Origin of the sequence: Prevotella sp. LMAG:51 (assembly GCF_008680225.1) — a bacterium.
In the GTDB taxonomy this organism is placed as follows: domain Bacteria; phylum Bacteroidota; class Bacteroidia; order Bacteroidales; family Bacteroidaceae; genus Prevotella; species Prevotella pectinovora.
The window spans coordinates 173,014-230,453 of sequence record NZ_NALQ01000022.1 but is presented as its reverse complement, the minus strand read 5'-3'; the positions used below and the strand labels follow the sequence as shown (position 1 = coordinate 230,453).

Annotated in this window: 62 protein-coding genes and 1 riboswitch (2 of these 63 only partly in view); of the genes, 48 read left to right on the top strand and 14 right to left on the bottom strand. The window is 41.4% G+C overall.

What is annotated here, in order from left to right; translation table 11 throughout:
- Positions 1–198, bottom strand: the start of a protein-coding gene (locus CCC32_RS08550) for a hypothetical protein (RefSeq protein WP_287073724.1). The gene continues 438 nt to the left of window position 1, outside the view; the window shows 198 of its 636 coding nt (coding positions 1–198); its start codon is at positions 196–198; its stop codon lies beyond the left edge, outside the window.
- Between the two features lie 352 nt (positions 199–550).
- On the opposite strand from CCC32_RS08550, the gene CCC32_RS08545 reads away from it, so the two are divergent.
- From CCC32_RS08545 to CCC32_RS08445, 21 genes are all read left to right on the top strand, one after another.
- A complete protein-coding gene (locus CCC32_RS08545; protein ID WP_094383750.1) occupies positions 551–871 on the top strand; it encodes a helix-turn-helix domain-containing protein in 321 nt (106 codons plus the stop codon).
- Between the two features lie 3 nt (positions 872–874).
- On the top strand, positions 875–2,131 hold the full coding sequence (locus CCC32_RS08540; protein ID WP_287073722.1) for a type II toxin-antitoxin system HipA family toxin: 1,257 nt from the start codon (positions 875–877) through the stop codon (positions 2,129–2,131).
- 149 nt (positions 2,132–2,280) lie between these two features.
- Positions 2,281–2,967, top strand: a complete 687-nt coding sequence (locus CCC32_RS08535) for a nitroreductase family protein (RefSeq protein ID WP_287073720.1) — start codon at positions 2,281–2,283, stop codon at positions 2,965–2,967.
- On the top strand, positions 2,964–3,344 hold the full coding sequence (locus CCC32_RS08530) for an MmcQ/YjbR family DNA-binding protein (RefSeq protein ID WP_287073718.1): 381 nt from the start codon (positions 2,964–2,966) through the stop codon (positions 3,342–3,344). Before CCC32_RS08535 ends, CCC32_RS08530 begins: the two co-directional genes overlap by 4 nt.
- 234 nt (positions 3,345–3,578) lie before the next feature.
- Entirely contained in the window at positions 3,579–3,926 is a 348-nt protein-coding gene (locus CCC32_RS08525; RefSeq protein WP_287073716.1) for a TIGR04076 family protein, read from the top strand.
- A 154-nt stretch (positions 3,927–4,080) separates the two neighbouring features.
- Complete coding sequence (locus tag CCC32_RS08520) at positions 4,081–4,947, top strand: hypothetical protein (protein WP_287073714.1); 867 nt, start codon at positions 4,081–4,083, stop codon at positions 4,945–4,947.
- Between the two features lie 156 nt (positions 4,948–5,103).
- A riboswitch (SAM-I-IV-variant riboswitch) is annotated at positions 5,104–5,215 on the top strand.
- Entirely contained in the window at positions 5,214–5,423 is a 210-nt protein-coding gene (locus CCC32_RS08515) for a hypothetical protein (RefSeq protein ID WP_042519854.1), read from the top strand. Its footprint overlaps the riboswitch before it by 2 nt.
- Complete coding sequence (locus tag CCC32_RS08510) at positions 5,420–6,151, top strand: NADAR family protein (protein WP_287073712.1); 732 nt, start codon at positions 5,420–5,422, stop codon at positions 6,149–6,151. The genes CCC32_RS08515 and CCC32_RS08510 overlap by 4 nt, the downstream gene beginning before the upstream one ends.
- Positions 6,152–6,170: 19 nt before the next feature.
- On the top strand, positions 6,171–6,758 hold the full coding sequence (locus CCC32_RS08505) for an HNH endonuclease signature motif containing protein (protein ID WP_287073706.1): 588 nt from the start codon (positions 6,171–6,173) through the stop codon (positions 6,756–6,758).
- A 108-nt stretch (positions 6,759–6,866) separates the two neighbouring features.
- Positions 6,867–7,580 (top strand): N-formylglutamate amidohydrolase, encoded by a 714-nt coding sequence (locus tag CCC32_RS08500; protein WP_287073704.1) that lies wholly within the window; start codon positions 6,867–6,869, stop codon positions 7,578–7,580.
- Between the two features lie 5 nt (positions 7,581–7,585).
- Positions 7,586–8,668: a hypothetical protein gene (locus tag CCC32_RS08495; RefSeq protein WP_287073702.1), complete on the top strand. Its 1,083-nt coding sequence runs from the start codon at positions 7,586–7,588 to the stop codon at positions 8,666–8,668.
- A gap of 617 nt (positions 8,669–9,285) precedes the next feature.
- Positions 9,286–9,492: a helix-turn-helix transcriptional regulator gene (locus CCC32_RS08490; protein ID WP_042519859.1), complete on the top strand. Its 207-nt coding sequence runs from the start codon at positions 9,286–9,288 to the stop codon at positions 9,490–9,492.
- A 53-nt stretch (positions 9,493–9,545) separates the two neighbouring features.
- Positions 9,546–12,278: a coiled-coil domain-containing protein gene (locus CCC32_RS08485; RefSeq protein ID WP_287073699.1), complete on the top strand. Its 2,733-nt coding sequence runs from the start codon at positions 9,546–9,548 to the stop codon at positions 12,276–12,278.
- A gap of 105 nt (positions 12,279–12,383) precedes the next feature.
- A complete protein-coding gene (locus tag CCC32_RS08480) occupies positions 12,384–14,330 on the top strand; it encodes a hypothetical protein (RefSeq protein WP_287073697.1) in 1,947 nt (648 codons plus the stop codon).
- A gap of 13 nt (positions 14,331–14,343) precedes the next feature.
- Positions 14,344–14,565 carry a hypothetical protein gene (locus CCC32_RS08475; RefSeq protein ID WP_044072073.1) on the top strand — a complete coding sequence of 74 codons (222 nt, stop codon included), beginning with the start codon at positions 14,344–14,346 and terminating at the stop codon, positions 14,563–14,565.
- A complete protein-coding gene (locus CCC32_RS08470; RefSeq protein WP_287073694.1) occupies positions 14,549–16,192 on the top strand; it encodes a hypothetical protein in 1,644 nt (547 codons plus the stop codon). Before CCC32_RS08475 ends, CCC32_RS08470 begins: the two co-directional genes overlap by 17 nt.
- 23 nt (positions 16,193–16,215) lie before the next feature.
- Complete coding sequence (locus CCC32_RS08465) at positions 16,216–18,936, top strand: double zinc ribbon domain-containing protein (RefSeq protein ID WP_287073692.1); 2,721 nt, start codon at positions 16,216–16,218, stop codon at positions 18,934–18,936.
- A 252-nt stretch (positions 18,937–19,188) separates the two neighbouring features.
- On the top strand, positions 19,189–20,337 hold the full coding sequence (locus tag CCC32_RS08460) for a reverse transcriptase domain-containing protein (RefSeq protein ID WP_287073690.1): 1,149 nt from the start codon (positions 19,189–19,191) through the stop codon (positions 20,335–20,337).
- A 45-nt stretch (positions 20,338–20,382) separates the two neighbouring features.
- Positions 20,383–21,210, top strand: a complete 828-nt coding sequence (locus CCC32_RS08455; RefSeq protein WP_287073688.1) for a hypothetical protein — start codon at positions 20,383–20,385, stop codon at positions 21,208–21,210.
- Positions 21,211–21,352: 142 nt separating this feature from the next.
- A complete protein-coding gene (locus CCC32_RS08450) occupies positions 21,353–21,844 on the top strand; it encodes a hypothetical protein (protein WP_287073686.1) in 492 nt (163 codons plus the stop codon).
- A 29-nt stretch (positions 21,845–21,873) separates the two neighbouring features.
- Positions 21,874–22,098, top strand: a complete 225-nt coding sequence (locus CCC32_RS08445) for a hypothetical protein (RefSeq protein ID WP_052485504.1) — start codon at positions 21,874–21,876, stop codon at positions 22,096–22,098.
- Positions 22,099–22,250: 152 nt separating this feature from the next.
- On the opposite strand, the gene CCC32_RS08440 is transcribed toward CCC32_RS08445, so the two are convergent.
- From CCC32_RS08440 to CCC32_RS08420, 5 genes are all read right to left on the bottom strand, one after another.
- Entirely contained in the window at positions 22,251–22,739 is a 489-nt protein-coding gene (locus CCC32_RS08440; RefSeq protein WP_287073683.1) for an SLOG family protein, read from the bottom strand.
- Positions 22,740–22,746: 7 nt separating this feature from the next.
- Positions 22,747–23,331: a type I phosphoribosyltransferase gene (locus CCC32_RS08435; RefSeq protein WP_287073681.1), complete on the bottom strand. Its 585-nt coding sequence runs from the start codon at positions 23,329–23,331 to the stop codon at positions 22,747–22,749.
- 600 nt (positions 23,332–23,931) lie between these two features.
- The gene (locus CCC32_RS08430; protein ID WP_287073680.1) at positions 23,932–24,234 is read right to left on the bottom strand and encodes a hypothetical protein; all 303 of its coding nucleotides are present in this window, start codon (positions 24,232–24,234) and stop codon (positions 23,932–23,934) included.
- A gap of 57 nt (positions 24,235–24,291) precedes the next feature.
- Positions 24,292–24,837, bottom strand: a complete 546-nt coding sequence (locus CCC32_RS08425; protein WP_287073678.1) for a hypothetical protein — start codon at positions 24,835–24,837, stop codon at positions 24,292–24,294.
- Between the two features lie 26 nt (positions 24,838–24,863).
- Positions 24,864–25,250 carry a hypothetical protein gene (locus tag CCC32_RS08420; RefSeq protein WP_287073676.1) on the bottom strand — a complete coding sequence of 129 codons (387 nt, stop codon included), beginning with the start codon at positions 25,248–25,250 and terminating at the stop codon, positions 24,864–24,866.
- A 339-nt stretch (positions 25,251–25,589) separates the two neighbouring features.
- Here CCC32_RS08420 and CCC32_RS08415 point away from each other — a divergent pair, with 339 nt between their 5' ends.
- Entirely contained in the window at positions 25,590–25,787 is a 198-nt protein-coding gene (locus tag CCC32_RS08415) for a hypothetical protein (RefSeq protein ID WP_287073673.1), read from the top strand.
- 414 nt (positions 25,788–26,201) lie between these two features.
- On the opposite strand, the gene CCC32_RS08410 is transcribed toward CCC32_RS08415, so the two are convergent.
- From CCC32_RS08410 to CCC32_RS08390, 5 genes are all read right to left on the bottom strand, one after another.
- Positions 26,202–26,765: a hypothetical protein gene (locus tag CCC32_RS08410; RefSeq protein WP_287073671.1), complete on the bottom strand. Its 564-nt coding sequence runs from the start codon at positions 26,763–26,765 to the stop codon at positions 26,202–26,204.
- Between the two features lie 45 nt (positions 26,766–26,810).
- On the bottom strand, positions 26,811–27,032 hold the full coding sequence (locus CCC32_RS08405) for a hypothetical protein (protein ID WP_287073669.1): 222 nt from the start codon (positions 27,030–27,032) through the stop codon (positions 26,811–26,813).
- Positions 27,033–27,047: 15 nt separating this feature from the next.
- A complete protein-coding gene (locus CCC32_RS08400; RefSeq protein ID WP_158216533.1) occupies positions 27,048–27,212 on the bottom strand; it encodes a hypothetical protein in 165 nt (54 codons plus the stop codon).
- An 18-nt stretch (positions 27,213–27,230) separates the two neighbouring features.
- Positions 27,231–27,653: a single-stranded DNA-binding protein gene (locus CCC32_RS08395; RefSeq protein ID WP_287073665.1), complete on the bottom strand. Its 423-nt coding sequence runs from the start codon at positions 27,651–27,653 to the stop codon at positions 27,231–27,233.
- Positions 27,654–28,009: 356 nt separating this feature from the next.
- Positions 28,010–28,393 carry a single-stranded DNA-binding protein gene (locus CCC32_RS08390; RefSeq protein WP_022149279.1) on the bottom strand — a complete coding sequence of 128 codons (384 nt, stop codon included), beginning with the start codon at positions 28,391–28,393 and terminating at the stop codon, positions 28,010–28,012.
- A gap of 700 nt (positions 28,394–29,093) precedes the next feature.
- Here CCC32_RS08390 and CCC32_RS08385 point away from each other — a divergent pair.
- The 25 genes from CCC32_RS08385 (at position 29,094) to CCC32_RS08265 (ending at position 54,754) form a co-directional block, all read left to right on the top strand.
- A complete protein-coding gene (locus CCC32_RS08385) occupies positions 29,094–29,456 on the top strand; it encodes a TerY-C metal binding domain-containing protein (protein WP_287073661.1) in 363 nt (120 codons plus the stop codon).
- A 21-nt stretch (positions 29,457–29,477) separates the two neighbouring features.
- Complete coding sequence (locus tag CCC32_RS08380; RefSeq protein WP_287073659.1) at positions 29,478–30,764, top strand: serine/threonine protein kinase; 1,287 nt, start codon at positions 29,478–29,480, stop codon at positions 30,762–30,764.
- 16 nt (positions 30,765–30,780) lie between these two features.
- Positions 30,781–31,536 carry a vWA domain-containing protein gene (locus CCC32_RS08375; protein WP_287073658.1) on the top strand — a complete coding sequence of 252 codons (756 nt, stop codon included), beginning with the start codon at positions 30,781–30,783 and terminating at the stop codon, positions 31,534–31,536.
- Positions 31,527–32,057 (top strand): vWA domain-containing protein, encoded by a 531-nt coding sequence (locus CCC32_RS08370; RefSeq protein ID WP_287073656.1) that lies wholly within the window; start codon positions 31,527–31,529, stop codon positions 32,055–32,057. The genes CCC32_RS08375 and CCC32_RS08370 overlap by 10 nt, the downstream gene beginning before the upstream one ends.
- A gap of 19 nt (positions 32,058–32,076) precedes the next feature.
- A complete protein-coding gene (locus tag CCC32_RS08365) occupies positions 32,077–33,447 on the top strand; it encodes a protein phosphatase 2C domain-containing protein (protein ID WP_287073653.1) in 1,371 nt (456 codons plus the stop codon).
- Positions 33,448–33,549: 102 nt separating this feature from the next.
- Positions 33,550–34,635: a hypothetical protein gene (locus CCC32_RS08360; protein WP_287073651.1), complete on the top strand. Its 1,086-nt coding sequence runs from the start codon at positions 33,550–33,552 to the stop codon at positions 34,633–34,635.
- A gap of 135 nt (positions 34,636–34,770) precedes the next feature.
- The gene (locus CCC32_RS08355; protein ID WP_287073649.1) at positions 34,771–36,225 is read left to right on the top strand and encodes a DUF4407 domain-containing protein; all 1,455 of its coding nucleotides are present in this window, start codon (positions 34,771–34,773) and stop codon (positions 36,223–36,225) included.
- Positions 36,226–36,281: 56 nt separating this feature from the next.
- Positions 36,282–36,557, top strand: a complete 276-nt coding sequence (locus tag CCC32_RS08350; RefSeq protein ID WP_287073647.1) for a hypothetical protein — start codon at positions 36,282–36,284, stop codon at positions 36,555–36,557.
- Positions 36,558–36,580: 23 nt separating this feature from the next.
- Positions 36,581–36,745, top strand: a complete 165-nt coding sequence (locus CCC32_RS08345; protein ID WP_022148900.1) for a hypothetical protein — start codon at positions 36,581–36,583, stop codon at positions 36,743–36,745.
- A gap of 12 nt (positions 36,746–36,757) precedes the next feature.
- Positions 36,758–36,928, top strand: coding sequence for a hypothetical protein (locus CCC32_RS08340; RefSeq protein ID WP_287073645.1), 171 nt, complete (start codon positions 36,758–36,760; stop codon positions 36,926–36,928).
- Positions 36,929–36,971: 43 nt separating this feature from the next.
- Complete coding sequence (locus CCC32_RS08335) at positions 36,972–39,023, top strand: tetratricopeptide repeat protein (protein WP_287073643.1); 2,052 nt, start codon at positions 36,972–36,974, stop codon at positions 39,021–39,023.
- Positions 39,024–39,282: 259 nt separating this feature from the next.
- Positions 39,283–39,924 carry a sigma-70 RNA polymerase sigma factor region 4 domain-containing protein gene (locus CCC32_RS08330; protein WP_287073641.1) on the top strand — a complete coding sequence of 214 codons (642 nt, stop codon included), beginning with the start codon at positions 39,283–39,285 and terminating at the stop codon, positions 39,922–39,924.
- A gap of 2 nt (positions 39,925–39,926) precedes the next feature.
- Entirely contained in the window at positions 39,927–41,120 is a 1,194-nt protein-coding gene (locus tag CCC32_RS08325; RefSeq protein ID WP_287073639.1) for a hypothetical protein, read from the top strand.
- A gap of 117 nt (positions 41,121–41,237) precedes the next feature.
- Positions 41,238–42,026 (top strand): hypothetical protein, encoded by a 789-nt coding sequence (locus CCC32_RS08320; RefSeq protein ID WP_287073637.1) that lies wholly within the window; start codon positions 41,238–41,240, stop codon positions 42,024–42,026.
- A 130-nt stretch (positions 42,027–42,156) separates the two neighbouring features.
- Positions 42,157–43,056, top strand: coding sequence for a hypothetical protein (locus tag CCC32_RS08315; protein ID WP_287073635.1), 900 nt, complete (start codon positions 42,157–42,159; stop codon positions 43,054–43,056).
- Between the two features lie 64 nt (positions 43,057–43,120).
- A complete protein-coding gene (locus CCC32_RS08310) occupies positions 43,121–44,431 on the top strand; it encodes a hypothetical protein (protein ID WP_287073633.1) in 1,311 nt (436 codons plus the stop codon).
- 35 nt (positions 44,432–44,466) lie between these two features.
- On the top strand, positions 44,467–46,503 hold the full coding sequence (locus CCC32_RS08305) for an ATP-dependent DNA helicase (protein ID WP_287073631.1): 2,037 nt from the start codon (positions 44,467–44,469) through the stop codon (positions 46,501–46,503).
- 1 nt (position 46,504) lies between these two features.
- The gene (locus CCC32_RS08300) at positions 46,505–47,395 is read left to right on the top strand and encodes a retropepsin-like aspartic protease (RefSeq protein ID WP_094440803.1); all 891 of its coding nucleotides are present in this window, start codon (positions 46,505–46,507) and stop codon (positions 47,393–47,395) included.
- A gap of 95 nt (positions 47,396–47,490) precedes the next feature.
- Entirely contained in the window at positions 47,491–48,387 is an 897-nt protein-coding gene (locus CCC32_RS08295; RefSeq protein ID WP_287073626.1) for a hypothetical protein, read from the top strand.
- Positions 48,388–48,389: 2 nt separating this feature from the next.
- Positions 48,390–49,400, top strand: coding sequence for a caspase family protein (locus CCC32_RS08290; protein ID WP_287073624.1), 1,011 nt, complete (start codon positions 48,390–48,392; stop codon positions 49,398–49,400).
- Complete coding sequence (locus CCC32_RS08285; RefSeq protein ID WP_287073623.1) at positions 49,385–50,443, top strand: hypothetical protein; 1,059 nt, start codon at positions 49,385–49,387, stop codon at positions 50,441–50,443. The genes CCC32_RS08290 and CCC32_RS08285 overlap by 16 nt, the downstream gene beginning before the upstream one ends.
- Positions 50,444–50,652: 209 nt before the next feature.
- Positions 50,653–53,307 (top strand): CHAT domain-containing protein, encoded by a 2,655-nt coding sequence (locus CCC32_RS08280; protein ID WP_287073621.1) that lies wholly within the window; start codon positions 50,653–50,655, stop codon positions 53,305–53,307.
- Between the two features lie 13 nt (positions 53,308–53,320).
- A complete protein-coding gene (locus tag CCC32_RS08275) occupies positions 53,321–53,743 on the top strand; it encodes a hypothetical protein (protein ID WP_287073620.1) in 423 nt (140 codons plus the stop codon).
- Positions 53,740–54,324 (top strand): hypothetical protein, encoded by a 585-nt coding sequence (locus tag CCC32_RS08270; RefSeq protein WP_287073618.1) that lies wholly within the window; start codon positions 53,740–53,742, stop codon positions 54,322–54,324. Before CCC32_RS08275 ends, CCC32_RS08270 begins: the two co-directional genes overlap by 4 nt.
- 25 nt (positions 54,325–54,349) lie before the next feature.
- Positions 54,350–54,754: a hypothetical protein gene (locus CCC32_RS08265; protein ID WP_287073616.1), complete on the top strand. Its 405-nt coding sequence runs from the start codon at positions 54,350–54,352 to the stop codon at positions 54,752–54,754.
- A 114-nt stretch (positions 54,755–54,868) separates the two neighbouring features.
- On the opposite strand, the gene CCC32_RS08260 is transcribed toward CCC32_RS08265, so the two are convergent.
- Genes CCC32_RS08260 through mnmE form a run of 3 tightly spaced genes read right to left on the bottom strand, consistent with a single transcriptional unit; the run spans position 54,869 to position 56,757 of the window.
- Positions 54,869–55,141, bottom strand: coding sequence for a hypothetical protein (locus tag CCC32_RS08260; protein ID WP_022148884.1), 273 nt, complete (start codon positions 55,139–55,141; stop codon positions 54,869–54,871).
- 18 nt (positions 55,142–55,159) lie between these two features.
- The gene (locus CCC32_RS12675) at positions 55,160–55,291 is read right to left on the bottom strand and encodes a hypothetical protein (protein ID WP_353756373.1); all 132 of its coding nucleotides are present in this window, start codon (positions 55,289–55,291) and stop codon (positions 55,160–55,162) included.
- Positions 55,292–55,314: 23 nt separating this feature from the next.
- Positions 55,315–56,757, bottom strand: coding sequence for a tRNA uridine-5-carboxymethylaminomethyl(34) synthesis GTPase MnmE (gene mnmE / locus CCC32_RS08255; protein WP_287073610.1), 1,443 nt, complete (start codon positions 56,755–56,757; stop codon positions 55,315–55,317).
- 150 nt (positions 56,758–56,907) lie between these two features.
- Here mnmE and CCC32_RS08250 point away from each other — a divergent pair, with 150 nt between their 5' ends.
- On the top strand, positions 56,908–57,440 hold the beginning of the coding sequence (locus CCC32_RS08250; RefSeq protein ID WP_042519308.1) for an ATP-grasp domain-containing protein. 547 nt of this gene lie beyond the right edge of the window; the window shows 533 of its 1,080 coding nt (coding positions 1–533); its start codon is at positions 56,908–56,910; the stop codon falls past the right edge of the window.

Genomic DNA, 57,440 nt, shown 5'->3' with positions numbered 1-57,440 from the left:
GCACAGCCCCAGGTCTTCAAGGCAAGTAATGCCAAGCGTAATGCTTGCATATGAATAAGGCAACTTGTCTTCTAAGTCTCGTGCTGCCAGCCCTTCGATACTTTCTATCTGCAAATGGTAGAGCAGCAGGTATTGGGCTACTGGTGTCAGAGCCTTTGCCTGTTTGGTCTTGCGAATACGCTCATTAGCCAGAAGCATCGGCAGGTGAACGTATTTGTCAGATGCGATGAAATAAACATCCTTGTCGATGAGCCTTTGCCGTTCATAGGCTGGACATGTCGGCAGCAAGAATACCGTGGGACGCTGTAACAGCGAAGTAAGATTGCTGGTAGTCTATACCACTTTCTTGTGCAGTAATGCGAAAAGATATTGCCGTGGATTTCTAGGGATGTGATGCGATGTTCTGTCTCGGGAGTATACTTTTTGTTCCAAAAGACGACCCCAAATTGTTAAAAAAGCCCTATTGTAATTATTTTTTTATATCATAACATATCATAAAATAAAGAAATTGTTGTATCTTTGCGCTCGTAAATATAAGTTGAGTATCAATATGAGCAAGACAACAATGGGCAATAAGTTGCCCCGAAAACTGGAACAGAAGATGCAGACCGTAGGTGAGCAAATCAAACTGGCTCGTTTGCGTCGTAATCTTAGTGTAGTACAGGTTGCAGAACGGGCTACCTGTTCTCCTCTGACCGTTTCGAGGATAGAAAAAGGAACTCCGACAGTAGCGATAGGCATCTATCTACGTGTGCTCTATGCCCTACAGCTGGATGATGACATCCTGTTGTTGGCACAGAAGGATGAGATGGGGCGGGCCTTACAGGATCTTGCGCTGAAACATCGTGAACGTGCCTCTAAGAAACAATAAGGTATGAAGACACTCTATGTATATGCGGACTTCGACTGGCTTGACGAACCAATGCTGGTTGGTGAACTTGGCTATGAATCCCTTCGTGGCTCAGACTCCTATTCGTTCAAGTATGATAACGACTGGCTCCGTCAGTATGGCAGCCTCTATCTGAGTGCCGACATCAACAACTATCCAGGTCAGCAATACTCCCAGCCGGACAGGGACATCTTCGGCTGCTTCAACGATGCCTTGCCTGACCGTTGGGGAAGATTGCTGCTTAACCGTCGCGAACAAATCCTTGCCACGGAAGAGAAACGCCCCGTACGTAAGCTTTCGTCATTTGATTACCTCATTGGTATCGATGACTATTCTCGTATGGGTGGTTTCCGCTTTAAGGAAAAACAAGATGGAGAGTACATCAATTGTGAGAAATCGCTTCGTATTCCCCCTTTGACCGACATTAGGGCTTTGGTGGCAGCCAGCATGGAAATTGAGAAGAGCGAGGAACTGAATCAGTTGCCAGAGAAGAAATGGCTCTTGCAATTAGTCCATCCTGGCACTTCGCTTGGCGGTGCCCGCCCCAAGGCTGGAGTGATGAATGATGAAGGCCGGATTTGCGTAGCCAAGTTCCCGTCAAGGAACGATGACTATGATGTAGGCCTTTGGGAACACCTCAGTCATCTGTTGGCAAAAGAGGCTGGAGTCGAAGCAGCAGAGACTAGCGTCATTGAGACAGGCAAGAAATATCATGCCTTGCTCTCCAAGCGTTTCGATAGGACAGTTGAAGGACGAAGAAAGCATTTCGCATCAGCCATGACCTTGTTGGGCTTGACTGATGGCTGTGATGCCAAGTCGGGCAACGGCTATCTGGACATCGTGGACTTCATCCTCCAGAACTGCTGTGACGTAGAGCAGAACCTTCGTCAACTCTATCGTCGAGTGGCATTCAATATAGCCATCGGCAATAGCGATGACCATTTCCGCAACCACGGATTCCTGCTGACTCCACGTGGCTGGACGCTATCACCGGCATATGATATGAATCCGACTCTGAATGAATACCAGACTTTGCTTATCAACTCCACAACGAATTATGCAGACCTTCAGGTGTTGCTTGATTCCTCGGAGGAGTATATGATAGGCAAAGACGAAGCCGTGTATATCATCGAAGAAGTGAAGGCTGGTGTGAAGCATTGGAAGTCCATAGCCACTCGCCTGGGTATAGCCAAGCGAGAAATGGATGTGTTTGAACAGGTATTCCAACGCTCACTTAAATGAAAAAAATACGTAGCATGATGTAGCGAGACTGATACACAACGACTTACATTCTATAACGACAATAAATCAATGTAGCGAAAATGTAGCGGTATGTATCTTAATGTAGCAAAAAGACATATAATAATGAATAGTAATATATCATCAAAAATATGACAATGCAGGAAGCTATAGAAGCCCGACATAGTGTAAGGGCTTACAAAGACCTGCCATTGAGCGAGGAAATCGTCAAGTTGCTTGAAGATGAACTTGTGAAGTTGAACAATGAGGGTCAACTCCATATTCAGTTGATATGCAATGAGCCGAAGGCATTCCAAGGGACTATGGCCAAATACGGAAAGTTCCGTAATGTCAACAACTATCTGGTCATGGCAGGAAAGAAAGCCGAAGACCTTGATGAGCGAGTGGGCTACTATGGAGAGCAAATCGTCCTTCTTGCCCAGACATTGGGACTCAACACCTGCTGGGTAGGACTCTCGTACCGCAAGGTTCCAGAGGCTTACAATGTCGGCAAAGACGAAAAGCTCGTCTGCATGATTGCCCTTGGCTATGGAGAGACACAGGGTGTCCCTCACAAAATCAAAACCGTCGAGCAAGTCAGCAATGCCAGTGACATCACTCCATCATGGTTCAGGAAGGGTGTCGAAGCTGCCTTGCTTGCACCAACTGCTGTGAACCAGCAGAAATTCTCATTTGAGTATGTCGGCATGAACAACAACCGCCATCAGGTAAGAGCCAAGAAGGGCATCTCCATGATTGGCTATACACAGATGGACTTGGGCATTGCGAAGTACCACTTTGAGTTAGGTGCCGGAAAGGATAATTTTGATTGGGTATGAACATTGAGCAGGTCAGAGAGTACACGTTATCACTTCCAGGAGTGACCGAAGACCAGGCGTTTGGTGAAGACATCCTTAACTTCCGCTTGGAAGGAAAGATATTCGTCTGCCTTTGGTTAGGCGGTGGCAGATATGATATGAAGGACGGAGTTTCAAGAATTGCTTTGAAACTGTCACCAGACAGGAATATCGAGCTTAGAGAACGATTCTCAGCCGTGACACCAGCCTATCATTGGAACAAGACGCACTGGAGCGATGTATATTACGAAGAAATGGACGAAGCAATAGTAAGGGGGGTGATTAAAGAGTCACACCAACTCATTGCATCGAAACTTCCAAAGGCAATTCGCTTAAAGTATTTGTCTGAATGTGATTGATTTAGATGTGGAAAATGAAAATTAAGAAACGTAAAATCAAGTACGCAACCATCTTCTTTCTCTGCTGGTTGGCCCTCCTGGTATTCCTCGTAGATGGAGTTTTGAAATTCCATACATTGGTTGACTATTTCGGCTCCTACGCATTGGTGGAGGTGTCACTGCTGTTATTGGTCATTCTGCCTACATGGGCTGTTTACAAATTCACTAAAGAAAAATAAAAAGAAACATATATCTATGAAGAAAGTAAAGATTACCATCCTCAAAACGATGCTGTATGAGGGCTTGGCTAAAGAATATGGTATCTGTGGGCTAAAAGCCTGTTCCATGATGAAAGTAAGCGATGTATTTTACGCTGACTACGCTAAGCCGAAAGGCTTTTGTGACGAGGCGTGGAAAGCCCTCTACCAGTATGTGTTTGCCCTGGCACACGGTGCAGACAAAGGACTTTTCTATTATGGTGACTGGATCAAGGAACCTGGGGTGACCATCGTCAGTTGCAATGATGGTCTCCGACCAGTTATTATGAAGTTGGAGGCAACGGATGAGGACGCAAAGATAGAATATACTACTGTGGAAAGATGATAGGTATTGCTTTCCAAGCAAAGCGAACAAACATATTTACGCCAAAAATTGGATAAGGCAATTTGAGATATAAAACGACATAATTATGCTCTCTTACAATAAATAAAACAATTTTTACATATTATTATTGACTATAATGAGAAAAAATAAATACATGAAAAAAATCTGTTGCATATTTTTCTTTTCCCTTTTAACTTTTCCTGCAATTGGTCAGCAAAGAAATAGTAAGGGCCAAAAGATAATAAGCAAGATTGAAGCATATTCACAAAGGGGAGACAAACCTTATATTATCATTGACTTTAAATATAATTCAAACCTTGAGTTACAAGAAGTCGTTCAACAAGCACCTGCAAGCAAACAGACTTTATATTGGAAGAAACAAGGGAATGCCTTAACACAAAAGGTAGTATGGGACTATCAAACTATATACAAGCCCTCCAAGTACACCTACGCCCTCACTCCTGATGGATATATCCATACCAAAACCATAGATGATTTAGGCATAGATGGAAGTGTTCTAAGACACTTATATGAATACCACTATGATGCAAAAGGCACTAAGTTGTCCATGATTTATGAACGAACTTTTTTCAAGGAGCGGAATGGAAAATTTGTAGAGTTATCCGACCGTGATAAGACTTATTATGGTTGGGACTCCAATGATAATATGTTCAAATCAGATTTAGATTCATACCAATGGAAAAGAGGTCAAAAAGAAAGCAATTTGCCGATAGAATGGAATGCGTTTAAGTATTACGATGAACTTTTGAACGACACAAACCTTAATTTGGCCCTTATTGATGAAAGTTTAAGAGACATCAATGACTTCGTATTGTTGACGGAATGGGTCAGTTGTCACTCAAAACATTTAGTAGAAAAGAGATATTATACATTTAGTTATATTTATGACAACAAACGTGGTAACTCAGATAAAGACGAAAACAAAGGGAATATTATACGGATAGATGTTTACCAACATGGACACTTAGATAAGTTCTTCAAATTATACTATATGATGTAGCCATTATGTTCATAAATAACCAATTTGAGATATAGGGCTGTATCTAAAAACTTTTGCCGAATAAACAATTGTTAACGCCGATTATTTTGATATCTCAAATATTTTATATACATTTGCAACGCTTTTCGGGAGATTAGCATTAGTTCTTTGAGAATTTGACAGCATCAAGAGACAGCCTTTGAGCTGCCCCAACCGAGCAACATATTCGCCACGGTGGGAAAATGATGTGAATTAACATGGTTATTTATAGTTAATTAAAATAGAATATGAACATTCAAAATTACATTTCGGCTTTTAGTGGCGTAGAGACTTACAATGTTTCTATGCTGGATTTCATGTGGAAAAAACTCATGGCTTGCAAGGAGGCTTTTGAATATGGCCGTGAACCAAGCATCGACTATGCCTTGCTGAACAGTAAGCACATCAACGTCTTAGGTAAGGAACTTTCTTTTAACCAATACATTATAGCAGCATGAATAATATTGTATTAGGTCGTGAGGAGAAGTACGGAATCTCTCCACAAATTTGGACGTATGATATCCTGCGAACCATTGTAAATGGCATTCATCTTAATTTCTGCAACACTGCAGAGGGATTCCCTTTCGACTTCAACGGGCATACCTTTATCGAAAGCATACGTCTTTTTATGTGTGGCGAATGGTCAAACAACACTGAAGATCACCTTCGCATTCAAAACTCCATTCTGCAAGAGCGAAGCAGTTGGGCTTGTTATAGGTTCGTCACCGCATTGAATTGCAGAAAAATACGGAACGACTTCCCAGCTTTCCAGCTTCAGTGGATGTTGTTTGTGACGTGGCAGAAATGCATGTGTAACGCCGACTTCCGCCGTATGCTGTGCAGCGTTCCACAATGTGTTACACTGGTCCGGGACAAGACAGGAGACGATTACCAAAATGCCACTTTTTGGGGGTGTCTAAATGTAGAGCGATGTAACCGAGAAAAGAAACTTCGGGAAGACTTTATCCGCCGTCGTGAAGGGCAAGACCCGAAAGAATGGAGGCAAAAACTGAAGCGTGAACGTGAGCTGCTGAAAAATGTCGGCGAGTGGAGGGGGCAGAACAATATGGGTAAGATTCTTATGATTTGCCGTGATTGCCTTATAGGGGGTAACAAACCTCCTATCGACTACGACCTGCTGAATCGGTCGAATATCTACCTGCTTGGTGAACGATTAACTTTTTAAATATATTCAAACAGCAAATATGACAAACGATTATTGGATTTTCTACAAAAGGAAGAATTGCTATGATTTAGTCATTGACATCTATGACTGCGACTATATGGAACGTCCACGCGAAGAGCGATTCAGCGAGTTAAAGTGCCTCTTGAAAAACGACATCATGGACATCAGGCGAGTTCATATTCAAGGAGACGACAATGGAACCTATCTTGAGATAAAGAAATCATTATGCGGCATAGAACGCATTGTGCAAATTCATCATTTGATAGAAAAGACCTATGTGTGGTTGACTCCTTGGCACGAGAAGAACCCCGTATTTGATAACGGCATTTTGGCGTTAGACGAGACACTTGACAACAGTCATATACCTCACTACAAAGTAATTAGTCCCAAGAAACGTAACAATCAACAGAACGGGCACGAGGAAGGAGAGCTCTATGTAAAGGCTGACGGTGAGGTGTACACCATTGTCTACGACACCGAGCGTCGAGTATGCGAATTGGTGTGGGAAGCTTTTCAGGGCGAAATCCCACAGGGCCACCGAGTGTGCCATATCGACGGCGACAAGCAAAACAACAGGTTTGACAATCTGAAATTAGTCGAAGAATAACAATAAGAGTCCTCCCCTTACAGCAAAGGGGGAACAGGCTGACGCTCTTGCAATGATAGCACAGCCATCAGCATAAAAAAGGATTCAAACAATAAAAACGCAAACGACATGCAATACGAACGAATTGTACTTAACGAGCCCCACGCCTCTGTCGAGGGGCTTTACGACGAACGACTGAGTTTCTGGAATATTGACGACCGTTTTATCAATGACATTGTGCTGAAGTGGACTGACTGGCACACCGATTATCTCTTTCATGGTTTTAGGGACGAGAATGTCAGAACCGTCAGGTTTCCGTATTCCAGGTTCATCGTGGATGCCGAGCGACTATGGAATGACCCATTGGAGCAGAGTGGTCAAGGCTTCGTATATAAATGTTTTGGCGGTTACACCCGCCTTGTTCCCGAAGAAGCCGAAGCCCAGCTTCTTGACTTATGGCATTGGCACCAGCAACGCCTAAGTGGGCATCTCTGCGAGGGAGCCTTATTATTGGATTGCCATTCATTTCCCCACGAAATGAGCGATGTGGATATATGCATCGGTTTTAACGAAGACTGGTCTAAGGCCGACAAGACTACGATAGAATTGGCTGTCAACCTATTCGAGGACAGTGGCTATCGAGTAGGCATCAATGAGCCGTATAGCAACTCTGAGACGCCAGTGAGCCCGTTCCTGTATCAGTCGATGATGCTGGAGGTCAACAAGAAGGCTTATATGAAAGCAGGCACCCTACAGCTGAGTCGTGACAAAAGACATAAAAGGAGTGTGAATGAACTGATGGAGAAACTTTTAAGTCTGCTGTTGAAGCAGAGAAATATATAATAGTTATGAGTATAGTAGCAGAACCTTTCAAAGAAGTTAAGGGACTATTCCCTGAGGGCAAAATCATCCTTACCGACGGTCGCGTGCTCGACTGTTATCCGCTTGCGGAACAGAAACCTGAGAAGATAGAATCCGACTCTCTTGAGTTGGACCGAACAGGGCAGTATCTCATCATTGGCAGACATAAGCCTACCCCTGTGCCTAACCCGTCGGCGACTGTCGTGGAGCAAAGGCAACTCTTCATTAGCAATGCCTTCTATCTGTTGGCACACAAAGAGCGCATCCTGAGCGACAGCCGCATGTTCCTTTGTCCCGTGGCCATTCAGAACGGCATTGCCTATACGGGCACATCGGGATTCCGCAAACCCACTTTAGGCGTATATCTTGAATGGTGGGGACTGGTAAAAGAAGCCATGCGCACAGACAAGAAAGGTTGTCGAAGCCTTGTCTATCAATTGGCAGGCAGTCCGCTGAGCGGGCGCAACTGTTGCAGTGCCGTGCGTGAGGACGGAAAGACTGAAACCGTAAGTCTGTCGTCGTTCGGCCGCCATTGGGGCCCGTTTATGCAACTCAACCAACGTTATACCGAGGCCAAACAACTCTATCAAGCCTACACACTTCAGAATGTGCTCGACATCTTGCATCAAGAAGACGACAACAGCAAGGCTGACTTTTCGGTCATGATTGACGTGCAGTTCATGAAACGCGAGATTGAACGCCTCAACAAACGTATAGAGGCGATAAAAGAAGAATGCAACAGGTGGCACGACAAGTACGAAGACGCACTGACAAGGTACAACGCGGAGGAAATGCGCCAAGTGTATGCCGACTGCGAGGCCTTCGAGGCCCAAGTCACCAAGGAGATTGACGCACTGAAAGCAGAGAAGAAAGACCTGAAGGCAAGTTTGAAGCGGGGACGCATAGACAACGTATCATACCAACGTCGGCTGACACCGTTGAAAAAGCATATCAACGACTTGTTTTTCAAAATCAGTTGTTACCATCATGAGAAGGTAAAACTGACGTTCCCTGACGAAGAGGACATCAACTTCAATTTGATTACGAAATATTTCAGTAAAAAAGAATAAGGGAATAATATGTCGCAAGAACAAGCTATGGCAAATGTGCCACAACAGGAACGCTGTAATATTGCTCGCATTGGATTTTTCGGTAAGGGAAGGATGTATGAAGCATATATCAGGACTGATGACGAATGCCAAGTTCCCCATTTCCATATAAGGAACATTTATACAGAGACTGACACCCCGATTCTGTTAAAGTCGAACCATTATTGTCTCCATTCTCATAAGGACTGTAAGGTTTTATCTGATACGGAGCTACAGCAGTTGGCATGTTTTATGGCAGAACCATGCAGAAGTCCTCGTTTCGAAAACAATTACCAATATGCTACTGAGTTATGGAACCTGAACAATGAAAAAAGCTGTTTGGCAAATGGAGATATACCCGACTACGCTTATACAACTATATTCGATAAGTATATTCGATAAGCAAGTGAAATGACAAATCCCAAAACAGATTTGCATAGTAATGTTTACGTGATTATTGATCTTGTTTGAAAGTGATTAATTAAAACACATCTCGTTTTAAAGATAAATATAAAAATTTATTATTTTCCAGCCCAATATTTTGTTTATTCAAATAAATGTTGTATCTTTGCACAAAAAGCAATTAAATTTACTTAAGAATGAAAGAAGTTAATCGAATAAAAGTAGTATTGGCAGAGAAAAAACGTACTTCAAAATGGTTGGCAGAACAAATTGGCAAAAATCCTGCAACAGTGTCCAAATGGTGTACTAACACTATTCAACCTAGTATGGATACATTGTTGGATATTGCCAATGCTTTAGAAATGAATATTCAAGATCTTCTATTACCTACTAATCAAAAATAATATTAAATTATAATATGAAATGTCCGAAGTGCGGATTCGACAGAATCCTTCCAATGTACAAAGTTTGTCCGAAGTGCAAACAACCATTGAATGTTTCCACCGCAGAAACATCAAAAAGTAATGAACCACAGCAGACTCCAGACACCAAGTTGTTTACGGGTATTTTCTGGTCTTATCCTAAAGCGATGAAAGACCCGGAAAAGTTTAAAGAATACGCCAAAAAGAATCCGAATGATAGTGCTCGTTTGATTAACAAGTGGAGAGAGCAAGGGAACGATGTCAGTATATTAGCCGATGCTCATCCTATGAATACTTCATCGCACGTTGCTATTCCAACTTCTTCACACCAACAAGAAAAGCCTTCACAAGCAACAACGCCTTCTGCAACCTCGTCTCAAGCATCTGTTTCGACAAAAGGAAAAGCAGATGTGAATGTTTTGTCAGTTGGTAAGGATCATAAGAAACACTATGTTTCATGGACTATTGCTCCCGGTCAGATTGCCCGTAACATCCCAGCTCAAGAATTTATTGAGATGTCTGATGCGGACGGTGTATACGTACAGGAAGGCGTAACAGCTGTCTTGTTCATTGATGGCGTTCAAGCTGCCGAAATGGAAGGTGGCGTTTATACGTTTGCAACAGAAAAAGTACATAATAGTGCTCATAAAGAAAAAATTGAAGAAGATGCAGATATCCGTGCGAAAGAAGGACTTGTTCAGAAACTTGGCCGCATCGGCAGAAGCGTAGCTCATTTCTTCTATCATAGTCATGACGCGATTCGAGAGGAGCGGAAGAAAGACAAAGAACGAATGCGGGAACATATTCGCCGTATCACTTCAACTTCTGTAGTTTCTGTAGTACTTAAGCGAGATGGTGTTGTTAATTTCACCATGGGCATACGCCCCGTAGCCGCTGAAGATGGAAGCAACACCATGGAGTTTGCTCCTTTTAAAATTCGTACGCAATCGTTGACTGTTGATGTGGCAGTGGCTATGGAAGCTCGTATTTATGATTTCCATGAGTTCCGTACAACCTACCTGATGGATCGTAATTCGTATTCAGTAAACGACTTGAGGATTGCCCTCAATACGTTTATGCGAACAACTCTCCAGCGTTTAATGCAGAATTATAACGCAGATGGAGATTTGCTTCCTCAGGAGTTGATGGCATCCATTAGCTATGAGTTGATTGCACAAAGTAAGGATTTGCTTCACGGCATTGCAATTAGTAATGTCCTGGATATAACTACTCAGAACGAAGCATTTGAACGTTTTCGCGCTATTGAGGAGAAACTGTTTTGCACTGATAAGGAAATAGACTATCTGAGCCGAACCAATGAATTTAAGAATCGCCTGCAATCAGTCGAAAATCAACAGAGAATCACAGAAGCAAAGAATGAACTTGATCTTCGCAAAGAGCTTGATAAGATCAATAATGATCAACTTATCCATGAGGATGAGATGGAAGCCTTTGTTGAACTTCTTCAAAGCCAGAAACGCATTCGTGAAGCTCAGACCGAAAATGAAGAACTTGCTGCACTTCTGAAACTTAAAGGCAATCGGCTTATTAGTGAAGATGAATTAGACGCTCTTGAAACAAGCATTCGTGACAAAAAGTTCGATCGAGACCAAGTGTCTGCTGAGTTCCAGTTAAGAGCTGCTAATCGAACAGAAATGTCTCGTGTTCAACTTGATTTACAGTTACACAAGAGTAAACTTCTTGCAGAAGCAGAGTTGAATGACGTTCGGTTTGACGAACTACGTAAAGACCAAGTTCGTCAATTCCAACTTGAAGACGCAGAACAAGAACATGATTTGGCATCGGCACGCCGACAGGACGAATACCAAGATGTTCGTCGTGAGAAAGATGCAGATTTTTCAGACACTCGTCGCGAAAAAGATTTTGACTTCGAACAGCGTCAGAAGGATGCAGAATATGAACGTACACATAGAGCGGCAAAAGATGGTCTTGGTATAGAGAAGGAGCGAAGCCAGATCGAGATGGATATCTTACGCCAAAAAGCAGAGATTGCTCGTCAAAATATGCAATCAATGCAACAGCATGAGCAAGAAATGGCTGAGAAAAAGCACCAAGAGGAGATGGCTCGTATTGCAGCTCAGCAAAATATGACTGCAGAACAACTGATGGCTACTGGTATATCTGGCATGGACGCTGCAGCTCAAAAGGCATTTGCAGAATCCTTAGCTGCAGGTAAAGGTACTGAAAAAGAACGCGAGATGTATGAGCGTATGCTTCAGATGCAAGCAGAAAGCAGTTCTTCTAATCAGGCTCAGCAAGCTGCAATGATGAAGCAGATGATGGAAATGATGCAAGGAGCTATGCAGACCAATGCAACTATGGCAACTAACATGGCAGCAGGTCAAGCAGCCCAGCAGCAAGCAAGTCTTGATGCACTTCAGAATGTTGCAGGAGCACGTCTTGCTCAAACAGAAGCTATGAAGGATGAGTATCACAAGCAAATGGAACATGAGCAAAAGCGTACAGATACTGCTCAGGACAAGGCGCTTAACTACACCACCAAGATAACCCAAGAAGAAATAAAAGCAGCTGCAAAAACGGGGAAGGTGGAAAAAGAATCCAAAGAAAAAGCTCCTTACTATTTACCAGACTTTGGGGCAGATTACACTTTAAAGGAAATAGGAAACCTTATACTTAATGGCACTATTGATCCAGAAACAGAATTGGAAGTTAACGGAGAGTCACTAACAGTTGCAGAAGTTGACGAACTCCTTCCATTCTTGGAGAAAAAATATGGTGGTTCATAAAAAGAGATAATTATGTCAATGTTTATTCCATGCCAGAAATGTGGGCATCAATACGTCGAGGATTGGACCTGGTATGTCTGTGATACATGTGGATATCGTATCTGTATGAATTGCTTTGGCAGTCATTCTGGGCCTGGCAATGGTTATAACATGGGTGGTAGTAAATGTAGCCAGTGTCAAACAGGCTGGCTACATTTACAACATGGAATTCGTTCTGATGTTGATAATTCTCGTCCTACCAGCAAACTTGACGAGTATCTTTTGCGTGCCCGTGGTCAGAAACAAACACCAATAAGCCCTACAGAAGAAAAAGCATCAATAGGAGTCCTAGTTAATCACGATGAGTTTTCTCCGCACCGTTCTTCAAACAAAGTAGCTGATGGTATCATCTTGACTAATACCCGCCTAATTGCCAACAAATACAAGAATACCACGTCCCAAGATGTACTCGGTTTAATTCAAGAGTTTGCAGCTAAGTCTTTTGACATTCAAGGCTTTCAATGGGAACTAATCGACTTGGGAGCAAAGGACATGGATGGAGCATTAGAGCAAGATGCGTCGTGGATAGATTATGCCCAATTACTTTCAGACTATGCAGATGGAGTTGGCATGGAAAAATCTGCAAACACACCTCTATTTATAATTGGAGGTAGTGATGTCATTCCGATGCCTGACTTTTATGCTTCTATCGGACATGATATTAAAACCATTGAAGACTCCGATTTGCTATATTGTTTCCCTATAGATTACGCATGGAAGAGGGTATCAATAAAAGATGCCATTTTCAATGTCGCACGTCTTCCACTTGATTATGTTGGTAAAGGAACTCTTGATTCTACAATTGAGCAAGATCTGGGCGCATATTTCCAACGTGCACTTGATTCATTAGAATACGGAATCCCGTTTACCTATGCCATGATGACCTCTAATTCAGGGAAAACGGATAGAAATGACTGGACTTGGACATCCGCTGATGTTATGGCTAAGTTGCCACAACAACAATTAGAGAATGATGGTATACTCACAAAGGACAATATGTTTCTTTGTCCCACATTAGATGTGCTGGGTGAAGAATATCTCAGCAATGAAAATGTAGAGCAATACAAACAATATCTTGAAAAAACAGATATGCTCTTTATAAACTTGCATGGTTCACCTAACAAGAGCATGTCTGGTTATCTTGGTGCTGAGAACAGAACGGCATATTGGGGAATGACAACAGAACTTATGAAACTATTACAAGTTCCCATAATAAATGCATTCCCATGCTATGGTGCTCGATATGGCCAATATTATTTTGACAACAATGATGGTTCCGTATCTGATTATGAAGTGTATGACCGCGAAGATTCTATGCTCCTTACTGCTTTCTACGAAAGTAATGTTCTTCTATTTACAGGCTCATGCACTTGCAGCATGTGCAGCAATGTAATAGGAAGTGGCTCTGCAACAGATCATATCAACGAAAGTGTTAGTGCCGTTGACCTCTTGATGCCAGCGGGATATGCTGAAGCAATGTTAAAACTTTATGCTTGCTATCTTATTCAAGGAGAGCCAGCTGGTTATGCTCTTTTGCATGCTAAGATTGATTACCTGAATTATCGTGCTAAATACGAGAACAAGGATTTAGTGTTTCTTACACTAAACCAGTTCAATCTATTTGGATGTCCGACACTTTTCCTTTCCCCTCAGGATGTTACTCGTCAATTAAAGGAGTCTTTTAAGTCATTCTCAGTAGAACCTAAAGAACTTCCTGATGTGAACTATAAAACGGAGTTTGATAGATTTGAGCAGGGAATTGATGGCGTGCTCAATCGAGCAAGATTACTCGTAGATAATAATTTAAAGTTGTTAGATGAAAAGGTTCGCACTCTGCTTTATGACAAGCTTGGGCTTGATGAAGATAATCTTACTCGAATAGAATCCGTTGAGTATAATGGTCAGCAATCGTACAACTTGACATATTCAAAAAAGAATCAAATGTATCCTGAGTTCTATATTGTTCAGACGGATAAAAATGGTAATATTATAGAAGTATTAGAATCTAGGTAAATCATATATTTCAATGAAAGTAAAAATCATTAACAAAGGAATAGAAGGCGATTCTTTATGCTTTAAAGTCATGGACTCAAGTGGTAAAGAATACATAATTGGTGATTGTAAAATCAAGGATACTCTCGGCACATATGAAGGATATTTTGGCTCTTACGAGGGACATCCTGCCCATTTGAACATTTTATCAGAAGATAACATAGAATTATTAGTCAACAATGAAAATATGTCCTAAATGTAATAAAGAGTGGCCTGATGAGTTCATGGCTTGTCCATTAGATGGAACAGCCTTGATTACTAAACCACAGCAACCTGCAGGTTTTAGTCTAAATCTGGGTGATGCCAACGCCATCTCTGGTGGTGTCAACATGTCTGATAACCACTCAGTAAGTAATAACACAGTCAATACTACCACAAGTAATGTTGACTCACATAATGTTATTACGAATAATATCACCCAAGTTGAGCGCGAAAAGACCCCTGAGGAACTTAAACACGAAAAGGAGCTTGCTTTCCGTGAAGAATGCCTCAAAGTATATAGCAATGGCATAATGACCTCTGAGGGTAAGCGCAAGCTGGATGATTTACGATACCGATTAGGGCTTGACGAAAACTCTGCCAATAAGATTTTGTCTGATGTAGCTAAACGTTCTGAGAGAAAGTCATCCTCTTTGTCACCTGTACATCAGATTACTTATAACAATATCAAAACGGCCATCATTGCAAACCGTCTTGATTTGGTTGGTCGTTTGATGGCTCAACTGAAAGCAATGGTTCAGCGCTATTCAGCAGAGGAGATACAATTTACATATTATATGCTCCAGGCTGTCCTCCATCCCAAAGAATGTGTGGCAGAATACGAAAGTCATTACGAAGATAAATACTGGCAGACCTTTTGGTCTTCCATAGCTTATCGCCGATTAGGTAATATAGAAAAGTCAGAAATTTTAGTTGCTGATGTTGGTGACAAATGGATAGATACTATCCCTCAAGAGAATGTATTTATACTTGCCTCCGTAAATGCACTCATAGATAAAGACATAGATACGGCAAAATCCCTTTTTGATAACATTGGCGGTGAACATTCACCATATCTTTCGAATCTTGCGACATGCTTATATACATTAATGTATGGGGATATGTTATCTCCTGAGGAATTGAAGCAAATGAAAAAAGATGGTGTGTTTTACGCAAGTAATCTATTTGCTGAAATAAACTCATATAACTTGGAGCGGAAGCGATTGAAGGAAGAAGCTGAAGCAAAACGCCTTGCCGATGAAAAGAAACGTCAGGAAGAAGCTGAACGATTAGCTGAAGAAAAGAAAAAGCAGGAAGAGGCAGAAGCCAAACGTATTGCTAAAGAGAAGAAGCGGAAGGCAGAAGCAGAACGTATTGCAGAAGAAAGCACTAAACAAGCTTCTGCTATAACGAAATTTGACACACAGTTAATGCTGCCTTATATCGACGAATTTGGATATTTGCGTAAACTTGACGCTTCAGGATTAGCCGAATTGAAATCTGTCTTATTAACCGCACCCAAAAACAACTATCAAGTGCAATTTCTTCTAGGACAACTCTATATACAGGAAAATACGAGCGCTTCAAATCTCAGGTTGGCATATGACGCCATAAAGACAGCCTCAGAACATGGTATATACGTAGCAGGTGCATTTATGGCTTACTTTTACCTTTATGGTAAAGTAGTCCCCCAGGACTTAGACGAGGCAGAACGTCGCATTAAAATTGATGACGATTTCAAAAAGAATCCAATTTTTGTGCAGATGATGGTTGATTTATATGTCCAAAAAGGCAATGCCATGTTGGCTGATGTATGGAAATCGAAATTAAAGAAGTTTAAATAAACAAATTATAATCAGATACAATTATGAAATTAGTGTGTCCAGACTGCGGAAGGCAGTATGAGTCTGGCAAATTTTGCCAAGAGTGTGGAGGAAAACTTCAAGAAGTTACTCCAGAACTAGTGTGTCCGTCTTGTGGATACAAAGCAAAATCTGGTAAGTTCTGTCCAGAATGCGGGACTAAACTTACAGAACAAATAGCTCCAGTGGAGGAAACATCAAATCCGAAATCAGTAGAACGCACTTTTAATGAAAAAGATCCTCGTTTTGCCAAGTATTACGATAAGAAAGGTTTCCCTCGTACTATTCCACAAGAAGAACGTGATGTGGCAATAGAGGAACTAACGTTATTTGCCAATCAGGATATTGCAGAAGCAAAGATGCTTTTGGGAGGTATTCTTATGAGTGATGCCAAGAATGAGGATACAGCCTTCAAAGCATTCAATTTATTAAAAGAAGCCGAAGGAGCAGGAGATAAATTTGCCTACTATCTAATAGGATTTTTTTATTATATGGGTGCAGAACCTCTACTTGAACAGGACCATAGCGAAGCAGAGAAGCGTATGCTAGAGTATTACAAAGAATATGAGAATGGTGACGCAGCACAACTACTTGCGGAGCTGTATGCATGTAGCACAGAGAAATGTGATTACAAGAAAGCTTTTGATTATGCAACTATTGCGGCTGAAGATGATGAATGTGGTGGCTACCTTGTTTTAGGATCATTATATTTAAATGGGTGGGGAATTGAAAAGGATGTTAACCGCGCATTGGAAAACTATAAGATGGCGGCTGCACTTGGTGATGAAACAGCTATGAATCAAATTGGCTTTATTTTCATGGGTGATGAAGGAATTGATGAGAATCCTGAGCAGTCATTCTATTGGTTCAATGAAGCAGCAAAGAAAGGCTCAGATGTTGGAATGTACAATCTGGGGTGCTGTTACAAGAATGGTTACGGGACAGAGACCGATATAGAGCAAGCCGCTGAATGGTTTAAAAAAGCTGCAGAACAGGGCTATGTAGATGCCATGTGCGATTTGGGCGAATATTACCAAGAAAACCTAGTTGATTTTAACAAGGCGAAAATGTGGTATCTTAAAGCTGCTGAATTAGGTAATGCTGAAGCACAAAACAAATTAGGAGTACTTTATGCCGATATAGAGAATGACTACAAAGAGGCAATCAAATGGTATAAGAAAGCCATGGAGCAGGATAATCCATGGGCATATCGAAATCTTGGAATTTGCTATCGCGAAGGAAATGGAGTTAAGAAAGACTTAAAGAAGGCGGAGGAACTATTTTCAAAAGCTTCAGAACTTGGCATTGAGGATGCAATTGACATAAAAGAAGACATGATTTCTTTTCAAGAAGACGAAGATATAAACATGGCAAATTCTCTTCTTGACGAAGGAAAACAGAAAGAAGCGGTCGCAATATATAAAGAACTTGCAAAAAAAGGTAATGCACGCGCTCAAGGCAATTATGGTAATTGTTTATTAAATGCATGGGGTGTAAAACAAAATCTAAAAGAAGGAATTGTCTGGCTTGAAAAATCCGCCAATCAAGATAATGAATGGGCGTGTTTGCGATTGGCAGAAGCATATCTTGGATGGGACTATAGGGGCAAAAGCCTCCAATATGATGCCGAAAAAGCAAAAGAATGTCTTAGTAAAGCTTTGTCATTGGGAGCTGATCCGGAAGAAGTTAATCATTTGGCATTGATGACAGTTCCTTCTGTTGAATTATCTAATATTCAAATTAATAAGAACGTAAAAGAAAAAAGTGTCTTAGGCTTTGAAGTAGTATTAAAAATGGTGGCAAGTAGAATGATAGGACGTAAACTGAACCTTTCTGCGTATTGTATTCCTAAAAATGGAGATACCAGTTGTTTAAAAACACCTGGAGGTAGGAAATATATGAATCCTGCTACCAAAGAAGTGACTAGGTCTCCACAAAATTGTCTCTATGCTGAAATCTGTAAGCCTCGCTTATCTTCAACAGTATGGGCTGATTATAAATTCTTTATTCCTTACGCTGACATATTAAACCATAAGGCCAAATGGGAAGAGACATTGGTCTTAATAGCGTGGGATCAAACTAATAAGAAACCTGAGTTGCTCGCGTGTGAAGAAATTCCATTTTCTATCTCATGCACTACACATACGTTCCGTTCCAATGAGTGGGATTTTACGTTACTTAGTCCGAAGTCAAAAAAAAGGTTGGTGACAGTTCCCAAGAAGACATTTTCTATAGTTACAACTACTCCCCCCAAAAAAAGAGAACAAAGTGAAATAGCCAAACTTCCCTTGAATGAAATTAAAAAAGCGGCAAATGCATCATATCCGAAAGAGTCGTTGAAGTCTCTTGCTGTTGCAACACTGAAGATTGCAGAAGTAATTGAAGAGAGACTTCCAAATGCAGATGTGTCTTATATGGTTCATCCATCAGAGTTTGACTCCAGCGTCAATAAAGAAGCATTGCCTATTCATTTCCTTTTTAAGAAAGATGGAACTCCCGTTGTAGCAGTTGTAGCGGTTACATCAAATGGATATAATGCTACTCATGTTATAGAAACTGCTGATGCATGTAGAAAAAATGAAATAGGATATGTGAGAGTGTTTGCAGACGGCTATTATGCTGATTGGGTTCAAGGGTGGAGCACAGTTACAAATGGTCCTGTTTCTCAAGAGTCCGTTGATTTCTGCAAGGATTGGTTGGTAGATAAAATCAGTCAATATTTATAAAAAACTGAAGGATGCCTTGTGGTACCTGTGATGGGCCCAGCATGCAGAAATAAAAAAGTTTTTGCAGGTAAACTCTGCATGTACGGTCTCGTATCCCGAACGATCGGGATTTAATAATTCCTTGAGTTTCCCGGCACCTCATGTGCCTCTCACTTTGAGGTGCCGTTTTTTTTAGTTATGAGTGTAATTGATAAGTTAACATGTCATGAAATTTGGCTGTCTTTTCTAGAAGAGAAGATAACAACGAAGAATATGGATAAAGGACAAATTGAGGATTTATCTTCTTTTGTCCATAATAGGGAGTATATCAAAATTGCTGATAGAATTAAGAACAAAGAGAATTTTCTTCCTCCTTTAAAAAAGATTATCAGCAAGCAATACAGCTCTAAAAAAAGAATTGTTTATTCTTTTTCTAGAGAAGAGAACTATGTACTAAAGCTATTAACATACCTATTGATAAGGCAATATGACTACATTTTTGCAAAGAATCTTTATTCTTTTCGTGCTAAACATGGAGTCAAGAAAGCAATTGATTATTTAAGAAGAGATCGTCATCTCTCTAATAAATATGTCTATAAAGTAGATATTCACGACTACTTTAATTCTGTAGACATAAATATCTTGCTGCCTAATCTGAAGGAGATTATGAAAGATGATATTGATGCTTATTCTTTTATTGAAAGATTATTAACAGATTCGCGAGCAGTGACGCCTAATGGCGATATCATATATGAAAAAAAAGGCATTATGGCTGGAGTTCCACTCTCCTCATTTCTGGCCAATGTCTATTTATGTCAGTTAGACTGGTATTTCTATAATAATGGGAATCGGTATGCACGTTATTCTGATGATATGATTGTTTTTGCAAATAGTGATTTAGAAAGGCAAAATTACGTTACATATATTCATTCCTACCTTGCGGATATGCATTTGTCTGTTAACTGTGAAAAAGAGTCTTTTTCAAATCCTCATGAGCAGTGGGACTTCCTTGGTGTATCATATCATGATGGGATATTTGACATTTCTCCTATCTCAGCCAAGAAACTGAAGAAAAAGATGTGGCGCAAAAGCAGGGCATTACTAAGATGGAAGAACCGGAAACATATAGAAAATATTTATGCTGCAAAAGCTTTTGTTAAAGCATTTAATAAAAAATTGTATGATAACCCCATAACCTCTGAACTAACTTGGACACGATGGTTTTTCCCAATAATAAATACGACCGAAACAATTAGTATGCTTGACCATTATATGCAAGAATGCATAAGGTACATTGCGACAGAGAAAAGAACAAACAAAAGATACAGTTTTAAATATGATATGATAAAGGACTTAGGTTATAGAAGTCTTGTTCATGAATACTATAAAGTAATGGAAGAAAATATTTATGCTGAATCCTAATTCTATAAATAAAGAATCGGCTTAGTCATATTATAACTGTTTAAGATGAAGAAAATTGTAAGTACACAAGGGCTCACTTATGGCGAATTTCGCGAAAAATCTTTGAGTATCGCGATATCAGAGCGTATCAATAACCGCTTGGAGCATTCTTTTTTTCAAAATTATGGAGAAGCTGTTCATACATCATTCAGCCTTTCATATAATGTAATTGCTGGCGAAATTACCCAAATAGTACTTGATTACACCATTGACAATCCGACTTCTATTAGACTTGAATGGTTTCGGGAACATTGCGATAATTTCTTTGCCCTGAATCATTTCATTGTCGATGCTCTTGACCTGAAAGATCCACATGTATATTATTTTGCCACCGATATGTTTGAAATGGCATCTCTAATTCATGCTCTTGATATTATGTCTGTCAGTTTAGAAAGCATAATGTGTGCTATTGATGCAGAATTAACCTCTAAAGATGCCATATATACCCCATCAGGTAGTACAATCATACAAATCCCTGATGTTCCTCGATATTCAATAAAAGAAGATACTTTGTGGATTGCACCTGGCGCTTTCAAAAACTGCTACCGACTTAGATATTTAGATATACCTTGTAGCATGATTAATCATCATGATCTTCTTAATACTTACAACTATCCTTTAAAGTACAAGGTGTGGAAAATTCGTTATGATGGGACCCAAGAGATAGACAAGGATGAGGATGAACTTATTGAAGATGAACATCATGTGCGTTATAGCAAAGACAGGAAGAAACTTCTTTATGTACCGAATTCTTTCTGCCCATCATGTTTTTACATAGCTGACGAAGTTGAGGAAATTGATAATTTAACATTTGGAGATACTATCTTGAACTAGCACTCCCCAGTTCTGTTGGGATCATTGGAAATTACTTGACATCAGTGTAAAACCATTCATGGCATAGGTTTCATGAAGATTGCAAGTTATAAGACAAGCTATCAGGCCATTTACATCAAGAAAAATAAAAGTTAAAAGAGCTATGATAAAAAGAATAGGAATGACAAAATCTGTGTTTGACAATTGGCAGGCTCCGTCAATGGAAGAAGCCATTAATGAAACCTCTTCACTACTAACCAAAGCTCTATGGGGCGATGGTCATCCTTTCAGAGAGATAATGCGTCAAAAAGTCAATGACGAAGACCTTGCGGAAAGACGTATTAAATTTTTTGTCGTGTTGGAGGAGGAACATACTAAGCATCCAAAGACAGGAAAACATGTAACAGCTTTCAATGTCAGTAGTATAATGTTGGAAGTTGCCATGAAAGATCTAATGCTCGATTACAACTTGGCAGGTCACCATCAAATGCAGACTAGATATATAAATGGAAAACTATGTGATTTTATCCATCAACAAGGTTTTAACATACCCTGTAAAGATCCTGATGAAATAGAATCGTTTTTAAACTTTCTTTCAAAAGACATTCCGTGCATTTGGGATTATTTTAATGTAATAAAGTTAGAAGAATACTGATTGAAAAAAATCTGACTTGTTTCTTGGATATGGAAAGTCCTATGCAAGTCTGTGAGAACATAGAGCAGCGCAAACGTCGCCATGCTTTCTACCTGCGTAACGGGTTTAGGGACACAAATGTCTATCGTACCTACGACGACATCACCATGACCATTATGATGATGGGCGAAGGTACGTTCACCATGAAGGATTGGGATGACATCACCCACGAACTGCAACAGTTCTGGTGGCCTGATGACATCAAAGAAGAGTAGTGTGGCTCTTAGCCAGACTGCTATCTGTCACGTCTAAAGTCATTCCGGCTATCACCTCTCCACCATGCGCCAAGCACGAGGAAGATGATGCGGAAGACTATGACGATGATGATAATGCTTCCAATATCACTCATAAATCATACATTTAGTTATCAAAACACATTCACTATAGGGATGTTCTGAGCCATTGCCATACGGATGGTGTAGAATGTTCCTCCTTTCTCGCGGCCATCATAATAGCCTATGAGCAGTGAGGAATTGTTCACCATGAACTCATCCCTGTCCAGGAAACACCTTGGATAATATCTCTCACTGAGCACAATCACTTCATCAGCCACCTCCAGCAACCTGTCATATCGTTTTCGGTCATAGAAGCCGAAACGAGCGGCTTGTCCCTTGAAGGGGACAGCAGCTGTCAATATGATGTCTGGATAGATCTGCTTCAATGACACTACCACCTCAGCCGCCATCATGTCAAATCCAATGGCAAAGCCGGATATGAAGTTTCGGATGCCATTCCCATAAGCATCAAGAACAGCTCTTGTCAACCTCTTCTTGACGTGCTCTCTCAATGAAGCATCGACGAAGCGATGCCCCGTGAAGGCGGCTGTTGCCGCCCGGCTAAATTTTCTCTGTTCCATATAATCATCAATAAGTTGGTACATATCTATATGAAGTCTTTCCGAGGAAGATGCCATTGGTCACATGTGCTCCGACTCTCTCCAACTGCGCTGCATAGGCACAGAAAGATGTTCCCGTAGTAACCACATCATCCCATACACACACTATCTTGTTGCGAAAAAAACTTGCATCAACCTCTATGGTGTTGCTTTCTTCAAGTCGCTTGGCTCTGACCTCTTTCTTCATCTTGGTTCCATGAACGGCAGACCGCTCTCCAGACACCTTGACATGAGAAAAGTCATCGATGGCACCCGACAACTGACATACAAGTGCGGAAAATGCCTTGTTCCGTTCCTCGTTGCGCTCTTGGCTGCTGGCAGGGACGCATGAGAAAACCACCTTTCCAATCTTGCGCCCGAACTTCCTTACAAGTTCCTTTGCCACGAACTGAGCCACTTGCGGCTGGTTGCATCCGTCCTTGAAATCAAAGATGGTCTGCCTGTCGAACAAAGCATCTATGCCCACATTCTTGATGCGAGTTGGATAGTAACGGAGGAAGCAGCTGAGTTCCTTGTCCTCTTGACCCTTGATGAAAACCTTGACCATATTCATTGCGCTCGAATTTTTTATTTCCCTTTCATTAAATCCTTTCGGACTGTGACCAGGGAAGATTTTTTCTGCACCCAGAAGTGCGGGAGCGGCAATAAGGCAAGTCTGCCGTGAAGAATACTCTTTTCAGCGAAAAGGAAGATTGTCCACGAAGCACGACTTGCTATTTGACGTGGACGCATTAACTTCGCAGAAAAAACTTTCCGCTGTCACTTGTCCGACATGGAGATAGGTGAAACCATCTGATGAACTTCGGTTCATGTATAGTACAAGGGTATTGACCTGTCAAGGAGATTATAAAGGTCTGTTTCGCCCTTCGGATCCGTGAACCCGAAGGGCGAAGCCGCCAGAGAAGGCATCATGCCTTTCTTCCTATCCGTTCGTTGAACTCATTGGCATAGAACACACCTAACAGGTACTGCTCCAGTTGCTCCAATGGCAGGTAGTCCGTGCATCGTGTCCCGAACTCTCCTGGTGCTGGTACTACATAGACAGCATACCTTGCCCCACATCGTGCATCGGCAGCACGAAGGACGGCTTTTGGGTTAATCTCTGTGACCCATTGCTCAATCATTGATTTTCGCTCTCTGTTCGTCATATCGCCTAATACTTTATCAGATACCATTCATTGATATTCCATACCTCGATGTCGTAGTTAGTCTCATAGCCCTGCGTCTGATAGGCAAATTCAAGTTCCTTGCGTAGCCTGCGCCTTGCTTCGGCTTCAAGTACCCGTTTGGAAGTCTTTTTAATCTCGTCCTCGTCAAAGAACTCGTCCAGTTCTATGCGGTGGTTCTTCACGATGGCATTCACTGCTGCCCATTTGCTGGTGAATACGCCAGCACATTCCCGATGACTTGTGCTGTGCCATGCGTCAGTCTCGTAAACAACAAATATCTGTCTCATATTGCTTTGGTATTATTGGGAATAGGCAGCACTCTTGCCACCTATTCCCGATGTTGTTTAATCTCCAATCTCCGAAGTGATGAAGTCCATGTGTCCTGCGAATATGTCGTCTGCCTCAATCTCATGCTCATTGCCCCGGTCGTTCTTCTCGTCGCCTATGATGGTGAGGTCTCCATCCTGGTTCACTCTGACAGAAAGGATAACCACGTCACAAGGCTCGTCATAGTCGTATGCCGCTACGATGGGACATTCACCCTCGAAGTGCCACTCATAGCCATCATCCACCTTTTCGCCATGCAGATGAAGGGCTGCTGCAAGTTCCTCCTGCTCACGGTGCTTCACCTCCTGCACACTGTCATAGATGGAGAAGTCCTTCAGTCGTGCGCTACGTGTGGCGTGAACCTCCTCGCCGTTCTCCTTGTCGGTGTCATACTCATGGAACTGCACCGGCACATAGTCGATGGGAGCTGCCATCCAAGAAATGTTGTTCAACGAATAGCTGTGTTCGGAAAGGAACAATTCAATCTCGTCCTCCAGCAGGTGGTCGGCTACGTTCAGAACCTCGATGCGCACATTTGCGCTGTCCATTACGATAATCTTCATAATCTGAAATGTTTAAGGGTTATACATTAGTCTTTGTCATAAAGCCGTGAGAGAAACGCTTGCAGTTCAGCGTCCTCAATCTCTCCAAGGGTGCAAGGCTTGAAATCCTTGTCCTGCTCAATCCTCAACGTGCCAAGTCCGTACTCGCTCGCATCATAGGTGATACTTGCCATTTCGGTTGCAGACTGGTAGCCGTACTCCGTCTCATGCAGTCCAGTAACGATGCCATAGAGCGTGAAGTCATTGCCTTCCTGCTGTCCTTCCATGATGTACCAGCGGATATTGCCAAGGTAAAACACTGCGATGCAAAGAGCATCCTTCTTCTTCGCGTCCTGAGAATACAGGGGATAACTGCTCAGTGCCTCGGTCAGCTCTGGAGTAATCAGTCGGTTGTTGAATTGCGTTGTTGCCATATTGCTTGAAATTTTTATTTCCCTTTTATCAAAGCCTTTCAGCCTGTGTTGCGGGAAGATTTTTCTGCTTTCAGAAGTGCGGATAGGGCAAATAAGGCAAGACTGTCGTGAAGAATACTCTTTAAGCAATATTTGCCTAAAGGAAGATTGTTCACAGGACACGCCTTGCAGTTTGACAAATCCAAGGTAACTTCGCAGAAAAATGATTCCCCAGCTATACAAAGCCGATATGATCAATCGAAAGTAATGAAGAAGATGAAACTGAACGGTTGAATTGCAGGATGCAAATTAAGTCATACATGAATGACGGTGGGGTAGCGGCAACGGTACGGCTGCCAGATGAACGTCAAAGCAAGTGGACAAAGACCATTTCGGAAAGGACATCAAACTGAGCTGGCGAAGAATGTAGTCAGCCCTGTGGATGCCAGGGAGAAAGGTCTCTGTCCTCTCGCCGTTCATCCGTTCTGCTATCGTGCCATCGGCTCAATAGCAAAACCAGCCCTGCCGTTCCGCTTTTGGGTGGGCGTAGTTCTTTGATACCCTGAGAGCAGAAGCGAAGAATGAGGTCAATGGCATAGCAGGGCAAACAAAAGACGAATGGACGGGATTCAGATGAAGAGCATGTACTCCGGCGGAGATCATTCTCGACTGATGAAGCCTGTCGTTTCGTGTTTGCCCATCCCGAAGAAGGTGTCCTACGTCAGTGCAGCTGTGCTTCACCGACGTAGGACACTTTCTGAGGGATATGCGCCATGAGAGGAGAATGAATAAGTCCTGCCTGGTTGGGCAGGACTCGCTGGCTTCAGCACAGTACAATGGTAGCCCAATCTATGGGTTTTCCTTCCTGCTTCATTTTTTCAATCAGAGCCTTAATCTGATCCTTTTTCTTGTCAGTCACACTGTCCATAGTTATAAAGAATTGTGGGCAGGTGGTTAGTCTGCCCGTTGCCTTTAGAAATTCTTGTTGACGTATTTCTCAAAATCAATGTCATTGAGTTTGAAGAACTCCTCTGCCGGTACATAGCAATAGAACTTGTCGTGATCGGGGCTGCCTTCCTCTATATGTGCTTCAAAAACCACTTCGGTCGTCACCTTGACTTCGGCATTCAGCTCCTTGATGAAGACGTTTCGATACAAGATGTTGTTTCCGTCAATCATCATGCCCAGCAACGTCGGTCCTTCTTCGAGGCACTTCATTTCCTCGAATACCAGTTCTACCAGTTTGCCTTGCTTTTCCCTCTGCAGGGATGTGTAGATGATGTCACCCTCCATTTCCTTGCTGGAGATATGAACCATCAGGCGATGCTCCGTTTTGTCATAGTAGACGCTCTCCACGTCGATAGCCATATCACCGAAGTAGAGCGTTCCTATCTCCACCATGTCATAGTGGTTGATGACCTCTTGAATGAACCACTCCCTGCGGGTGTCAAGAGCTTCATCCGTGAGGTCGTCAAGAGCCTTGTGTTTTTCCAAGAGTCTTTTGTACTCTTCGTTTTCAGTCTTTTGCTTTGCCATAATGATTAGAAATTGTGGGCAGATGGTTAGTCTGCCCGTTACCTTTTACTTTGTCTGGAAGCACACTCTGCCATTCCTGCGAAGTTGCAGCACAAGGTGATACTCCTTGTTCAAGTCTGCCAGCTTCTGTAGTTTCTTCCGGGTGTCCTCCGTGTTCTCCATCAGAGAAGCGTAAATCAAATTTCCAACTTGCCTTCCCTCGTTAACGTCAAAAGCCTTGAAGCCTTTGCATCCGTCAAACTTTGCATATACGATGTGCCAATCCATATTCACTGACCTTTATTAGTCTACAAATTCAAATTCATCCCTATAGCAGGTTATTTCTGCTCCACTGCCTAATACGATGCAGGTGTACTGATAGCCATGATAGCCACCGTCTATGCTATCCAAATCCACGCTGATGTCCCAATATCCACGATAGGGAACAAATAGCCTTGCGTATCTCATTGCATCCTCCTTTCTTCGTTAGAATGGCATGTCCTTCTCGTCAGGTGCTGGAGCGTCCTGCGGTGGCTGGGGCGTGTTCTTCGCCTTTGCCCCTTTCTTGGCAGCCTTCTTCGGGTTGTCGTTCTGCTCCTCTTTCTTCCCTGCATTGACGAAAGCGATGCTGTCCGCATTGATAGAGATTTGCGTGTGGCTCTCGCCTTGGCGGTCTTTCCACTGTGATGTGGAGATAGTTCCCTCCACGAGAATAAGCCTGCCCTTGGTGAGGTATTCAGCCAGACGGACATGGTTCTCCCTGCTGCTGCGTACCCTTACCCATGTAGTGATGTTTTGACCTCTGGAATAATCATCGACGGCAATATCCACTGCCATGAATGTTCCGTGTGTTCCTGTGATGACCTGGCAATCCTTGCCGATGCGTCCGATAGTGTGAGTGTAAATCATATTGCTTGAAGTTAATTGACGGATGGTTGGTCTCGTCGTTACCTATTATTTATGGATAAAATACTCTATTGCTGAACTCACCAGAATATAATGTGTTTTGGTTTGTTTGCATTGTTCCCAATAGGGATTGTAGAAGTTCAAAGCCAATGCTTTGTAGAGGTCGGGAAGTTCGCGCTTTACTCTTTGCACAAGCCGTTTGTAACTTGCTTTCCTTGCGCCCTTCATCAGTTGTTGCCACTCGTCAATGGTGGTCTGGCTGCAACAAGTTTGATAATACATAGCCCTTACTGATTTTGATTAACATTATTCTTTTCCCTTTATTCAGGAAATCTGCTTCGCAGAGAGAAGAAGAAGGCTTACTTGGCCTTCTTCTTTGAAGTTTTCTTCTCCTCCTTCGGAGCTTCTTCCTCCTTGTCGGGAGTCTCATAGAACTTGGTGGCTACCAGCAGCACGCGCTGATGCTTGACACCTTCCTGGTCGCTCCATTCCTCTGGCTTGAAGTAGCCCTCGACTGTGAGCATGGTACCCTTGGTGAGCTTGTCGAACGATGTAGCGTTCTCGTTCTTGCGCCATGCTTCAACATTGACGAAAGCCGATACGCGGTTGTTTTCCTCGCCGTTCTTCTCGTTACGGCCGATAGCCAGTGAGAAACGTGCTACTGAAGCGGTTGTGAACTGACGGATTTCTGCATCCTTACCTACGAAACCTGTTACTGCGAAATTGTTCTCGATCTTTTTCATTGTTTTGAATTTTTAGTAGTGAAACATTTATTTTTTACGTTGCTATCAGAGTTGGCAAGGGAAGTATGGGAATGCAAGGAATTACCGAATTATTTCACCCTTGGGCCAGGAAAAGTTTTTATTGGCTGGTACAGACGGCAAAAAGTTTTTGAAATAATTCGAGGAATAAGGCACCTGGTACTTGCAGAATACGGCTTGCACTAACTTTGCGACGGAAAAAGTAAGTGTGACTCGCTTCGCCCGGAAAAGTCATCAATGAGGAAGTCGGAATAAGAACAATTCAGTGACAGATACGAAATGGAGGATGCCCGATAGTCCAACGCTCGGTAAATACACGTTATGTCCATCGGACGGAGAAGGACACAGCGTGAAGGCAACGTATCATTTTGCTGCCAATAGGATGTATGCAGAACGCAGGAAGTCCATTGACAGGTAAACGAGTGCTATCAGCCAGTGGGTTAGCCTGAAGAATGGCTATAGCATACAAGGAAGTTCTAAGCCGAGTTATCAATAGATAGCTGACGAGATATAGGCAGAAGAAGGGGAAAACTAAAGTAGGAAGGAAATGATGTTTGCTTTTTTTTATGATGAGGGATACTTATTCAGAGGACTCAGAAGAATAAGATGAAAAAAAAGACCCTGGGTGTTTATCTTTTTGAGGACACAGGGATATGCTTATAGAAACTTAAAAATAATTGCGATGAGAAGAAATAACGTAGTAATAGTACCAGCAAAATGCCAGCATACAGGTAAAATGTATGGCATAAGAGCTGAAAGAAGGAATGACGGCTGGCACATGAACTGGGCTTTTGAACTCCCGGAGGATGAAGCAGTACGAGAGAATTTTGGAGAAGAGACTATTTCGGGAAGAGTCGTAATTGACCCAGAATACCCGGGATGCCCTTTTTGCGGTGGGAAAGGTTTTGTTCATTGCGGAAAATGCGGAAAGCTTTCTTGTTGGGATGAGGAAGAAGTTTTATTCAGTTGCCATCACTGTGGCCATACAGGTGAAATCGGTATGAGCGCCGATGAATTTGATGACATTAAGGCTGGAGATTATTAATTTGATATACAATAGAGAAAAATGTCAGAGTTAAGAACTGGTGAGACCATTTCACTTCAAGGGGGTGGAAAGGTCACGATTAAGAAGGAATTAGGAAGAGGTGGACAAGGTATTGTTTACCAAGTTGACTACAACGGTAAAGACGAAGCACTCAAATGGTATCTGAAGGATGAAGGCGATTTGTTCTATCGTAACCTTCAGCGTAATGTCAATAGTACGCCACCATCATCCAACTTCCTATGGCCGCTTCGAATTACCGAGCGTCAAAACGAGAGTTTCGGATATGTTATGCATCTCCGTCCGAAAGGATATTATGAACTGGGGGATTTCTTCACGGCCAAGGTCCGTTTCAAGAATTATGACAGTGTCCTTCATGCAGCCATCAACATCTGCAATGGTTTCCTGAGACTGCACCTTTCTGGTTATAGCTATCAGGACCTGAATGAAGGTAATTTCTTTATCAATCCTGAAAACGGAGATCTGCTTATTTGCGACAACGACAATGTTGCAGCAAATCGTACAGAGTCAGGAATCAAAGGCAAAAGCCGGTATATGGCTGCAGAGGTCGTTAACGGAGGTGTACCGAACATCCAAAGTGATGTCTTCTCTTTGGCAATAGTTCTGTATCGCCTTTTCATGCTCGACCATCCTTTTGAAGGAATGACGACATTGAAATATGTTTGTCTTACTGATGAAGTGGAACGAAACATCTATGGTGAAGGCGCCATTTTTGCCTGGGACCGTGAAGACAACTCTAACCGTCCTCATCCCCAGATTCACTATAATGCCCATTTGCGTTGGGGTTGGTGTCCTCAAAGCCTTAAGGAAGCATTCCAAAAGGCATTGGGCAAGGAAAGTGTCCTTCACCCAGAGAGTCGCATGACCGATCGTGAGTGGAAGAATCTCTTCGTTGAGCTTCGCCGCAAGCTGATTGTGTGTCCAGAATCAAAAGGAACAGACCATGACTTTATGGTTGATGATATCCATTCAACGTTGACGTGTCCACTCTGTGGAAAGCCTGTAGAAATAGGTGCGTTGTTGAAATTTGGAGATGGAACAGAGTATGCATTAACACGTCACAAGAAACTGTATTTAGACGATTCCGATGAGTCTGTCGGTGTTGCTCGTGTACGCAAAGCTGATGGCAGGACAGAATTGGGCCTGCAAAACCTTTCCGATAACAACTGGATGGTTTTCACTGCTTCCGGACGTCTTAATGAGTTGGCGAAGGATGATATCATGCCTTTGCGTGACGGTATGAAAATAAGATTTAATAATCGTACAACTGCAGAAGTTATTATTCACTAATTAATTTAATAAAAAGATGAAGATGGAGAATTTGAATCCCTTCGAGAGCGTAAAGCCATGCGCTCGCAGACAGATGAATCTGTTTTATTTGATTGACTGCTCAGGTTCAATGAGAGGCAACAAGATCGAGTCTATTAACCAGGTGATGCCAGACATTATGAGAACCATTGCCGATATTGACGAGAGCAATAAGGACAATGCTCAAATTAAGGTTGCTTGTCTGGAGTTCAGTAGTGGCTGTCAGTGGAAATATCCTCAGCCCGTTCTAGCCAATGATTTCAAGTGGCAGGATATTCAGGCTGGAGGCGTAACAGATCTGGGAGCTGCATTCAAGGAACTACGTGCGCATATGAGTCGCAATAGTGACCTTGCTTCTGACACAGGTCATTACGCACCGGCAGTTATCCTTCTTTCCGATGGACGTCCTACTGATGCTTGGAAGAATGCCTTGAAGGATCTGCAATCCAACAAGTGGTTCCAGGTGGCCACAAAGGTCGCTATAGCTGTAGGTGACGATGCCGATAAGACCGTCTTAAATGAGTTCGCTGACAATAAGGATGAACTGGTTATTACCGTTCATAATCTGGATGCCTTGAAAAGCGTAATCCGTTTGGTGAGCTGTACTGTAAGTAAGATTGGTTCGAACAGCACATCGGTGGGTGAGAAGACTAAATCTGACGAGATTAGTGAGATGGTTGACGATGCCGTGAAGGAAACACCTGGTGCTGAGAATGCCAATCATCAGAAACCTCAACCTGATATATGGGATTAAGTCAAATGACTACAGAGGGACAAGAAAAAACAACCACGTTATGGGTTCTTCTTGATGTAAGTAACTGCATGCGTGGAGCCACCATTGAGTCGGCTCGAAACGTACTTCAACAGTATGTATTGAGCCAACTCATGATGAGTGGCCTGAAGATTTCGCTGATAACATTTGGCAACACAGCCAGTCTGTTGACAGATGAACCATTGGCTATTGAAGAGTTCCAGCTACCAGAGGAATTTACGATAGGTGGAATGTGTAATCTTTCTGATGCATTATCCCTATGTAACAATTTGATAGCCCAAGATGATAAAATTCTCCTCTTGACTAAAGGTTATACAACAGACAGTTATGGGAATCAGAATCACATATTGGATAATGATTGTCACGTTGTCATGTTAGACAGTTCTTCAAATCGAGTACCAGTTACTCTAAGTTCATATTTCTCAGGAAGGTTGAAGGTCTATAATATGAAGGAGGAGTCTCTTAAAGAGCTAAGCGTTAATCTCAAATGTGTAATCAAGTAATATTGTTGTTGTAGAGAAGATGATTACCTTTTCAAAATCAATTAAAGGTTCTAGCCATGATGACAATGGCAAGCCAATGCAGGATTGGAGTGAGCACCTGTATCTTGAAGATTACAAGGCTGACATCCTGCTCGTTAGTGATGGCCATGGTAGTGACAAACACTTCCGAAGCGATCGCGGTGCCAGGTTCGCTGTTGAAGCAGCTAAGGAAGGGCTGGTCGAATTTCTAAAGGATTTTGATCCCATTCTTCCCGAAGAGACCTTTAGACAAAGGGGAATACAGGGAGTAAAGGATTCAACCCATGAGGATTATACGCCCCATGATGAGTATGAGCGGGAATTCCGACAGCTGTTTGAGAATATAAAGTTTCGCTGGTGTGAAAAAGTCGTGAAAGACTGGGCCGAGAATGTTCCTCTTGACAAAGAGCTGAACTATCCGGGCATGCAGGGGAAAAAGATGGACTTGTTATATTATGAGAAGGGCCGTGAGGTGGTTGCTTACGGCTGTACATTGATAGCAGCTGTTAAGACACCCAATTACTGGATGGCATTCCAGTTAGGTGATGGGAAATGCATTGCGTTTCATGCTGATGGCACTTGGTATGAACCTATACCATGGGATAGCCGTTGCTTTTTGAACATTACGACTTCGCTTTGCCATGAGGGCAGTGAAAGTTTTCGTTATTGTTATGGTAACACTGACTGTCCTTGCTTGTTCATCGGATCCGATGGTATGGATGATAGCTATATGCCTTTGGACAAATTGGCGGAATTCTATGGACTTGTGATAAGGGTCGTTGCAGAAAACGGAGTTGATTATGCGACAGAACAGCTTATAAAAATGATGCCTATCATAAGCGAAAAAGGAAGTCATGATGACATTTCCATTGCGTTCTGGCTTGATGACAATGTGGTACTTCCATTAAGTAAAGCCATCCTTTCACGGAGGTTGGATTCTTTGGAAACCGACTCAAAAGAACAAGAGAGTAACAAGAAGGAGGCAGAAAGCAGACGTGTAGAGGTAACGGAGAGAACTAAGCAGCTTCAGCAAGAGTCTGGTGTTTATGAAAACAAACGCTCAGAGCTTGATCGGAAAATGAAAAAGGTTCAGGAAGATAAGAAGAAGGCCGAGGAGGACTTCAATGTCGCCACCTTTCTTTACGAGGATGCTAAAAAGAATCTTGATCAAGTTATCTCAGTTTTTGATAACCTCGAAAAACTCTCATCAGAAAATGAAAGAGCCTATGAGAACCATCTCAGGGAAGTGTGTGTCGCAGAGGAAATGTTCAGGGAAATCGAAAAAGAAATCCAAGCGTTCGAAAAGAAGATAACGCAGGATTTTGAAGAGATGACAAACATCCGGAAAATATTAATCTCACTTGGTTTGTAAATGAAGGAGTGTAAGATTTGCCGTACAAAGGCAGTAGTTAATTCTGAAATCATTTCAGGACTCTGCTGTTGCAGGATGTGTGGGAAATTCTTTCTTGAAGGAATGGTCGCAGATAGTACGCTATCTGTCGGCCAGATTCTTCGGGAGGAAATCAAACTGTCGGGATATAAAGATACGTTGCTCGCCCATGATTCGATTCATGTGGTTGCACAATTAAGACACGTTGATTCTGCTATTTTGAATGCGTTTACTGTTGTACTTGACAGTTGTAGTCATGTGATTCTTGACCTGATGCGTTTATCCCAGGAGGCGTTTGATCCAAATGCAAGAACAATTATATGTAATGGAATAGAAGTTGAGACAGGGCTTAATAGTGCGATAGTATCTTTCATTGTTGATACCTATGCATATGCACTTGGTCTGATGGAACTTCCTATCGAATATAGCAATGATGGTGCATCAAGTGTAAAATTAAAGGTAAATAGATTCGCTGCAGAGAGGACTTCCATCAAATGTGGAGAATCGGTCAGACTTTTCTGGGATGTGAGTCAACCTGATGTGGTAGTGGCTATTTCCGATGGTTTTCATCAGTGGTGTGTTCCTGCCTCTGGATCCTTGACAGTTAAGCCTTCCAAAGATAGAATCTACACGCTTACGGCTGTTAAAGGGGGATATTCTGTCTCGCCGGAAGTCGTTAAAATTCACATGGTGAAGCCTGTCAATATCAACAGTCTTAAAGTTTCGAAACAAAAGGTTTATGAAGGCCAAAGTGTGAATGTAAGCTGGAAAGTTTCCGGCGCTACTCACATTGAACTCTTGGTAAATGATGGATATGAGTATCGAAAAGTTGAAGATGTGACTTCTTTACGAAATAAGGAAATCAGGTTAGTAAGAGACAGCCAGATAATTCTAACCTGTTATAACGATTGCTATCAGGCTCAGAAAATCGTTCATGTACAAGTAAAAGGGGCACCCAGATTTCCTATTCAGGAGTTGACTTGCCTTAAACATCTTCCAGAGATTAACATTCTTGGCCCCGCCTTGCCAGTTATGTATGGCCGTAATCAGTTACTGACAAAACGATTAGAACAGCTGAAGAAGTCAGAAAAAAGGCTGTATAGTTTATTGAAAGGAAGGGTTAGTTCTAGTTTCAAGAACATTTGTAGTCTTTTGAGTAGAGTTAATTGACTAAAAGTGGAATACTGGGTCATCAATAGTGGTTGTTTAACATATAACTTGTTTATCATTTAGATATAAATGGGATATAATGAAGTAGGGGAGACACCTCTATTTTATTAATTTAATATAGTAAAACTTTGACAGATGAGTAATTCTAACACTACTAGAGAAGTAAGCTGTTTTACACGTTTCCTGTGGTTCGTCGCAGGAGCAGATATTGAGATGTTATCTTTGTGTCCACTCGACTATAAGAAATATGAAGCCATAGGGATGACCATCCTGATGACTTCCTTAGTAGGCTTCGCAGCAGGCTCTTCGGCTGCATGGTATTTTACGGAAGATGCCTTGTGGACTTTGGTTTTTGGCCTGTTTTGGTCTTTGCTTATCTTTAGTATTGATAGAAGTCTTGTCGTTACCTTAAAGAAGGATCCTTACAAGAAGTCTTATTATGTCTTGCCTCTTGTCTTTAGAGGTTTTCTGGCGATTTTGGTTGCCGGTATTATGTCAATCCCATTGGAGCTGCTTGTTTTCAATGGTTTCATCCAAAACGACATCGAGAACTATAAATCGGATTTGCTTAAACAGCAACATCAGGATAGCTTTGATGCTCAGCAGGCTGCCGAATATGATTCGAAATCGAAGTCCTTGGACCAGTTATTGAAGAGCGAGTCCAATAAAAAGGATGATATTATAACGGCGATTAACGACAAGAGGTCAGAAAGGCAGAGAGAGGCGAATATGCTTAATCACCCCAATACCACGACATATAATAATGCCCAGGCGAGTGCAAATGGATTGCAACGTCAATTGAATGAACTGTATTCTCTTTCAAACTCCGACTATCGCCGGAACAGAATCCCAGGCTTACGTTCTCAGATAAGCCACCAGAGAAGTGTCATGGCAAGCGAAAGAAATGCGTGGAATTCAAAAGTCAATGCGCGTATATCAGAACTTGACAATGAGATTGCACAACTGTCAGATGCATTGAGAGTGGCGAAGGAAAATATCGCGAGAACTGATAGGGAGAAACAACGTGTAGATTCAACAAGCGTCAGCTATCAGGCCAGGGCTGAAGAGTCCCTAAACAAGACGGATGAGCGTTTTAGAAACGGTAATAATTTTACATTATACTATGCTGTTCTGGCTCATGCAATATATAAGACTCATAAGGTTACGCATGAGCGAATGGGAACTGATGGAAAAACGTATACTTATGAAACAGAAGAGTTTGTAAATAAGGATTTTATGTTTCTCCTGTGGTTTATCAGAGCCATGTTCTTTGTGATAGAACTTCTTCCGAGTATAGTCAAGGTCGTGTCAAAAGCCGGTCAATATGAGCTACGGGTTTATCATCAAGAAGAGGAACTGAAAAAGTACCTTCATAGTCAGGAGTATCAGGATTATTGTTATAAGATGCTGCATGGTGATAATCAACTGGAGATGGATCTTCAGGCACAAAGACACGATGCCGAGAAGAAAGTACAGCATGATATTATTCAGGCAATCATTAATGCCGAGGAATCTGTAGCAAAGGACAGTATTGATAATTGGGAAAAGCTTGAAAAAGGTAAGATGCTTGTACGCAATGGTGTTCTATGAGTATACTTTTGAAAAACAAATGGGATATATAAATAACATAACATAATATACTGAGGATGAAAAAAGCGAATAATAAAAGAGAGCAGTTACGTTTGATTAGGAAATACCTTCATGGCCTGATGAACGATGTCGAGGAACGATCTTTCTTTGATAAGATTAAAATCGATGAAAGTCTTCGTAGATTAGCAGCAGCCGAGGTGGTTCTTTGTAAGAATTACGAGTTTGAGCAGAGACGTAATGAGCTTTTTGTCGAAGAATTACAAAAAATTGCCTCTAGGAGTTTATCTTTTGACAGTAATAGGGATATAGCTACAGAAACAGATATCAAATAGTATTCATTTAAAAGTACAAGAAGATGAGAGATTACGAGAATTACGACGAAGATTACGATTACTTCGAGGAAGAGAAAACGTATGAGAACTACAATGGCAGTTATGCCCAGGATGTAGAAGGTTGGAGCGACCAGGACATAGATGATGTGTTTGACGGTGATCCAGACGCGTATTGGAATATTGACTAAAGAATAGGTGGTATGACAAATACAAAGATTCCTGGAGTGAGTTTCTCATGGAGAAGAGCACTTGGCGTTACAAAAATCAAAAGGAGGTTTACCAATGCTACTGGCATACCGACAACTAAGTCTGGTATCGAGAGAAAAATAGGAGCAGCCGTAGCTGGCGTTGTTCTTAAGTTATTCAAATAGTCTGTATGTAACGATGAATGTTAAACCATAAAAGAATACGGTCGTGAAAATTAGAGTTTTTTTTACAATTTTTATTGCCTTGTTAGTCTGTGTTACAGCAAAGGCTGGTGACATTAAACGTCCTGACAGCTACAATTATCAAAGAGGTTGTGAGGCTGTTTCGAATGGTGAATATGAGGAAGGCATGCGATACCTTCAGCTTGAGCTAAAGGATAATCCCAAGAATGGATATGCCTGGTCATGGATCCTTTCAATCCACATGAATAAGAGAGAGTTTGGTGATGCTGTTGATGCCGGACAGATGGCTCTTAAACTCCTGCCAAAGAAGGATTCTTATTACATTGGCTTCGTTCATAAATCACTCTCCAGGGTGTATTACTATATGGATGACAAAGACAAGGCTTTGTCGGAAATTAGTCTAGCTATTAAAGCAGATCCAAAGGAAATGGATTATGTCGCCATGCGTGCTGACCTCTATTACTACGAGAAGGAATATGATAAAGCCAATGCGGATTTCGAAAAGTTAATCTCTAACAATCCAGGACAACCTACTGGATATATGGGCATTGGAAGGAACCTTCTTGCTCAAAAATCCTATGATGCAGCCATAGAGAAATTCAACTATGCGATGAAGTTGGATGAAGAGTTTTCTCAGCCATATGCCTTTCGTGCCGATTGCTTTATTGGTAAGGGAGACTACCGTTCTGCCGCACAGGATTTGGTTAAGGCTTTGGAGATTGATGCTAATGACAGGGCGTTCTCAATGATGGTTGAATGTAATGATACATGCTATGAGAATATCATTGTCTTGATGAATATCAAAGCCTCCAGTGATACGAAGGAAACAGATTGGGATTATTTCCTTGGAGTTGCGCACCAGGGGCACAATCATTTCCGAGATGCAATCGTCAATTACAAGAAATCACTGGAAAAAGAGCCACATTCTCTTACATGTGAAAACATTGCGGAATGTTATGGCGAGCTAGGCGATTATACGAGGGCTCACCAATATATCGACATGGCCATTGCCATGGATTCTACTCGTAACGATTTGTATCGGGAAAAAGCCGATTATTACTATTATTCAGGTGATTATTCGGAGGCAATAGCCATGATGGACAAATACATCAGTTTTGATCCTGAGGCTTATTTTGGTTATTACCGTCGAGGGTTCTACAAAGACAATACCCAAGATATTGATGGTGCAATTAAAGACTATACCTACTGTATCACATTAGAGCCAAGATATACATACGCTTACCTGGGAAGAGGTGATATGTACATGGCGAAAGGTAATGTCGATGCAGCCATGAAGGATTATCAGACAGTTGTAGACCAAGATACTCTTGTACTCGAACAAGGTAATTGCAGGCAGTACGCATATCAGATGCTTGGCCAGAAAGATAGTGCCGAGGCGTATATGCAACGTATTCTAGACAAGTATCCGACTGAAGGAAATTACTATGATGCTGCTTGCCTGATGTCTCGAATGGGAGAACTCCAGCGTTCCATCGAATATTTGAAGGTGTCTTTTGAAAAGGGATACCATGAAATCAACCATTTGGAGAAAGATGATGACCTTGATGGAATTCGCGATATGATTGAGTACAAGGAACTCGTAGGCAAATACAAACAGATCCTGAAAGAGAAAAACGCCTTGAATGCTGATGACAGCACAAGTGAAGCTGAACTGGAAACTACAGAAATCCCTTTCAACAAGTCCGGAAATATGATGATGATTGAGTGTACGATTAATAGTCTGCCTCTGCATTTCATCTTTGATACAGGTGCTAGCGATGTTAGTATTTCCGATGTTGAGGCAAACTTCATGATGAAGAATGGATATCTACATCCCAATGACGTTGTCGGTAAAGCACGTTATCAGACTGCTGATGGCAATATCTCCGAGGGAACGGTCATTAACCTGAAGCATGTAAACTTCGGAGGCTTGGAGTTGACAGATGTAAAAGCATCCGTCGTGAAGAGCCAGAAGGCTCCGCTGCTTTTGGGGCAGAGTGTGTTTGGTAGACTTGGGAAAATCGAAATTGACAATCGGGAGAAAGTCGTTAAGGTTACACATCCAAAGAAGCAGTAATCTTGAACAGATATGGTATAGTGTAACACTAGACTTGAAGTGTTCTAATCTTGTTATGAAAAGCAGGAGATGACAATGTTGTCTCTTGCTTATTTGCAATCATAAAACTCTCTTTTTTCTAGCAATTTGATGCGGATTTGCACTAATTAAAGTCAAATTATGACTTTATATATTATAAAAAGCCAAAATATTACGAGTTATTCATAGTTATTTCGTAACTTTGCATTAAATTTCGGGTGTTATGGCCAAAAAGATTAGCATGATTCCACAGAGTCAGTCAAACTCTCTAACAGAGAATGCACTGCTTGACTTTATCAGACAAGAGCTCAAAAATTATTATAATGATTGTGAGCCTAATATCATCAGTAAAGTCAGGGCAGCATACCCATCGTTGCGCGATGAACAAATACGTGACATCTTTCAGGATGTTTGTATCGCATTAGTAGAAAAGGCTCATGATGGGAACTTTAGACTGACTTGTTCTTTATTCCATTTTGTGTATCGATGCTGTTGGAATAAGGCAGAGCATGAGACCCGTCACCCAGAGAGAGCATGGCAACTTCCTAATGATGACATCATGCGTGATGATAATCAGGACGATTTTGAGGGTCAGCCTATACAACAAGAAAAGGTTGACCAGTTGCTGGATTCTTTGTTTGATGAACCAGACGAAAGGGAGCAGCTTCTTAACAAAGTTTGTGAGGTTGTTAAAGATCTTCCAGAACCTTGTGATAAGATTCTCTATGGAATGTATAGCACCCCAAAGAAGAGGCAGGAAGTCATCGCAAAAGAACTTGGCTATAGTAATGCAGCTGTAGTAAGGACAATGGCATCTCGTTGTAAGAGTAAGTTTCGTGACAAGTTTAAGTCCATCTATGATTCATTTAAGAAAGGCCTGTAATTATGCTGACAGATAAATACATCGAAAAGCTTCTGGATCTTTACTTCAAGGGAGAACTGTCCCAGGAAGAGAAAGATAAGCTATTTGAGTCTTTGCGCTCAAATCCTTCCTTAAATGATACTGTCCAGTTCGTTTTAAGCCACACAGATCCTTCAAAAGCGGAATTATTTTTGTCTGAGAAGTCCCTTATGTGTGACACGCAACTTATCTCTGAGGAAGATGAGACTATGATTGAGCTTTATCTTTCTGGCATGATGAGTCAGGAAGAAGAAGCAGATTTCATGGACAAGTTAGTGTCTGATGCAGATTTGCGTACCAATATGTTGGCCCAGGCTTTTCTTGTTAAAGCTATTCAGAAGATTCACAATGCTGACAACAAGGCTCTGGATGCGGCAAAGCAAACGACGGTATCTGATGTAAAGTCCTTGTTTAAGGAACTTCAGGATGAAGATGATGACAGGCTAATTGATTCCTATTTGGTAGGCAATTTATCAGAGGAGGAGATGAAGTCGTTTGAAGAAAGATTAAAGTCTGATTTAGATTTCAGAGAAAGGGTTTCTGCTATAACTTTCCTGTCAAAGGGCATAAAAGAACGACAAGAACGGGACGCTAAAGCAATAGAAGATGCCCAAAAAATATCTAAGGAAGATGTGATCTCTACAATTAGGGAGATGGAGAAATTAGGCATTGCCGCATATAAACCAGCTGCATCTAGAACACCTGAAAGTGAACCAGCAGTGGCATCTAAACCTGGAACAATAATTCCAATTTGGTTTAGGCATGTAGCAGCTGCAGCAGTTGTTCTTATTGTTTTTGGATTGGGATTTGATTATTACAATTCTTCTGTGATGATGTCCAATGCAGGAGAATGCATTGAATTTGCATCTACTCAATTACCGCATGATATTCCCCCAAGTAGAAGTGATGGTAAAGATTTGCATGAGCTATTTAAGAATGTTCAATTAAAGAAAGACTTGAAGGAAACTATTGATGAATTAGAAGGATACTATTCGACTGATTCCTATCTTCCTGATCAAGTTCGTCTTGCACTTGCGACCGCATATTTATACGATGGTCAGAAGTCCAAAGCTAAAGATATGCTTAATGAAATAATAAAAGATTCTGAAGCGTCTCCCGATATAAAGGAGAAAGCAAAGCAATTGCTTGAAAGCATAGAAAAGACCTTCATTTTCTAAAATATTCAATCGTAAATAAATAGAGCAGTTAGCGCAACAGCGTTAGCTGCTTTTTTATTGTTTGCATTTTTCGTTCTTCTGGGATATTAGGATGTAAACAATTAAAACAATAAGAAAATGAAGAACGAAATTCAAAAGATTCTGAGAAAGTGGGAAGGAAACCTTCGTCGTAACGGTTCTATGGACGCTACACGTTTCTCACAAGTGTCAAACGAGATTGACAGTTACATCCGTACGAGTAAGAACACTCAGGTTGCAAGGCTGCTGACAAGCTGCAGAGATTCTACGCTTTCGGCATCCCCGAACAATGACAAGATTTTAAGAAATGTCCGTCATGCCCTATTCCTTCTCCAGAAAGAGATCAACGATGAGAAAAGAGAACTTGGATTCGATGTTGACCTGGGTCAGCGCCAGCGTTACGAGGCCATTTCAAAGAAACTTTATTCAGAGAAGCTGAGATTCAAAGGCAATAAAAGCCTAAGAGAGGCAGATGTTACTCTGATGGAAGGCCGGGACTCTCGTAAGGTTCGCAGGATTGTAGAGAAAAGAATGTGTCAGGAATACCACCGACAGCATAAGCACCGTTCCTCTTACCGTAGCTCAGGAAAAGCTCGTCATGAAATGGATCGTGCTGTATCCTACCAGATTTTCAATCTTGGCCAGCTCGACGGACATGCAAACCAAAGAGGAATCGGTACCCATTGGAAGAAGATCGTCGACTATTCTTCAGGTGAGTACGTGATGAAGAAGAAGGTTGAGTACGCAACACTTGAAGAGGCCCAGCTTCATATCGAACTCTATAAGTTTGCCCATCCGAAAGATAAGAGGCCAATGCATGCATACTACTGTGAACACTGTGGTCATTATCATATCGGACATGACCGGGGTACTGAGACAGCTGCTTAAACATATTGTCGTTCAAATCCTCCAGGTTCCTCAAACCTGGAGGTTGAATGGCAAGTTTATGTTTTTGAAGGATTGGGGATAGTATTTTGTAAGGGTTACATTAGAGTATTAACAATTAACGATTAATGATATGAACATCTTTGAGATTTTAAAAAGCCAAGATTCAGATAATCCTATTTTAAAGGATTATCTGGTGAAGGAAGAATTGACAAATGATTGTACTTCCGAATCAGCTCAGCCAGTCGTTGCCAATACGGCTCACAAGGTGGCTGACCCTATCAATATTGAAGATACCTTTAACTTCGTTGGCAAGTCACTTGCCAAGTCTTATAGACGTGGAGAAATCAGTGCGAAAGAATTGCTTAGATCCTATCGCAAGAATGTTGCTGAAGCCGAAACCTTTTGCACTTTTGGATATAAAATCCAAGAACTTCAGGAAGTCATTCGTACTACCCACAATCCTGCTCTGAAAGCAAAGCTAAAAGATGTTGTAGAAGAGAAAAAGGCTCTGAGACAGAAGAGTAACCTTCAAAATCATACAACTCTGGATAAGTTGGACATGTTCAAGATTGATGTGTTAGGTATGGGAATAGGACTGCGCAAGGTTATTGCCTCCATGAGAAAATACTATAAAAAGACGGGAGACAGGAATGCCCTTATTGTCTCTCTGCTTTTAGAGACTGAATTTGCGAATGTTAATGCTAAAAGACTTTCCTCTGAGAAAAGGAGAATGGCTTATGAACGGAAGACTATTTTGCTGACCAGGTTGTCATCCTTGCTCCATGAAGCAGGTTGGAAGTCTGGATATAATGAAGCTACGGGAAAGAATGCCTCCTATCTTGTGTTTGTTTACTTGCCTTCTGGTGTCCAATTAACATGGCATTGTAATGAGTATACTATTCCTCAGTATTATGACAGTTTGGATGATGAATGGGATGGCCAGGTATGTATGACTCTGGAGAAGATCCTCGTGTATATTAAAGAGAATTATCATGAATTAATTCTTTCTCCTTTGAGAAATGCAGCGTGATGTTTATCTTTTCTAACCTTTAGGGATAGTATGATAGAAAGTCAAATTTTAAAACTTAATTGTCATGAGTAATTTTAGAATCAACGAAACCCACATCATGGTAATCCGTAAGGATTCAGCAACAGGGAAATTGGTAACTGATTATTTACCATTGGAGTTTAAGGAGCAGGCAAAACTCAATGAGTTAAAAAAACTGTCGAATACGGCTGGTATAACCGGTGAAGACATGTTCAAGGCTATCCAACAGAAAGGGTTAGGCTATCTGCTCGAATATTATGATTTCTGCGACTGTGTTAGCGGCTCTTATCAGTGTTGCCCGGCAATTAACATCAAAGACGTTAAAGAAGGATTCTATTCTAACAGCCAGGCTTTCTATCGACTGCTGGAATCTCGTACGACACCTTATTGCTTGTCAAAGAAATATAAAGAGTGCCGTGATGATCCTTCTATCGTGGCATACTCCAGCAGACACATCGGTTGGAACAGCATGAATTTCAGCCTAAACGATGACTTGTCAATTGCTTATAACACGAATTTCGGATATGGCTATGCCAACTATTTTACGGCAAACCTGAAATATAAGGATATCGACATCCTTCCTTATTCTATGTGGGTAAACTATTATAATGCAAATATCTTCCAGATTCTGCGCTATACACGTACGTATTGCATATCAAATAGCGAATGGCAGCCAGCTCTGGAATTCGGCCGTGATGTTTGCAATAGCCTTGTTCAAAATCCCAGAGGATTCGCCAACGAATGGCTGGTAGGTGAAGTAAGAAAAATGGTTGATGGCTTACGAAGGATTTTCAATAATCATGGCTCTGTTATCGCTGTCAATGAATCAAATGGCTCCGGTAGAGAATTGAAAACCAAGGAGGAAATTATCCTCTACAAAGGAGAGAAGATGTCTGGTGCTCTTTCTTTCCTTGGGAAGATTAAGGAGATAGAGAAACTAAATGTCTCAATGGAGAGTTATATCACCTCCATTCTTGACATGAACCGTCAAATGGTTCCTCAACTTCAGGAGGTAATCGACGAGTATAAGGAAAAACTGGCAGAGCTTACACAAATTGATGAACAGCTCTTGGAGGAGATCTCTCCCATTAAGAGCTTTGTCGATAACCATATCAATGAGTGTGCTGCTAATTTCGTTGGTGACACAAGCTATTCTTCAAGGCGAGAAGCAGAGAAGATTATGTCAGAAGTCAGCATTGTGTTTATGGAAGCCAATGAACAGTTGAAGGATCTTGAAGAGAAGGAGTCCAGGCTCAGTAATAAGATTTACAACATGAGACGTGTCGTAAATACGCTCTCCGGTTATGTTGAAACCATTGAAAGCTTTATGGAGAGTGAGTATGCAAAAGCAGCATAATCATAAAATTCTTAATTAATCATTTCGAAATTGGGATGTCGATAGATAAAACAAACAAGCAACAGCTTCAGGCATATGAGCTGATAGAAACTACTAATTCCAGCTTTTTCCTCACGGGAAAGGCTGGGACTGGTAAGACCACATTTCTTCAAACTGTCCAGAAGGAGATAGACAAGAACTTCATCGTGCTTGCTCCTACGGGCATCGCAGCGATGTTGGCAGGTGGAGAAACTATCCACTCGTTCTTTGGCTTGCCTCTGCAAATATGCACGCCTAAGACGATAGGAAACATCAATCGCTCCAAAATATCTATTATCAAGAAGGTTGACACAATCATCATAGATGAAGTTTCCATGGTTAGGTGTGATGTGATTGATGCTATTGATTACACCCTTCGGTATGTTATGAGAAATTCCCTGCCTTTCGGGGGCAAACAGATGGTTTTCGTTGGCGACCTCTTCCAACTTCCTCCTGTTTTACGAAAAGAAGAATCGGAGATTATGGATGATCTATACAATACGATGTCCCCATTCTTTTTTAAAGCAAGGGCTCTTAAGCGATTGGCTCTTCCATGCATAGAATTTGTAAAAGTCTATCGACAGAAGGATGATGTTTTCCTTAGCATCCTCGACTCTATACGCTTTAATCGTGCTAGTTATGGTGAATTGTCAGTTTTAAACAAGTGTGTTGACCGTCCTATTCCATCGAATGAAAGAATCATTACGCTTTGCACTCGTAATGATGAAGCGTCTAAAATCAATTTGTCAAAGTTGAATCTTTTAGATTCCGAAGAATTCTGTTTCGATGCCAAAGTGGAAGGTGATATTAAGCTGGATGCCAACCTTCCAGCAGACAAGAAACTTTCCCTTAAATGTGGTGCCCAAGTCATTTTTGTTAGAAATGATCTCTCTCGGCGTTGGGTAAATGGTACTATTGGAACCATCTCCAAATTATCTCAGGATGAGATACAAGTTGTAACAGAGTCCGGAGAGTACAAGGTGTCGCCTGTTTCTTGGGAGTCATATAAGTATGAATACAATAGTAAGGAGAAGAAGATTGTCAAGACACTAGTGGGAACATATACTCAATTTCCGCTTAAATTGTCATGGGCTATAACGATACATAAGAGTCAAGGGATGACTTTTGACAAGATGATTCTGGATTTGAGTCGGGGTGTCTTCTCTAAGGGACAGTTATATGTGGCTCTGAGCCGCGTAAGAAGTCTCGATGGCCTGTTTTTGGTTAAGCCGGTGTCGTTTGGACATATAGGAACGAGTGAGGAGGTGATAGCCTTTGCGAATAGATTCAATGACGATTCTGCTATCAGGAATGAAATCAGTGGCGGCAAGTATCTCTACGAAAGCTTGCGCAATAAAAACTGGGATGAGTTTTCAAGGACTTCATTGAATCTGGGCTTGTCTCTCGCGAGGTCAGGGGATTGGAAGTCTGCAGCTCGGTATATCTCTCAGATGTTTAATGCAATGGTTTCTGACGAGCACCTGGTCAATAGTATTGAGCGAAATATGCTGCCGATTTCAAGATTCAGCAATATCCTCGTCGACTATGTAAGTGCTGCCTTATGTCTTTATTCAGGTGAATATGAGCAGGCTGTTTATTTCGCGGATAGGGTTCGTTCCATGAGAGAATGTAATGATGTGCTGTTCATTAAGGCTCGTGCCTTAACTCTATTGAAACGATATAAGGATGCTGATACAGTAAACATTGAATTAGTGAAATGTCTCGATGGGGAGTTTGATGCTAAAACATATTATGAAGTAGCACTTCTCAATGAAACCCAATTAGGCGATCCTGGTTTGGAAATCTTGCAGTCAGTAGTAAAATACAGGCCAGAATACGATAACTCTATCATTAAGCTGAGAGTTTTCATGAAGAAATACAACATTGACTTGACCGATTCTGATGATAATGAAAATGAATTGGTTGTTCAATTTAATTCAGACATTTCAGATGATGAGATGGTTAATCAACTAAGAACATTTAGATTGAACAGAAAGGAGGATTACAGAGCTTTTGTTAAATTGTTATCAAATTATAAATTCGAAGAACAATAGGATGGGGACAAAAATAGATTGCCCTTTGTTGGATTTTGGAATCGTTGAATATCCAATGGTTATGGCTTCGTTTGTTTCAAAATCAGGTCGAACTGTTGGAGGGGCTTTCATGGTGGATACGGCATCGCGTCATAATGTAATGAATGAGGCGATCTTGGGCATATTGCAAGATAACTGTTTACGTTATGATGGAAAAATGACTCTGACTTCTTTTTCTGGGGAAGGTATTCAAGGGAAAGAAGTTCATTTAGATTTCTGTGTAGGAGGATGTCAGTTTTCGGAACGGTTTTATGCCGCACAAGGCTTAAGTTTTGATTCCGTTTTTGGAGAACATGTTGTGCTGGGTATACTGGGTATTGAGTTCTTGGTCAAGTATGGACTTGCCTTAGATTTTGAAAATCGTTCGCTACATTCATCTTCAATTATTGAAGAAAAGATGGAGTTGTCTGAATACAGCTTCGTTTTTCCTCAGGAATATGGATTCTCAAAGTACGGTCTTCCTGTCGTTGGGATGGTGAAGAATGGGAAAGAATATGTTTGTTTAGTAGATTCTGGAAGTAATCTGAATACAACAACAAAATATGTTTTGGGTAACGGAGATATAACTAACAGACATACAGGACTGAAGAGTTCATTGACCAGTGTGGCAGGAACGAAGATGACAGATTTGATGAATGTGGATTTTGACCTCCTGAGCATCGGAAATAAAATAGGTGAGATAAAGGTTAAGAACTACTCGGCAGAATTTCAGGTTATGGGTAATAGTAAGTATATCTTGGAAGGTTCGAGTAACATACCACCTGTGTCCGCAATCATCGGGGCAGGATTTCTGTTAGAGCATAAATGGGTGGTGGATTTTGCCTCTGGTGTGGTTTATTCTGCTAAAAATTGACAAAAATACAAATTATTTTTGGGATTAATATTATTTTGACGAGAAAATCGAAAAAAATGTGGTAATTTTGTACCGTATTTTAAAACATAACATGTATGGTGACTCTGATTATTCTATTTATCGTGTTAGTGCTTGCACTGCTTATCCTGCCTTTCTCTAAGGCATTAATGAAGGATAAACAGGATTTGCGACAAAGTCCTATTGAAGTCCGCTTCAAGGTTCTCATTGATGAAATCAATAAAGCTTTCTTGGACGGAAAGGGGACAACCGTATATCCAGTTAAGAATGACAATAGGTGGTTAAACCTACATTCTGATGATAGAGCAAATTATTTGTTCCAGTTCAATTATAGTACTGGGCATCTGACTGTTTATCTTCATTATAAGTATCTTCAAAAGGAATTGAATGCAAATGTTCCTTTTTATAATGTAAGAGATGTCGATATTTTCACCCAAAAGAGAATGGCTAATGAGTTCATTCAGAAGATGCGGGTGGCTATTATGAAGCATCAAGAGACAATTGGCATACCCGGGCAGTCTGGTCCGATCCCTTCGCAGTTTATGGATGACGAAGATGATCCAATAGATATGGTTAGCTCAATGTATGGAGACTTGTCTATGCATCAGAAAAAATCAATTATCAACATGGGGTATTTGATATTCTCAGCAAATGGTTCTTCATGGAATGATTTTGTATCTTATGGACCTACTCGTCAGCAGCTTAATTTTCTAAATTTGAACTGGAAAGATTGCCAGCAACAACTCAACTCCGAGGGTGAGAACATTATCTATACAGATCTAAAAGAACTTGAAGATGGAGTTTACGATAGCTTACTTATGTTCTGGTTGTCGATGGTAGTGACGGAGACTGGCCCCGATGACAATAGGGCTGAAAAGTTCCTTTCAATGAATGAAAGGCTTGGGCATTCTGAGCAGGACGTTGAGCAGCGAGTTCAAAAGATTCAGGCTATGATGAATTTCTTTGGTCAATGAGTATGAGAAGGTGGTTGGTTATTTCCCTTTTATTTGTGACGTTGTTATGCCCAGCACAGCAACGCCGGGCTTTGTTGGTGGGAGTTGCCAACTATCCTGAAGAAAGCGGTTGGAGAAAGATTCATGCAGACAATGACGTATCCCTGTTAGAAAGCGTGTTGTCTAGTTCTTTTTCCGTAAAATCAATTCTTGACGAAAAAGCCACATTGGTTAATATCCTGAAAGAATTAGATGGCCTGCAAAAGGCGACTTGCCATGGCGATACCGTTCTTGTTTCGTTTTCTTGTCATGGCCAGCAAATGATTGCCGTTGGTGAGGAAGAATCAGATTCTCTTGACGAGGCCTTAATTCCATATGATGCAAAGGTTAAATACAGTTCTGATTATCATGGAGAGAAACATTTGCGTGATGATGTCCTATCAGAACACATCTTCAGACTTAGAAAGGCAGCAGGTTCAGATGGACTTGTGATTGTTCTCCTGGATGCTTGTCATAGTGGCGATTCTTTCCGTGATACTAAAGAGATGGAGAACTGTCGCGGTGGCTATCCAGTATTCGGACCAGATAGCACAGTAAGAGCAGTTCATAAGGACTTGAAAAATGTTGTCGGGGTTGCAAAATCTGATGGCATATCAGATGTTCTGTTCATAAGCGCATGTCAGAGTTATCAGTTAAATGCAGAATATGAAGTCTCAGAAAACAAATGGTATGGTTCATTAACATACGCCTTCATCAAGGCTTATGAAAAGGACGGATTGAATAGCCTACTTTCTCTATGTGCGGATATAAGAAGTAACGTGGAGTCCTTCAATAAAAGTACTAGACAATCTCCTGAGTTCGCAACAACGATTGATGCTCTTCAGATGTTAGAAGAAAAGCCGGATACCACTATTGTGGAGATAGATGATTGTGGTAATCATGATGGTGCCGATACTCAGATTTATTGGATAGTAGGTCTTGCCATTCTTTTGGCTGTCATTATAATCGCCTTTTACCTATGGAAGAAGAAATGAATAACAGAAAAGTACCTGGATTTGTTCTTAGCACATTCCTGTTCTTGTTCTTTTATTTACTTATCAGAACTGTATATCAGGACTTACCTAGGATGTACTATGACATGATGGACGCCACGGTGGCAGAGGATGAACCGATTATTTTCAGCCTCATTTTGGCATGCCTTGATATTGTTATGCTTTGCCTGTCTTTTTGGAGCATCATTAGATTGCTAAAGGGCAAACCAGATGGCATTACATGTGTCAGATGGGCATTAGGGCTGAATTTAATAGTCGTTTTGTTTCAACTGATTCAATTATTGGGAAAGATAATTTACTTACACTGGATGTATGCGTTATCTCCTGCACTTCAGCTTTTGCTGACAATAACATTCCTATTCTATTTGGGGAAATCCAAATCGGTTAAACAACTCTATCCCAAATCTGAACGTAAGTTTTCCCCAGGTGGATGGGTCTGGCTTTTATTCTTTATTCTGAGTGTGTTTTCTATTTCTTATATGCTCTATACTAATATTGAAATGGAGAATAAGAGTAAGAAACACGAGCTTAGTTCTTTGTCGATTCCCTCAAATAGTTATAGTGATGGTCTTCTTTTGTTTGAATCAACAAGCAAATGGAGCCATTCGACAAAGGAGATAATGGATATGGAGGATATGCCCCAAGATGTTACGTTATGGGAATTGGCAAGTGACTCTATTTGCGAACTGGTTATGTCGGGTGTCTCTCCTAAAAGGCGTCATTCGGATTATATGTCTATTTTACTTCAGTCCCTTCCTGAAGAGCAGAAATATTTTTCGGGAGAGGTTATTGCATGTGATACAATCATCAACGATGATCAATATTATCTTGATCAATATCAGTATGTTGCAGACTCCATTTCCTATTTATGGACTTTCTCGGTAAGATTTGATGCAGAGACTCATAAATTCTGTGCTTTGTCGAAGTATGGAATACAACGTGATGAAAGAATGGACAAGGATGAAGTGCTTTCTTTCCTAAAGTCCGTGGTTTTTGACCTAACTCCTTTTATAAAAGAGCAATGATAACTATACTGAAGGAATTACTGGTTCTGTTGGCATGTCTGTACCTGTTTCTGGTACTTAGATCCCATTATTCAAAGGGAGAATCCTTTAAGGATGCTTTCCTTAACAATGTTCATTATGTTGTTATGGTGCTATTCTCGCCAGTAACATGGTTCGCTATATTTGTTGCAGCTATCTATGTGGCTTACCAAATAATACACTAATAGAATATGAATAATCCAGAAAAGAAAAATATATTTAGGAGAATATTCATGAGTAATATATTCGAGAATATATACCATTTTCTCTTAATGTATGCTTGGCTTTTACTTTCTATAGCAGGAGCTTTTGTAGGTCTTGTTATTATCATATTTGTATTAGAATGGATGTTCCCAAAAGATGTGCATATCCTGAATTATGCTCTTACAGATAAGACGTTCAAAGAATTATATTCAAACCACCATTATCACGCTGCCATTTTTATTGCAGAAGGAGATACATCTTATGTGAATGATCATCTGAAGAATCTGCCCAATAAAGATATGCTAAGGGATTGTTATCTGCATGTAGGTGAATATAGCAAGGCAGAGAAGATTGGAAGGGACTTTTTAAATCTGAAGCCCGATATGTCAGATGTTTCGGACGATGACAAGGAGATGTCAAAGCTAAGTTTGGATTTTCTTCATGCAGTTGCAGCAAGGGACTTGTTCCGACTGTATGAAAAAATGGGGGATAGGGAGAAGCAGCTGGAAATGTATAATGAATTGAAGAAGTTTGATAACAACAAACGTTTTTCAAAAGTTAATGACATGCTTGCGGAGCATGGTTACAAATTACCAATCATTGATGAGGAGCATTCTGACCTATACACGTTGGAGCACAATCTAAAATATGACATCATATGTGGTTTGTATCTTGAAAATCCAGATGCAGCAATTGATTCTTTGAAGAATTATATAAGTCATGTATGGCAGGTTCCTAGGTTTAAGTCGTCATTGAAATTGACGTTTGTAAATCGATTGATATCATGGTATTTAGAGAAAAATGATATATTCCAGGCACAAGCTATGCTTTTAAATGGAATCAATATTGTTCCTGCCATTGATAAAGAGGAGGATTTAGATCCGCTTGGCGATTTCGCTGAGTATTGTTACATTCTTCACGACTATAAGAATGCTAGACGTTTCATGAATGTCTATATGCGTTTCATGGATAAATATTACAGTGAAGAAGATTTAGGTTATTTGTTGGCAGAAGCTCGTGTAATCAAGTATCAGAATGAGGAATCCTCTGAAAATATAGACAGGCTAATTCATTGTTGCAGAGGTCTCCGAACACAGATTTCTAAAAATTTTGCTGGAATGACGACCAGTCAGCAGGAGTATTTTTCACAAGAATTGAAAGAGCCATTTTCTTATGCTCTTGCCCTTTTAGAAGAACATCCCAATAATGAGAAACTAGTAGAACTATGTTTCGAGAATGAGGTGTTTAACCGTGGGTTGCTTATGAGAACCGATGCTTTGCTTAGAAACACACTGATAAACTCTTCAGACACGACTCTGTTAAACGATTATGAACAGTATATTGCTTTCAAACAGGAATTGATAGCACGAGACGAGGTTGTTGGACCAGGTAACTTTGCCAGAAGAATGTATCTTAAGCAGAAAATATCAGAATTAGAGAAAGAACTCTCTGTGAAGTGCTCTGAATTTGCCAGAAGTAATTATTCTGATATTCGTGTAGCGGATATAAAATCGTCTCTTTCACGCGAAGAAAGTCTTATTACCTATGTGGAAATGCCAGGGAAGCACGGATCTTCTTTAGGGGCATTCTTGTTAAATAAGAAAGAAGGCCTTTTGTTTTTGCCGATGTGTTCATCAGAAGAGTTGTCATCCTTGGCAGAAATCGCTCGAACAAACACCCCTGGCTTATGTGTGGACAATAAGGCTTATCACTATTTGTTTGAAAAGTTAGCCGGTAAAATTGATTCCAAGGGAAATGTTGTGTATTCACCAGCAGGCATAGTACATCGGATACCTTTGATGGCATTGTTTATTGATGATAATACGACGATAGGGGATAAATATAATTTGAGAGCCTTGGCAAATCCTATTGACTTATACAAGAAGGGTACAAAAAAGGAATTTGAAATAGAGCAGATGAAAGTTGCTCTTTGGGGCGGTATCGATTATGGAATAGCAGACTCAGAGAATGAGAATGTGGTAAAAACACGAGCTGTTCTGCGTGGTGACAATTTAATATACCTACCTGGTTCATTAAGCGAAGTTGATAATATCTCCCGTATGTTAAAAGGGAAAGTGGGTTCTGTTACCCCTCACACAGGGAATAGTGCGACAGAATCTTCCTTTAAGCGTGAAGCTTCTAGCGCTGATATTATACATGTTTCGACTCATGGTTTCTTCAATGAAGACAAGGAACACGAACATAGTAGTGCAATGCATAATTCAGGACTGTTTTTTGCAAATGCAAATGCAGCCTGGAAGGATGACTTTAAGCCCCAGTCCTTTCAAACGGGATATGAAGATGGTATCCTGAGAGCAGATGAGATAGAAACTCAAAATCTTGGTTCTTGCGAGTTGGTTGTTCTATCCGCTTGTGAAACAGGTCTTGGGGAGATTAAGGGTGATGAGGGCGTTTATGGCTTACAGAGGGCTTTTAAACTCGCAGGCGCAAATAACATCTTAATGAGCTTATGGTCAGTACCCGATGCTGCAACAGAGGAACTGATGAGACGTTTTTATGAGTTCCTCCTTTCTGGAAAAGACATTGACAGGGCTTTCTATAGTGCCCAGAAGAGCATGAAAGATAGTAAGAATCCAAAATACGGAGTCCGTGATTGGGGTGGATTTGTGTTACTTCACTAATATGATTTAGGTTATGAAATTATTTTTATTTGTCCTGTTTTTATTCTGGCTATACCATTACTGGCGTTTTACTGGTAAACGAAAGTATTATAAAAAGATGGTTATCGTCGCTGAACATCGTCACGAACGTCTTCAAACAGAGCAGAGTGCTTTAGAGCTTGCAAGCGCATATATGCAAGTTCAACGATATGCAGATGCATATAATGCATTTGCTTCAGTTTTAATGAAGTATAAATATACTCCAAATACACAAGATATTAAAGCGAATATGGAGTTTTGCAAAAAGCCATTGCCATGGTCTCAAAAACTAAGAAACCATGACATGGGATATTGGCATAACTTTATGCTTTATCGCTTTGGTGGAAGACGTAAAGTGATGTTGTCTCAGGATGTATATATTGCTACAGATAATTTCATTCAATATGGACATTTATGATGAAGGTATTCTTAATTGTTGTATTGGTCATAGTTGGCCTGTTTTTTGTAAAGTTAGTTGTTGCAAGACGTAAGTTTACAAAGCGTTGGAAACAAGAAGAGGAATATGCTCTGCAAATATCCAGGGAAGTGTATGAGCCATTAAGCCTTTCAGAAAGGTATGCCTTTATTTTTGTTTTTGATGTATTTATGAAGAATATTCGTACAAGTGTTCGAGATATAGCAATAGCCCATCATCAGATAGAGCTTGAGTCTAAAGCATTGGGGGTTACTGTAAAAGATGCTGACTCTTTCTTCGCTGCTGAGGGTTTTGATCGAGGTATATCTCACTCGATGCGTTTATTATGTGATATTAAGGAAAAGAATAAAAACATATTAGATTTTTTGATCTATAGATGCTCAACCTTTGTCAAAAGAGCTTGTGGAAGGGATAGGCAAACAGGTATGGATTGCAAAGAAATATCAGAAAGATTATTTACTCGTATGTTTACTTCTATTGGATATACGGAAGGCGAATTAGCTGAGATAACAGTTAATCCTCAGAGGCTGATTTCTTTATTCGGTAGGGATAAATTAGTATAATAATAACACTAAAAGCGTAATTATCATGAATGTGTCATTGGTATTATGGACTTCGTTTTTGGCTTTAGTTGGCCTTCAGCTATGTGTGCCAGAAAACCCTAATGGTAGATTTGAAGCTGAGTTTAATGAAAAATATTGGACTCATAATCCATTGTTGCGTATTTTCTATGGTCTATCAAATATTCTGGGTGTTATTTTTGTTTTAGGAATGGTAGGCTATCTCACCTTTACGGAACATTGGTGGTATTTAGGTGTATATGTGGGAGGGTTAATACTAGCTAAATTGATTGCCCTCTTGCTAAGGCTTCTCCTTTATCCTTTATATAGATTGACCAATGACATCCCTACCTTTGCAGAAATAAAAGTCCAAAGGATTGTGGGTTCGTTAATGGTATTAGTTGGAATAGTTCTGTTTCTTTGCTTAAAATAGGATAGGTATTATAAACAAGATTGAAACAACATACAGAATGATAACTATCATTGAACTTTTTCGGTTCAATGATTGCATACGTTTATCAGGTCGATGAATAATTAGTTGATGGCCTTATTTCAAGTATTTATTCAATGCTCTTCGGCATTCTTCTTCAAGAATGGTATCATAGTCAACCCCCAGCTTGTTACATAACATCCATAATGCAGGGTGATCCTTCATGGATTTGTAAAAGTCGGCAATAGCTGCTTGTACCATTATTCCAAGCATAAAACTGTCATTAGTGCCAGCTGATTTAACTGCTGTTCTAACACATCCATCGAATCCTTTCCGGATTTTGGATCTCACCTTTTCTTCATCGCTTTTAAAAAAATCAAATAATCCCATTAGTTTCTTTTATCTTTATTAGTTGTAAATGAGGATAAAACCAGCCCAATAATACGGTTCAGGATACTCATCCATTATCTTTTTAAGTGCTGATTGATATGCTTTTAGCATGTCATTCTGCGTGAAAAGAGTTGAATAAAACTCGTCCATAAACAGGAATGTCACAGCATCATCTATTTTCCGATGCAGAACTCCCGGAATATTTTCTGGAGCGTTTCTTCTGTTGTTATCCGCTCTTCGCCGGTGATGTCGGCGAGGTGGTCGATGACCATGCGGAGGTCTTCTGCAAGGAGGTCGCCGCTGAGACCGATGTTCATGGAGTCGATGACACGCTGCAGACATTCGTCGGCACGGAGAAGGGCAGAGTAGTGGCGGGCAGAAGTTATCACGATGTCGCTCTCTGAAATCTGGGGTATGTCGGCAGCCTCTACGATGAGCTGCTCAAGCTGTGGAATGTTGGTGCCGTATTTTGCGCTGATGTCCACTGTCTTGTAGCCGGTACCGGCCAAGGAGTCAGACAACCAGTCTGATGCCAGACCGGTAGCGGCAGAAGGGGTCTTGACAGACTCGTCAGCCGAAGTCGTTTCGCCAGACTTGTCAATCTTGTTTCTCACCACGATGAGTCTCTTTCCGTCCACATGCTCCTTTATGTCGTCGATTTCAGCCGTTGTCGGCTGCCGGTCGATAAGCCAGAGCACTATCTTCGCCTCCTGCAACTTCTGGTAAGTGCGCTCTATGCCGATGCTTTCCACTACGTCGTCGGTGTCACGGATGCCGGCGGTGTCGACGAAGCGGAACTGTATGCCGTTGATGATGGTGGAGTCTTCAATGAAATCGCGTGTCGTGCCGTGTACGTCGCTCACGATAGCCTTCTCCTCATGCAGCAGGAGGTTGAGCAGCGTGCTCTTTCCCACGTTGGTGTTGCCGACGATAGCCACCGGTATGCCGTTTTTCAGTGCGTTTCCGATTTCAAACGAATGGATGAGAGATACGAGTCGCTGATGGATGTCGTTGGCAAGGGCGTATAGCTCCGTGCGGTCGGCAAACTCCAGTTCCTCGTGGTCAGAGAAGTCAAGTTCCAGTTCCAGTAGCGAAGTGAGCTTCAGCAGATGCTCGCGCAGGTCAGACAGCTCGTTGCTGAAGTGTCCCTTCAGTTGGCTGAGTGCCATGTCGTGAGTGGCCTTGTTGGTAGAGCTGATGAGGTCAGCCACGGCTTCAGCCTGCGAGAGGTCCATCTTGCCGTTGAGGAAGGCACGCTGAGTGAACTCACCCGGTCCGGCAGCCGCGCAGCCGTTCTCTATCAGCAGCGTCATCACCCTCTGCAGTATATACGCCGAGCCATGACAGGAAATCTCCGTGGAGTCTTCGCCCGTGTAAGAATGAGGAGCACGGAACACGCTCACCAGCACTTCGTCCACGGTCTCTCCCTTCCCGTCGGTTATCCTGCCGAAGGCGATGGAGTATGGCGCTCTGTCGTGCAGCTGCCTGTCGGCTTTTCCCGCCGGCGAGAAAATCTTTTCCGTTATCTCAATCGCCTCATTGCCAGAGACTCTTATTATTCCTATCGCACCGCCCTGTGCGGTGGCTATTGCACATATCGTTGGGTCGTTATTCATTTTTTGTCTTTTAATAAGTGCAAATGTACGCTTTTTTATTTAATTTTGCACTCGATAAAGAATATGACTTCCATAATAAGAGAAGAAATGTTTTTTGGGATGGTCATTTCAATAGGATAAAGAAAACAAACAACGGTAACGATACAGCACGTGGATTTACATATATTCAACCCCGAACACGATATAGCACTCGCTTATGACGTGCCACACCTCACGATACCCCATGTGGCTCAGGAGATGCGTATGAATCTTGGTTTTCTGCCCGCTTTCTGGGCGAAAGACGGAGATGCCGTCCTCGTTGACGACATCAAATATGCCCTGAAAGCATCCAAACAGTATAAGGGGATGATTGCCGACGTGCTGTTCGTGGAGAAGACCGACCTCGCCTCGCTGCCCCTTGATGGCGTGAAGCCCTGGGGATGGGACTGCAGGGTATGTGCGGAACTCGCCGAAAACGGAGTCGCCGCCGACATCCTGCCCACCGAGGGACAGCTTGCCGACGTGCGCCGCTTCTCAGACCGCGAGCAGACGAAGGAAATGCTGCACGCGGTGAGAAAAGGAATTGAAGGCGATACCTGTGGCGAGAGCTTCGTGGCTACTGCCATGGATGAGGCCTGCAGCATCATCCGCCAGCTGGGCAATGCCGTGGTGAAAGCCCCGTGGAGCTCGTCGGGCCGGGGAGT

What these genes read in the sequence shown, in the direction of transcription:
- CCC32_RS08545 (WP_094383750.1), top strand. Translation starts at nt 551, where the DNA reads ATGAGCAAGACAACAATGGGCAATAAGTTGCCCCGAAAACTGGAACAG.
- CCC32_RS08540 (WP_287073722.1), top strand. Translation starts at nt 875, where the DNA reads ATGAAGACACTCTATGTATATGCGGACTTCGACTGGCTTGACGAACCA.
- CCC32_RS08535 (WP_287073720.1), top strand. Translation starts at nt 2,281, where the DNA reads ATGACAATGCAGGAAGCTATAGAAGCCCGACATAGTGTAAGGGCTTAC.
- CCC32_RS08530 (WP_287073718.1), top strand. Translation starts at nt 2,964, where the DNA reads ATGAACATTGAGCAGGTCAGAGAGTACACGTTATCACTTCCAGGAGTG.
- CCC32_RS08525 (WP_287073716.1), top strand. Translation starts at nt 3,579, where the DNA reads ATGAAGAAAGTAAAGATTACCATCCTCAAAACGATGCTGTATGAGGGC.
- CCC32_RS08520 (WP_287073714.1), top strand. Translation starts at nt 4,081, where the DNA reads ATGAAAAAAATCTGTTGCATATTTTTCTTTTCCCTTTTAACTTTTCCT.
- CCC32_RS08515 (WP_042519854.1), top strand. Translation starts at nt 5,214, where the DNA reads ATGAACATTCAAAATTACATTTCGGCTTTTAGTGGCGTAGAGACTTAC.
- CCC32_RS08510 (WP_287073712.1), top strand. Translation starts at nt 5,420, where the DNA reads ATGAATAATATTGTATTAGGTCGTGAGGAGAAGTACGGAATCTCTCCA.
- CCC32_RS08505 (WP_287073706.1), top strand. Translation starts at nt 6,171, where the DNA reads ATGACAAACGATTATTGGATTTTCTACAAAAGGAAGAATTGCTATGAT.
- CCC32_RS08500 (WP_287073704.1), top strand. Translation starts at nt 6,867, where the DNA reads ATGCAATACGAACGAATTGTACTTAACGAGCCCCACGCCTCTGTCGAG.
- CCC32_RS08495 (WP_287073702.1), top strand. Translation starts at nt 7,586, where the DNA reads ATGAGTATAGTAGCAGAACCTTTCAAAGAAGTTAAGGGACTATTCCCT.
- CCC32_RS08490 (WP_042519859.1), top strand. Translation starts at nt 9,286, where the DNA reads ATGAAAGAAGTTAATCGAATAAAAGTAGTATTGGCAGAGAAAAAACGT.
- CCC32_RS08485 (WP_287073699.1), top strand. Translation starts at nt 9,546, where the DNA reads ATGTACAAAGTTTGTCCGAAGTGCAAACAACCATTGAATGTTTCCACC.
- CCC32_RS08480 (WP_287073697.1), top strand. Translation starts at nt 12,384, where the DNA reads ATGAATTGCTTTGGCAGTCATTCTGGGCCTGGCAATGGTTATAACATG.
- CCC32_RS08475 (WP_044072073.1), top strand. Translation starts at nt 14,344, where the DNA reads ATGAAAGTAAAAATCATTAACAAAGGAATAGAAGGCGATTCTTTATGC.
- CCC32_RS08470 (WP_287073694.1), top strand. Translation starts at nt 14,549, where the DNA reads ATGAAAATATGTCCTAAATGTAATAAAGAGTGGCCTGATGAGTTCATG.
- CCC32_RS08465 (WP_287073692.1), top strand. Translation starts at nt 16,216, where the DNA reads ATGAAATTAGTGTGTCCAGACTGCGGAAGGCAGTATGAGTCTGGCAAA.
- CCC32_RS08460 (WP_287073690.1), top strand. Translation starts at nt 19,189, where the DNA reads ATGGATAAAGGACAAATTGAGGATTTATCTTCTTTTGTCCATAATAGG.
- CCC32_RS08455 (WP_287073688.1), top strand. Translation starts at nt 20,383, where the DNA reads ATGAAGAAAATTGTAAGTACACAAGGGCTCACTTATGGCGAATTTCGC.
- CCC32_RS08450 (WP_287073686.1), top strand. Translation starts at nt 21,353, where the DNA reads ATGATAAAAAGAATAGGAATGACAAAATCTGTGTTTGACAATTGGCAG.
- CCC32_RS08445 (WP_052485504.1), top strand. Translation starts at nt 21,874, where the DNA reads ATGGAAAGTCCTATGCAAGTCTGTGAGAACATAGAGCAGCGCAAACGT.
- CCC32_RS08440 (WP_287073683.1), bottom strand. Translation starts at nt 22,739, where the DNA reads ATGGAACAGAGAAAATTTAGCCGGGCGGCAACAGCCGCCTTCACGGGG.
- CCC32_RS08435 (WP_287073681.1), bottom strand. Translation starts at nt 23,331, where the DNA reads ATGAATATGGTCAAGGTTTTCATCAAGGGTCAAGAGGACAAGGAACTC.
- CCC32_RS08430 (WP_287073680.1), bottom strand. Translation starts at nt 24,234, where the DNA reads ATGAGACAGATATTTGTTGTTTACGAGACTGACGCATGGCACAGCACA.
- CCC32_RS08425 (WP_287073678.1), bottom strand. Translation starts at nt 24,837, where the DNA reads ATGAAGATTATCGTAATGGACAGCGCAAATGTGCGCATCGAGGTTCTG.
- CCC32_RS08420 (WP_287073676.1), bottom strand. Translation starts at nt 25,250, where the DNA reads ATGGCAACAACGCAATTCAACAACCGACTGATTACTCCAGAGCTGACC.
- CCC32_RS08415 (WP_287073673.1), top strand. Translation starts at nt 25,590, where the DNA reads ATGAACGTCAAAGCAAGTGGACAAAGACCATTTCGGAAAGGACATCAA.
- CCC32_RS08410 (WP_287073671.1), bottom strand. Translation starts at nt 26,765, where the DNA reads ATGGCAAAGCAAAAGACTGAAAACGAAGAGTACAAAAGACTCTTGGAA.
- CCC32_RS08405 (WP_287073669.1), bottom strand. Translation starts at nt 27,032, where the DNA reads ATGGATTGGCACATCGTATATGCAAAGTTTGACGGATGCAAAGGCTTC.
- CCC32_RS08400 (WP_158216533.1), bottom strand. Translation starts at nt 27,212, where the DNA reads ATGAGATACGCAAGGCTATTTGTTCCCTATCGTGGATATTGGGACATC.
- CCC32_RS08395 (WP_287073665.1), bottom strand. Translation starts at nt 27,653, where the DNA reads ATGATTTACACTCACACTATCGGACGCATCGGCAAGGATTGCCAGGTC.
- CCC32_RS08390 (WP_022149279.1), bottom strand. Translation starts at nt 28,393, where the DNA reads ATGAAAAAGATCGAGAACAATTTCGCAGTAACAGGTTTCGTAGGTAAG.
- CCC32_RS08385 (WP_287073661.1), top strand. Translation starts at nt 29,094, where the DNA reads ATGAGAAGAAATAACGTAGTAATAGTACCAGCAAAATGCCAGCATACA.
- CCC32_RS08380 (WP_287073659.1), top strand. Translation starts at nt 29,478, where the DNA reads ATGTCAGAGTTAAGAACTGGTGAGACCATTTCACTTCAAGGGGGTGGA.
- CCC32_RS08375 (WP_287073658.1), top strand. Translation starts at nt 30,781, where the DNA reads ATGAAGATGGAGAATTTGAATCCCTTCGAGAGCGTAAAGCCATGCGCT.
- CCC32_RS08370 (WP_287073656.1), top strand. Translation starts at nt 31,527, where the DNA reads ATGGGATTAAGTCAAATGACTACAGAGGGACAAGAAAAAACAACCACG.
- CCC32_RS08365 (WP_287073653.1), top strand. Translation starts at nt 32,077, where the DNA reads ATGATTACCTTTTCAAAATCAATTAAAGGTTCTAGCCATGATGACAAT.
- CCC32_RS08360 (WP_287073651.1), top strand. Translation starts at nt 33,550, where the DNA reads ATGGTCGCAGATAGTACGCTATCTGTCGGCCAGATTCTTCGGGAGGAA.
- CCC32_RS08355 (WP_287073649.1), top strand. Translation starts at nt 34,771, where the DNA reads ATGAGTAATTCTAACACTACTAGAGAAGTAAGCTGTTTTACACGTTTC.
- CCC32_RS08350 (WP_287073647.1), top strand. Translation starts at nt 36,282, where the DNA reads ATGAAAAAAGCGAATAATAAAAGAGAGCAGTTACGTTTGATTAGGAAA.
- CCC32_RS08345 (WP_022148900.1), top strand. Translation starts at nt 36,581, where the DNA reads ATGAGAGATTACGAGAATTACGACGAAGATTACGATTACTTCGAGGAA.
- CCC32_RS08340 (WP_287073645.1), top strand. Translation starts at nt 36,758, where the DNA reads ATGACAAATACAAAGATTCCTGGAGTGAGTTTCTCATGGAGAAGAGCA.
- CCC32_RS08330 (WP_287073641.1), top strand. Translation starts at nt 39,283, where the DNA reads ATGATTCCACAGAGTCAGTCAAACTCTCTAACAGAGAATGCACTGCTT.
- CCC32_RS08325 (WP_287073639.1), top strand. Translation starts at nt 39,927, where the DNA reads ATGCTGACAGATAAATACATCGAAAAGCTTCTGGATCTTTACTTCAAG.
- CCC32_RS08320 (WP_287073637.1), top strand. Translation starts at nt 41,238, where the DNA reads ATGAAGAACGAAATTCAAAAGATTCTGAGAAAGTGGGAAGGAAACCTT.
- CCC32_RS08315 (WP_287073635.1), top strand. Translation starts at nt 42,157, where the DNA reads ATGAACATCTTTGAGATTTTAAAAAGCCAAGATTCAGATAATCCTATT.
- CCC32_RS08310 (WP_287073633.1), top strand. Translation starts at nt 43,121, where the DNA reads ATGAGTAATTTTAGAATCAACGAAACCCACATCATGGTAATCCGTAAG.
- CCC32_RS08305 (WP_287073631.1), top strand. Translation starts at nt 44,467, where the DNA reads ATGTCGATAGATAAAACAAACAAGCAACAGCTTCAGGCATATGAGCTG.
- CCC32_RS08300 (WP_094440803.1), top strand. Translation starts at nt 46,505, where the DNA reads ATGGGGACAAAAATAGATTGCCCTTTGTTGGATTTTGGAATCGTTGAA.
- CCC32_RS08295 (WP_287073626.1), top strand. Translation starts at nt 47,491, where the DNA reads ATGGTGACTCTGATTATTCTATTTATCGTGTTAGTGCTTGCACTGCTT.
- CCC32_RS08290 (WP_287073624.1), top strand. Translation starts at nt 48,390, where the DNA reads ATGAGAAGGTGGTTGGTTATTTCCCTTTTATTTGTGACGTTGTTATGC.
- CCC32_RS08285 (WP_287073623.1), top strand. Translation starts at nt 49,385, where the DNA reads ATGGAAGAAGAAATGAATAACAGAAAAGTACCTGGATTTGTTCTTAGC.
- CCC32_RS08280 (WP_287073621.1), top strand. Translation starts at nt 50,653, where the DNA reads ATGAATAATCCAGAAAAGAAAAATATATTTAGGAGAATATTCATGAGT.
- CCC32_RS08275 (WP_287073620.1), top strand. Translation starts at nt 53,321, where the DNA reads ATGAAATTATTTTTATTTGTCCTGTTTTTATTCTGGCTATACCATTAC.
- CCC32_RS08270 (WP_287073618.1), top strand. Translation starts at nt 53,740, where the DNA reads ATGATGAAGGTATTCTTAATTGTTGTATTGGTCATAGTTGGCCTGTTT.
- CCC32_RS08265 (WP_287073616.1), top strand. Translation starts at nt 54,350, where the DNA reads ATGAATGTGTCATTGGTATTATGGACTTCGTTTTTGGCTTTAGTTGGC.
- CCC32_RS08260 (WP_022148884.1), bottom strand. Translation starts at nt 55,141, where the DNA reads ATGGGATTATTTGATTTTTTTAAAAGCGATGAAGAAAAGGTGAGATCC.
- CCC32_RS12675 (WP_353756373.1), bottom strand. Translation starts at nt 55,291, where the DNA reads ATGGACGAGTTTTATTCAACTCTTTTCACGCAGAATGACATGCTAAAA.
- mnmE (WP_287073610.1), bottom strand. Translation starts at nt 56,757, where the DNA reads ATGAATAACGACCCAACGATATGTGCAATAGCCACCGCACAGGGCGGT.